We start from the raw sequence: 56,412 nt of genomic DNA, 5'->3' as shown, positions 1-56,412 counted from the left end.
ACGGGCCAGCTGTACTTCATGTACGCGACCATGCTGATTTCGGTGCCGACCGGCGTGAAGATCTTCAACTGGACAGCCACCATGTGGCGCGGCAGGCTCAGCTTCGAAACGCCCATGCTGTTCGCCATCGGTTTCATCTGGGTATTCACCATAGGCGGCTTCACCGGCCTGATCCTGTCGGTGGCGCCCATCGACATCCAGGTGCACGATACCTATTACGTGGTGGCGCACTTCCACTATGTGCTGGTGGCCGGCTCCCTGTTCGCCCTGTTCGCCGGCACCTATTACTGGCTGCCGAAATGGACCGGATATATGTACAGCGAGAAGCTGGGCAAAGTGCACTTCTGGAGCTCGCTGATCTCCTTCAACCTGGCTTTCTTTCCCATGCATTTCCTGGGGCTGGCCGGCATGCCGCGCCGCTATGTGGACTACGCGGCGCAGTTCACCACCTTCCACCAGTGGGCGACGATAGGGGCCTATTGGTTCGGCCTGTCGCAACTGATCTTCCTGGTGGCGGTGCTGCGCTGCGTGGCGGGCAAGGGACCCAGGGCGGCCGCCTCGTCCTGGGAAGGCGCCGACGGACTGGAATGGACCGTGCCGTCGCCCGCGCCCTTCCATACCTTCGAAACGCCGCCTGAGGTACGCTAGCCGGACGCGCCCGGCGCACCTGGCCTGGACGCCGACGGTGCCGCGATCATGAGACACACGCACATACGCCCGGATGAATGGATGTCGGCCTCGCCGCCGGCCTCCTGGACGCTGCCTTGGCGGGCGCCTCCCGGCCCCCGTGTCTGGCGCCTGAAGCGCAATTGCGCCCTGCGGCCCGCGCAGTACTTTGCCGCCATGGGGCTGCTGATGGGCATTTCGGCCGCTGTCGCCATCGGCTGCTGGATACGCGGCATCTGGCTGGTGCCCGTGTTCTGCGGCATCGAGCTTATCGCCATCGCCGGCGCGGCGCTGGCCTACGCCCGCCACGCCATCGATGGCGAAACCATTACCCTCACCGGGGCGCGCGAGGTGCGCGTGGAAATCGACCGCGGCCCGCGGCACGAAACCCACGTCCTGCGTGTCGACGGCCTGCGCCTGCTGAAGGAAGAGGCGGACACCCTGTGGCTGAAGCAGGGCGCCACCTGCATCCCGGTGGGCCGCCATGCCTCGCCCGCGATGCGCGCGGCCTTCGAAGCCGACCTGCGCGAAACGCTGGCGCGGCGGCAACCCTAGCGCGCATCAGCGTCCACTAGCGGCCACGTCCCAGCCCCAGTTTTTCCATGACTTCCTGCGCGTCGATGACCATGGCCGCGACTTCGGCCACGGTGACGCGCAGGCTGGTCGCGCGGGCCCGCATGTGCTCGTAGGCCTTGACCTCGTCCATGCCCTGGTGGTCGACCAGCACCTTGATGGCCTTGTCGATCTGGCGCCGCGACTTGATGGTGGCTTCCAGCTTCTGGATCTTGGCTTGCTGCCGTTGCTGGAAGCCCTGGGCCGAGCGCGCCAGCACCAGTGTGCTGAGCACGCCGGAGGAACGGAAAGGCTTGGTGAGCACGCCGTGCGCGCTGCTGTCCAGCAATAGCTTCAGCGTGGTCGGGCTTTCATAATCGGACAGCGCGATCAGGGTGGCCTCCGTGGCGCTGGCGCACCACATCCCGCCGCTGGGGATGTCCTGCGACAGATGGAAGAACACCACGTCGGCGCCGCGCGGCGGCTCCGTGCAATAGGGCCAGAAGACCTGCAGCCGGCAGCCGATGCGCTTGAGCTGTTCGATCAGCAGTTCGCGGTCCTCGCCGGGCGGATGCACGACGGCGACGCTGATGCTGCGCAGATCTTCATAGAGGCGGCGTATGCTGCTCATCGCGTCACTTCAGCCAGAATTCCGCCAGCCCGAAGGTGGACAGGTAGGGGTCCGGCCTGACCGGCCCCGAACCTTGCCACACCACCTGGAACTGGCCGTCCTCGCGGCACACGCCGATGCGGGGGGTCAGCAGGCAGTGGTTGTTTTCCGGATCGATGGCCAGCGGCCCTTCCGGGGAATCGTAACGCACCAAATGCGCCGTGCGCACCAGTTTGGCCGGGTCCAGGCTGCCGGTGCGTTCGAGCGCGCGGGCGAACAGGTGGACCTGGTTGTACGCGGACTCCGACCAGGTACTGGTGGGCCTGTCCCCGTACCGCTCGCGCCACAACGCCGTGAAGCGGCGGTTGCTGTCGTTGTCCAGGGAATTGAAATACGTGGCCGCGGTGATGTGGCCGGCGCACAGCGGCGCGCCCACCAGGCGGATTTCCTCTTCGGCCATGGACAGGCTGGCGATGGGGGTCTTGCGCGGGTCCAGGCCGCTTTCGGCATACTGCCGGTACAACATGCGCGCGGAGTCGCCGACCACCGTGGAAAACACGACCTCCGGCTGGGCGGACCGGATATCGCGCACGACTTCCGCGACCTCGCCGGCGCCGGCGGTCAGCGGCAGGTAGACCTCGTCCAGGATCTCGCCGCCGTGTTGTTCGACCATGTCCCGCATCACCCGGTTGGACTCGCGCGGATAGATGTAGTCCGACCCGACCAGGAAAAAACGCGAGCCGTTGTGCTGCAGGAGGTAGGCGGCCAGCTGCATGGCGTTCTGGTTGAGCACCGCCCCGGTGTACAGCACGTTGGGCGAATACTCGAAGCCTTCATAGAAGGAGCAGTACCAGAGCAGGCCGTTGTTGCGCTCCACCACCGGCAGGACCGCCTTGCGGCTGGACGAGGTGGAGCAGCCGAAGATCACGTTGACGTCGTCGTCCGTCATCAGCCGGGTGGCCAGGCGGCGGTATTCGGCCGGATCGCTGGCCGGGTCGTAGCACACCGGCGCCAACTGCCTGTCCAGCACCCCGCCCGCGGCGTTGATCTCCTCCACCGCCAGGGCGGTGCCCAGGAAATGCTCCGAGCCGGTCACGCGCGTCACACCCGTACGCGAAAACAATATGCCGATGCGCCAGTCCGCCGACGATCCCTTGGTTTCCGCCATAGCTCCATCCCGGCCCGCCCCGCGCCGCTAGACGCGCAGGTGGGCAAATATCGTTTCGGCCGCCGCGCCATCGCGCGCACTGCCCTGTTCGACGATTTCGCCCTGCTTGAGGACCAGGAAACGATCGGTCACGCGCAGGGCGAAATCGACGTTCTGCTCGATCAGCAGCATCGTCGTGCCGTTTTCGCGGCGCTCCCACAGCAGGGCCTGCGCCAGGCGATCGATCACCGACGGCTGCAGGCCTTCCGTGATTTCGTCCAGAAGGATAACGGACGGACGCAGCATCAGCGCCCGCGCCACCAGCAGCATCTTCTGCTCGCCGCCGGACAGCGTGCCGGCGGGCTGTTTGAGCCGGTCCTTGAAGACCGGGAAAATCGGTTCGACGGCGGCGAAACGGGCGGGGAAATCGGTCTCGCGCGCCAGCCCCAGCCGCAGGTTGTCGCGCACGCTCAGCTCCGTGAAGATCGCCTGTTCCTGCGCCGCGTAGGCCACGCCCTTGCGCGCCACGCGATGCGGCGGCAGGCGCGTAATGTCCTCGCCGTCCAGGGCGACGCTGCCGCCCTGCTTGGGCAGATACCCCATCACCGTCTTCAGCAGCGTACTCTTGCCCATGCCATTCTTGCCCAGCAGGGCCACCGCCTGCCCGGCGGCGATGTCCATCGACACGCCGCGCAGCACCACCGAGGCGCCGTAGCCGCTGACCACCCCATCGAGCTTCAAGGCGCTCATTGCATGGCCTCCGCCTGTCCCGTTCCCGCGTAGATCGTCTTCACCAGTTCGGACCCCACCACCTGGGCGAAGCTGCCGTCCATGACGATGGCACCCTGGTGCAGCACGACGATGCGGGTGGCCACCTGCTCGACGAAGTCCAGGTCGTGCTCCACCAGCAGGCAGCACAGCCCATGGCGATGCGCCAGCGTAGCCAGGATTTCGCCGATGCGCGTGCGCTCGAGCTTGCTCAGGCCCGCCGTGGGTTCGTCCAGCAGCACGATCCGTGGCGCCAGGGCCAGCACCATGGCCAGTTCCAGCGCCTGCTGCTCGCCATGCGACAAGTCCCGCGCGACGGCGTCCAGCTTGCGGTCCAGGCCCGTGGCCCGCAGCACTTCCAGGGCATACACCGGCAGGCGCAGCGTCCCGGATCGCCGCCACAGCGATGGCTTGTCATGCAGCGCGCCGGCGATGCGCAGGCTGTCGGCCACCGTCAGCGTGTCGAAGACATTGGCGTTCTGGAACTTGCGCCCCAGGCCGTCGCGCACGCAATCCTGCGGAGGCTGGCGGCCGATGTCGTGGCCGCACAGGACGATGGCGCCGCCGCTGCGCTCGGCACCGTCGCTCAAGGCGCGCATCAGCGTGGTCTTGCCGGCGCCGTTGGGGCCGATCAGGCCGACCAGCTCGCCCGCCCGCGCGGTCAGCGTGATGCCGCGCAGCACCTGCAGCGAGCCGAAACTGCGGCTGACATCGCGCATTTCCAGGGCCGGCGCATCCGTGGAGGCGGGCGCGGCCACGTCGCGCACCGCCAGCACGGGCGCCCGCGCCGCCAGCCGGCCCAGCCCGAAGGGGCGCAACAACAGGGGCACCAGGCCGCGCGGCAGCAGCAGGATCACGGCCACGAAGGCCACGCCCAGTATCAGCTGCCAGGCGAAGGGCATGCTGCCGCTCAGGTAGGCACTGGTCACGTTGATCAGCACGGCGCCGATCAGCGGTCCCCAAAGCGTTCCGCGCCCGCCCAGCGCGACCCAGATGATCAATTCCGTCCCCAGGACGAAGCCGGTCAGTTCGGGCGCCACGACGCCGCTGAAGGCCCCATAGCCGTACCCCGCCAGGCCCGCCACCGCCGCCATGGCGACCAGCAACAGGATGCGCACCCGCGGGACGCGCAGGCCCAGGTACTCGCAACGGGTTTCGTTGTCGCGCACCGCCGTCAGTATGCGGCCGCCGTCGCTGCGCACCAGTATCCAGCCCGCGGCCCCGGCCACGGCCAGGGCGCCGCCGGCCACCCAGTACCAGCCCCGCAGCGACAGGTCGAAGCTGTCGTAGCCGGTCAGCCCGGAGCTGGAGCCCGTCCACTCGCCGCCCGACAGCACCAGCTGCGTGAGCACGATAGGCAGGACCAGCGAGATCACCGTGGCGAAGAACGGCGAAGCGCCCCGGTAGAAAGACAGCCAGCCGACGACGCCGGCGAGCAAGGCCGTGCCGCCCGCGGCCGCCAGCAAGGCCAGCGCCGCCACGCCCGGGGAAAACCCGTAATGGGTAAAGGCCAGGCCCGCCGCGTAGGCCCCCATGCCGAAGAAGGCCGACTGCCCGAAAGTCAGGTAGCCCGTGTAGCCCCAGAGCAGGTCGACAGTAAGGGCGGCGATGGCGAAGAAATACGCCTTGATCAGCACGTTCAGCAGATACGTGTCGAACAGGAAGGGCCCGGCGGCGAGCAGTACCAGGCCCACGACGGCCAGGCCGGCGAGGCCCCCGCGCGAGGCCGCCCGCGGCCCGGGTCCGGCCGCCGCGTTGTCGCGATCGATCATGGCATTACTCATGGGCGAACCCCTTGGGCCGCACGCGCAGCGTCAGCGCCGCCAGCACGGCGATAGTCAGGCCGCCCAGGACCGGATTGACATAGATGCTGACCAGCACCTGGCAGGCGCCGAACACCAGGCAGGTCAGCATCAGGCTGGAGATGGAATGGCCCGCCACCATGACCAGCATGAAGGCGCTGACCAGCCAGCCGACGCCCATATTGGGATCCACGCTGGACAGTGGCGTGACCAGCGCACCGCCCAGCGTCCCCAGCCCGGCGCCGAGGCTGAACGTGGCGAAACGGATACGGGCGGCGTTGATGCCCAGCCCGCTGGCCAGCGGCTCGTTCATGATGACCGCGCGCGTGCGCACGCCGAAGCGCGTGCCGTTCAATAAGGCGCTCAGCAGCGCCCAGACGACCAGGGCCACGGGGATCAGCACGATGCGGTAGGCCGAATAATCGCTGCCCCCCACCGTCCAGATCCCGGAGAGCGGCGCATCCGCGAACTGCACCTCGCGCCCGAAGGCCAGCACGATCAATTGCCCGATAACGATGCCCAGCCCCCAGGTCGCCAGGATGGCGTCCAGCGGGCGCCGGTACAGCGGCCGCACGACCAGCCGCTCTATCGCCATGCCCGCGACGATGCCGCACAGCACCGCCAGCGGCCAGCCCAGCCAGGGGTTCAGTCCCAGCCGGGTGACCGCATAGCTGACGTAGCCGCCCAGCGTGATCAGCGAACCATGCGCGAAATTGACGATCTTCATCACGCCGAAGATCACCATCAGTCCGACCGTGACGACGAACAGCATCGCCGTGGTGGTCAGCACATCCAGCAGTAGATCCATGCCAGCCTCCGCGCGCGGGCAGCGGCGCCCGCGCGGTCGATACGGTGCATTACTTGATGTTGGGGCATTGCGGGCCAGGATCCACCGCGGGGAAGGTCTGCAGGATCTTCACCGAGCCGTCCGCCTGGATCTGGCCCAGGTGCATGTTCAGGGACGCGTGCCGGCTGCGGTCCATGCTGACCGGCCCGCGCGGCCCCTCGTAGGACACCTGCGCCAGCGCCGGGATCACCTTGTCGGAATCCGTGGTGCCGGCCTTTTCGACGGCGGCCTTGTACAGGTAGAAGGCCTCGTACTGCGGCTCGGACAGCTCGTTGGGCGTCTTCAGCTCGGCGCCGAACTTCTTGCGCATGGCCTCCAGGAAGCGCTTGTTCTGCGGATTGTCGATGCTGGTCAGGTACGAGGCCGACAAATACATGCCGGCGGCCACATCGCCCATGGTCTTGGCGGTGCCTTCGTCGATGGCCAGGTTGCCGTAGGGGATGGAAATGCCGGCGGCCTTCAGTTGCTTGGCCAGCGACACATTGGGCGCACCGCCGGCCGTGGAGCTGATCACCGCATCCGGCTTGGCCGCGCGCAGCTTGGAGATCACCGCGGTCCAGTCGCTGCCGTCCATGGGCAGGTACTCTTCGCCCACGACCTTGCCGCCCTTCTGCTCGATGTATTTGCGCGTGAAAGCCAGCATGCCGCGGCCGAAGGAGTAGTCGCTGCCCACCAGGAAGAAGGTCTTGGCCTTTTCATGGGCGGTGAAGTAATCGACCACCGGCGCGACCTGCTGCTCCGGCACCCAGCCGTTCACGTACAGCCAACGGCTGCAGGAACGGCCTTCGTAGAAGGACGTGTAGATGTAGGGCGTCTTGCCGCGCGCCACCACGGGCAGCCCGGCGCTGCGCGCCGCGCTGGTCTCCATGCCGATGATCGCGTCCACTTTCTTCTGGAAGACCAGGGTATCGAAGGCCTTCTGCGCGCCCACGGCGCCGGATCCGTCGTCGGCGATTTCCAGCTGCACCTGGCGCCCCAGGATGCCGCCGGCGGCATTGATCTCGTCGACGGCCAATTGCGACGATTGCACGGCCGCCGGCGCGACCACGCTGTTGGCGCCCGACAGGCCCACGGCCACGCCGATGCGGATGGGTTCGGCCGCCTGCGCCCCGAGCGCCAGCACGCTGCTCGCGGCCAGCACGGTAGAAACAAGGAAAGTGGTGGTTTTCATAGGCTGTCCTGTGTGAAGATGACTTCCAACGACGGAGTGGCGCGTATCGGTCGCGGCCGCGGACGGGACCGCGCTAGCGGGCGCCGGCCTGGCCCGGAACGGACACGATCCGATAGAGGTCGTCGCGCCGGTCGCGCAGCACGACGTTGTAGGGATTCAGATGGCGGGCCCCGCGCGACTGCTTCAGGTTGATCGCCGCGTACAGGATCTCTTCGCGGTCGGGACTGGCCGGACCCGCCAGGGGCCAGCCCTGCGAGCCCACGACCAGGCTCTGCCCCAGGAAGGGCTGGCCGCGCTCGATTCCCACGCGGTCCGCGCAGACGATGTTCAGGCCATTGCTATGCGCGGCGGCCATGGCCAGCGTATTGGCCATGGTGGGGTGCCTGGGATCCTGTCCCGGCATGGGCACCCAATTGGTGGGCACGCAGACGATGTCCACCCCCTTCATGGCCAGCAGCCGGTAGACCTCCGGAAACCAGCCGTCGTAGCAGATGGCCACGCCCAGCCGGCCGTGCGCGGTGTCGAACACCGGCAGGCCCAGGTCGCCCGGCTCGAAGAACAGATTCTCTTCGCCCCACAGGTGCAGCTTGCGGTAGGTGCCCAGGTAGCCGCGCGGCCCGATGACCGCCGCGGCGTTGTAGAGCCGTTCGCCGGCCCGTTCCGTAATGCCGGCCACGATGTGCACGTTCAAGCGCGCGGCCGCCTCTATCCAGGCCCGTGCGGTCGGGCCGTCCGGCACGCTTTCGGCCAGGCCGAAGGCCTCTGCCCGGCTGTCGAACACATAGCCGGTGTTGCAGAGCTCGGGCAGCACCACGACGGCGGCGCCCTGCCCCGCGGCCTGTTCGATCAGCGCCAGGGAACGCGCGACGTTGGCGGCCTTCTGGCCGATGCGGCAGTCCATTTGCACGGCGGCCACGATGGTATCGGGGAACACGCGCGCGTCCACGGGTTCGGAAGACGACATGGAAGCTCCAAAAACAAAAAAGCCCTCGACCACGCCTGGGGCGCGATGCGAGGGCTTTCATAGCCGTTGTTTGCGCAGCAATCCTGCTGCGTTGGGCCCGCGGCAGTCTTGTCGCGAATCCAGGACAAATTATCCGGACTGCGGCATTGCGATGTCAATGCAATGCGGATTGGTGGATACCCTAGGACATGCCGCCACGTCCGGCCGCGCCGCGCCGCGCCAACTCCTACATGCGCAGCTTCGTCTCCACGAACAGCGTGCGCCCGGGATAGGGGTGATAGACGAAATACCGTTCGTCGAACAGATTGTCCACGCCCACGCTGACTTCGCTGTGGCGATCGATCCTGTAGGTGAACTTGGCGTCCACCACCGTGTACGTGCTGGTGCCGCCGAAGACGTCGGGGTTGCTATCCTGGTTGGTCAGCGTGTTGTATTGCCGCCCGGAATAACGCACCGCCGCGGTCAGCGAGGCCTTGTCGTCGAAACGATACGTGCCCACCAGGTTGGCCCGCCACAAGGGAATACGGTAGAAGTACTTGCCCACCGATGCCGGGTTCTGCGAATTGGCCAATATCCTGGACTGCGTATAGGCAAGGTTGGCGATGAGGTCCAGTCCCTGCACACCCACGTCCTGCCCCTGGTAGCTGGTTTCCACGCCGCGCGACCGCACCTTGTCGATGTTCTGGAAGCTGGTCACGTTGGGAATGGCGGTCGTGTCGGTCTGGCTGAAGATGGTGTTCTTCACGTCGTCCTGGAATAGCGACACCCGATAGATTCCGCTGTCCAGCGCCCATTCGGCGGTCAGCTCCTTGGACAGGTCGTTCTCCGGCTGCAGGCCGGGGTTGTTGTTGACCAGCGTGGAGCCGTTGATCTTGCCCTGGAACAATTCCCCCACGGTGGGAAAGCGGTAGGCGCGTCCGATGGAGGCACGCAGGGTCAGGTCGTCGGTGGCATCGAAGGACAGCGATGCCTTGGGCGACACATGCTGCTGGCTGGCATCGGGATAAGGCACGCGCACGCCGCCCACGGCCTGCGAGCCGCCATAGGCGCGCCAGTCCTCGTAGCGCAAGCCATAGACCAGTTTCCAGCGCGGCAGGAAACGCCACGCATCCTGGGCATACCAGGCCTGGGTGCGGGTACGTCCCTGGAAGGCATTGGCGAAAGACCCGGCATCGCCGTCCGACCAGTCGTCCGTATTGAATGTGCGGCTGTCGGAGAAATAGCTGTCGATGTGATAGCCGAAGGTCAGGTCATGAGCCGCCAGGCCGGATACCGACGGCGCCTGGGTATAGGTCGATTTCAGGTCCAGGGTTTTCCAACCGGTACCGTCGCCGTAAGTGACCGTGCCCGGGCCGTCGCCGGGACCGCCCTGGTTGGCATTGCGGGCCACGTTGCGCGCCACGTCGTAGTAGGACGCGATGGCCTCGGCATTCCAGCCGGTGGGGTTGCGCGTCTTCAGCGACAGGCCGTAGAGCCAGTTCTCGCTGTCGCCGCGGCTGGGCGCCAGCGCGGAGGCGGGAATGTTGTACTCGTAGCCGCCGATATCGACCTTGCCCTGGTAGACCTTGTTGCCATTGGCATCGCGCAGGAAGGTGGAGGTATCGCTGCGATAGCGGTCGCGCCAGTAGCCGAGCGTGGCGCCGCCCTGCAGCGTGGGGGTGAAGTCGTATTGCAGCCTGAGCTTGAACTGGTCCTCGATGGTGCGCTCGATGCCTTCGCCATTGACACCCAGCACGATGGTGGGCGCACCGGTCTGGTTATCGTAGAAACGCGCGCCCGTCACGGGCACGGCGCCGGGGCCGGCGGGCGTGCTGGAGCGCGGCAGGGTGGCAAACTGCAAGGGCTGGCTGGTATTTTCCAGATGGCTGACGCCGATCAGGTAAGAGAGCTTGCCGATGCGGTCGCCGAACGAGGCCGAGGTCTGGCCTCCGGTAAAGTCCCGGTCGATGCCGAACAGGCTGAAGTGCTGCGAGTACCCTTTGGCGTCGGCATGCGCCTCGAAGCGGTCCGGCATGCGGGTGGTGATAAGAACGGTGGCGCCCAGGGAGTTCCCGGGATAGAGCGCGGAGTACGGGCCGTAGATGACGTCGACGCGGTCGATTTCGTCGGGGGCGACCATGGACCAGCGCGGCGGATAGGTGAAGCTGTTCCCAAGCAGGTTGCTCAAGAGGAGACCATCGGCATAGACCAGGCCACGGGCGCTCTGGCTGTTGCTGGTGCCACGCACGGCGATGATGGAGTTCTGGTCGCCGATGAAGCGCTTGCGGACGGCAAGGTTGGGCATATATTTAAGGGCGTCTTCGCTGTTGACCACGTTCCATCTCTGGAATTGGTCGCGTGTGACGGATTCGACGGTGGCGGGCAGGTTGGGATCGGTGGGGGGCGGCATCTCGCCCTGGGCGGTGACGCTGACGGTCGGAAGGACGGCGAACGTCGCCTGGGTGCCGGTGCCTGGCGCGGATGTGGCGGCAGGCGCGTCGCCGCCGGCGGCCGGCGTGACCGCGGCGCTATCGGCGGCGTGGGCGTGGATGGAGAGCAACGGCAAGAGACCGCCACCCAGAAGGCGGGCAAGCAGGCGCGCGCAAGGCGAGGCGCGCCGCGCAAGGGAATGGGACATGATGTTTCCTGACAGGAATGGACGAACGAACGGCCACCTGCTGTCAGCGGGCGGCGTTCGAGGTACGGCAGGGGTGTCAGGAAACGGCGGGCGGGGCGCGCGGACGCCCCGAAGGGAAGGCGCCCAGGGGCGTGTAGCGGGTCAGGGTGGGAAGGACGAATACGACGAAGAGGAGCAGCAGCGGCGCGATGGGCGCGGGGGGCACGAGGGATACCGCGGGAGTGTGGCCCAATAGATCGCAATAGCCGCAATCCTCCATGGCCTGCGAACCGTCGTCGGTATGCCCCATCATGCGATGCGAGGCGCCGCTGCCGTGATGCATGCCTTGCATGGCGCTCGCGTCCTGTTTGGCATGCATGTGCGGCGCGCTCATGTCCGGCATGGCCTTCACGTCCGGCATGGCGTTCCCGTCCGGCATGGAGCTCATGTCCGACATGGCACGCGTGTGCCGCATGGCGCTTGTGTCAAGCTCTGCAGATTTGCCGTCGCTATCTTGCGGTTGGTTCAACGTTTCCCCAGGCCGGGGGGAACCCATACCGCTCATTCTCATGACGGTCAGGGCGGCGGCATGCATCGCTGGCATCGGAATGGCCAGCAGACTGACGCGATGCCCGGGCTGGCTGTCATCGGTGGTGCATATGGGCACGATGACCGTCTTCGCCGCCCGCACGAAGTGGCTGACCGTCGGCGCGAAAGCGACCAGGGCCATGGCGATCAGGCCAAGCCAGGCGGTCAATTGTCGGCGGACGTGGAGGCGCATCGTGCTTACCGGAATAGGCGTGTGAGTGTAGCCGGAAGCGAGGGCTGCGCGGCTTGGACAAATTGTCCTTGTTTGCCTGGCTTCGTCGTTCAGGTGATCTTGCTATTGCCGTCCGGCGGGGGGTCTGCCGTTTCAGGTGATCTTGCTATTGCCGTCCGTCGGGGGGTCTGCCGTTTCAGGTGATCTTGCTATTGCCGTCCGTCGGGGGGTCTGCCGTTTCAGGTGATCTCGCTATTGCCGTCCGTCGGGGGTGATGCCGTTTCAGGTGATCTTGCTATTGCCGTCCGTCGGGGGTGATGCCGTTTCAGGTGATCTTGCTATTGCCGTCCGGCGGGGGTGATGCCTGTCGGGGTCGGCCCGGTCGGGCGGTCCAGCGCCTTCGCGCTGGACTACCGCTGCGTCTTCCTCGTTCGGCGGCCGAACAGGCGTCGGCGTTCTTGCGGCTTTTTTGCCCGGCCGTCCTGCCTTCGGAAGCCCGCGCGCGCCCTCCGACGGGCCGGCCCCGACAGGCATCACCCCCGCCGGACTCACGATCTGCCTTAGACATGGTCGTTGTCACGGTCGGCGTTCTGGCACTTCGTAGGCCGGATTTCGGGCGCAAGAAAGATCGCGCGGTGCCCGTCATTTCGCGGCCGCCCGGGCGGCCGCGAAACGCCTACGCGGTTCATCGTGCCGGCGGTGCCGACAAGCGACCGCAGTGTCCCAAAGGGGGCGTCGGCGCAGGCCTGTTCGGCATATACCTGCTTATATCCGGCTGATCCATGCCTTCGGAGCGGGGATACGCGGACCGGTCCCATGGGCCCTCACGGGAGGAACAGCCGTGGACGGTAGAAGGCGGGATTATTGCCGAAAAGGCGCCCTTCGTATTGTTCACGCAGACGCCGATCAGTGGATCCCGGCGGATGGTTGTCTTCCCGAGCGATTTCTTCCCACATATCGTACGTGTCGGAGATGCGCTCCGGCAGGGGAAAACTCGAATTCATCGGTCCCATGAATCCGACCACCGGCCGGTTCACCGCACGGGCGAACTGTTGAGCAAAGGGCGCTTCGCCCTCGGCCGTATGACATGAGACCAGCCTTACGACATCGTATCCAGAAAGATCGCCCACCTGGCCGGCCAGTGCCTGCGGCCCGACTAGTATGGCCGCGTCATCATTGCTGAATGACACATAAGGCTCGCCATCGATGATGTCGCCGTGTACGGCAATGTTCTTCCTCCTCCCATACCTGCCGAAACTATCATCGAAGGTGTAGATTTCGGCGCGCTTGCCGTTCACCGTCCACGGCAAACGCCGCACGTGGCATGGGAGATTGCCATAGTGCATGTTGTATCCGTTTGAAGAGCGGCCCTTCTGCGGCAAGGTCTTTCTCTATCTCGTGCACCGGCAGGGACACTTTCTCACTGGCGCCCTCCATCGCCCTCAGCGCCGCCCGGGCGGCCAGGCTTTCCAGGCTCGCAACAGGAACGTGCCCATCGGGATCGGCATAATTAATCGGGTCGCCCTTGCAATACGCGTAGGTATTAACCCCGCCGACCCCGAAAGGGCTGCGAACGTCCGGCGCGCAGAAGCGCATCAAATAGGGAAGGTACGACCGGGAGCCGTTGCCCAGGTTGTAGTATGCGGTGACCGGGTCATACACCACGCCGGCATAGCGACGCAGCATTGACGGAACGACACCGTCCTCACCGCCGGCCCCACCAGGCGCACGGACGCAACTCTGAATCACGATAAGACTCGCCATACCATTCAACGGTTAGTGCGATGAACGTTTTCGCCGCACAGCGCGGCTATTTTGGACGCGCCAACGGAAAGCCCCCCGTAATTTCATGTGACGAAGAGCGCCAACGATATCGCGAACGCTCCAAGTCCGAACAAGGGCGCATCATCATCGTCAGCCCGGTCGGTCCGGTCAGGTTGCGACCTCATCGATCGCACGCGCCTCACACGTGGCGACGCACCGACCTTCGATACGACCACATTGCAATAGCGAGCCCCCCTGCCCCCCACGGCGACAGCGGCGCCCGTGGAATCCCCAGCAACCGTCGCATTACCAGCAACCTCCGTATACCCCACCGCGAAGGCGTTTCTGGGCCGCGCAGGGCGGCCCAGAAACGACGGGCAACGGCAGATCATTCTTGGGCCACAGACAAAGCCCACGAAGGGCCAAGAACACGAGCCGCCCCAGCGACCGCCTCTAAGGCAACCCGTGAGTCCGGCGGGGGAGATGCCTGTCGGGGCCGGCCCGTCCGAGGGCGCGCGAGGGCTTCCGTACGCAGGACGGCCGGGCAAAAAAACGCAAGAAAAACACCGCCACTTCGGCCGCCGAAGGAGGAAGACGAAGCGGAAGTCCAGGGCGAAGGCCCTGGACCGCCCGAGCGGGCCGGCCACGACAGGCATCTCCCCCACCGGACGGCATAGGCAAGATCAACAGCATCAGCAAGATCAACAGCATCAGCAAGATCAACAGCATCAGCAAGATCAACGACATCACCAAGATCAAGCCCCCGCGACCGAGCCGAATCAGATGCCCTAAGCACTCATCCTAAGCCGCAGCTTCTGATTGATCGCCAGCAAGACCACACTAGCCGCCCCCGCGAACAACGTCAGCAACACCGTCAGCGTCATAATCAGATCCACGTTATGCAACCCAATCGCGCTCATCAGCAAAAACCCCAACCCCCGCTGCGACGCGAACATCTCCCCCAGCAAGGTCCCGATCAAGGTCAAGGAAAACCCGATCCGCAATCCGGCGAAAATCTCCGGCAAGGCAGACGGAAAGACGATCCGCGTCACCATATCCCACGGCCCCAGCGCCATCACCCGCCCCGTCTTCAGATGCACCGAGCGCACATTGCGAACCGCGTTGATCGTGAACAGCGCGATGGGAATCACCCCATGTATCGTCCCGAACGCCACCTTGGAGGATATCCCCAGACCGAACGCCAGCAACAGGATCGGATACAGCGTGATCTTCGGGATCGAATACAGCGCGATCAGCATGGGCTCGAACACCTCGCCCAGGAACCGGTGCCCACCCAATCCGAACCCTATCGCCAGCCCGATCACCACCGCCAGCACCAGCGCCATGCCGAACGCGCTGGCCGTCTCCGCCAAATGCCCGGCAAACTGCGCCGTGGTCACGAAACGCAGCGTGAACTCCAGCGTCTGCGCCGGCGAGCGCAACGCCACATCGCCCACGATCCAGTAAAGAAGTTGCCACACCGCCAGCACCGCCACCAACAGCGTCAGGGTATTGCGCAATATGGAAGTACCTCGGTTCATCGCAACCCCCTGCGTGCCAGGATCGCCTTCTCCCACCGGGCGAACAGCATATTGATCGACACCGACACTACCAGGATCAGCAGGATCAGCGGATACATCGTCGTATTGTCGAAATTGTTGTAGGCGAAACTGATTTCGTATCCCATGCCGCCGTTGGACATGATGAACTCCGCGCCGATGATCCCGATCAGCGAATAGGCCACCGCCAGCTTCGCGCCGGTCAGGATGTAGGGGGCCGCGTACGGCAGCGTGATACGCCAGGCCGTCTCGCGCCAGCCCATATGCTGGATCCGCGCCGTCTTCAGCAACACATTGGGGACCCGGTCCAGTCCGTTCAGCGTATTCACCACCACCGCCACCACGCCCAGCATCGCCCCGATGAAAATCTGCGGCGCCGCATTCAGCCCAAACACGATGATCAGCAGCGGATAAAACGCAAAAACCGGAATGGCGTAATAGGTCGCGAACAACGGCTCCAGCGTGTCGCGCACGCGGCGCAGGCGGTGGATGACGATCCCGCCCGAAACGCCGAGCACCACCGCCGCCACGAAGGCCACTGCCGCATTGCCCAGCGTCTTGGCGATGGCGCCGTTCAGCGAGCCCGACACCAGCATGTTGGCCATGTCCACGATCATGCGGTGCGGCGGCTGCATGGTCAGCTTGTCGATCACCCCGGCCAGGCACAGGACTTCCAGCAAGGCGACGCACCCGGCCAGGATGCCCAGGCGCCACACGCGGGCCCGTTTCATGGCCGCGCCCCGGGCGACATCGCGCCGATGGACTTCATCGACTCTTCCCGCAGGGCACGCCACAGGCGGGCCGTGATCGTGCCGAAACGTTCCTCCTGCACGATGCGGCTGTCGCGCTCGCGCGGCCAGCCGGTTTCCACGATGTCGATCAGGCGTCCCGGGCGCGCCGACATGACGCCGATGCGGTCCGCCAGCATGGCGGCTTCATCCAGCGCGTGCGTGATCAGGAAAACCGTCGCGCCGGTCTTGCGCCACAGGTTCAGGACCTCGTCGCCCATCAGCAGGCGGGTCTGCTGGTCCAGTGCGCCGAAAGGCTCGTCCAGCAGGATCAGCCGCGGCTCCGTGACCAGCGTGCGCGCGATGCACACGCGTTGCCGCATGCCGCCGGAAAGCTGCGCCGGATAGCTTCCCGCGAAGGGCGCCAGGCCCATCATGGCCAGCGCGCGGTCGACCCGGCGGGCCTTCTCTTCGGCGGCGATGCGTTGCCGGCGCAGGCCGAAGGCGATGTTCTCGCGCACCGTCAGCCAGGGGAAGGACGCATCTTCCTGGAACACCACGCCCACGCCGTCCGGAATACGGCCGACAATCGGTTCGCCCTCGAAGGCGACCTCGCCCCGGGTGGCGGTGGACAGCCCGGCCACCAGCTCCAGCAAGGTGCTCTTCCCACATCCCGACGGCCCCACCACGGCGAAGAACTCGCCCTGGCGCAGCTCCAGATCGATGGGGCCCAGTGCGTGGATGGTGTCATCGGGATTGCCGCCGGGGCGGGTGAACAGCTTGTCCACCCCGCGCATGGAAACGTGCGCGACGGCCGGCGCGCCCGGCCTGGGATCGCCGGGCCGCCTTCCCGGCAAGGCGTGCGGATAGACTTGCGCGACACTGGCCATGGCTACTTCACCTTTTTCAGATCGTCGGGCAGGTAGCGGGTATCGATTAGCTTATCCAGGTCGACGTCGCCCTTGATGGCGCCCACCATCTTCTGCACGTCGACGGCGCGCTTCAGGCCGTCCATGTGGATGTCGCCGGGCCCCCAGTACGGGATGCCATTGGTGCGGCTGGTGACCAGATTGCGCACCGCGGCGCGCGCGACGGCGGGCTCCAGGTTGTAGACCTTGGCGACGATATCGCCCGATTCGTCGGGGTTCTTCTCCATGTACTCCACGGCCAACCTGCGCGCGCGGATCACGCCCTTGATGAAGGCCTCGCGCTCCGGCGATACGCCCGAACCCGCGGCGATGCCGATGACATTGGCGATGGGCGGCAGCATATCCTGCGCCACGGCGATGGCGCGGTACTTGTCGCGATACTTGGACCATAGCGGTTCCGGTATGGGCGTCGCGTCCACCAGCCCGGTATCCAGCGCCGCCACGCCTTCGCCGAAGCCGCCCGTCTTGACCAGTTCGACGTCCTCCGTCTTCAGGCCGCCGGATTGCAGCACCAGCGTCGCCAGCGCCTGGCTGGTGGACCGCGGGTTGGTGTAGCCCATCTTCTTGCCCTTCAGGTCCTTGACGGACTTGATCGGCGAGTCCTTCTTCACCGCCCACACGAATTCCGCCACGGTCAGGACGTTGTCGCTGACGATCTTGATGTCCGCGCCCTGCTGCGCGGCCGCGATGACGGCGTTCGGATTGACCTCCGCATACGGAGCGTTGCCGGCCAGCATATTGCGCAGGGTCGTGCCGCCGCCGGCCGACGTCAGGATGCCCGTGACATTGGCGCCTTCCTGCTTGAAAAAGCCCTTGGCCATCGCCACGGCGAAGGGCATGCCGTTGGCCGAAACGCCGTAGTTGCTGACGACGATGTCCTCCGCCCGCGCGCCTCCCGCCGTGGCCAGCGCCAGCGCCAGCACGGCAGCGCCCACACAGCGCCTGGTGGCGTCCCCTTTGAGTATCGTATGCATGGTCTCCTCCTTTCTTCTTCGCTGCCGCGGTGGATCCGCGCAGCGGTCGTGATGTCTAGGTCGGGGCGCGTTACGCGCGTGGCGCCTGCCCGCTCTCGATGGCACGCCAGCCGGCCAGGTCCGTCGCGCGATCCAGCGCCTGCCGTGCTTCCGCTCCTTGCGCCAGCGGCACCAGCGGCTCGACGCCATCGGCGTGGCGGCGCAGCGCCGACAACCCGTCGCGCAGCGCCTGGGTCACGCGCAGGATCAGGCTGGCGGGATAGGACACCTGCGTGTATCCCATGGCGCCAAGCTCGGCCGGGCTGAGCCAGGGCGTGTCGCCGCCCTCGAACATGGCGGCGGACAGATAGGGAACGCCGCGCAGGGCGGCGCCCACGCGGCGGTAGTCGTCCTCGGTACGCAGCCCGGCGATGAAGATGCCCTCCACGCCTATGGCCAGGAAGCGCTCGGCGCGGCGCAGCGCGGCGTCCAGCCCCAGCGGCCCGTAGGCATCGGTGCGCCCGATGACCAGGGTCTCCGGATTGCGGCGGGCCTGCATCGCGGTTCGCAGCTTGGCCTCAATCACCGCTTCGTCGACCACCATGGCCGCCTTGTCGGCGCGCTGCTGCTTGTGGTCGCGGCTCTGGTCCTCCAGCAGGAAGCCGCCGACGCCGATCGCCTCGTAGGCGGCCACCAGGCGCGCCACGCTCTTGACGTCGCCGTAGCCGTCGTCGGCATCGGCCACGAAAGGCAGGCGGGAGGCGGCGGCGATATCGCGCAGGCCGTCGACCATATCGGTCAGGCCGATCAGCCCGATGTCCGGATAGGCGTGGCGCGCGGCCAGCATGGCCGAGCCGCCCACCGCGAAGGCATGGAAGCCCGCCTGCTCGATCAGGCGCGCGGACAGCGCATCGTGGGCCAGCGGCGTAACCAGCGGCGTCTCGCGCTCGAGCGCCTGGCGTAGGCTGGGTCGGGTCATGGTGCGGAACTCCTTTGCAGCGCGGCGGGATAGAGCCAGGCGGATCCGGTCCGCAGGCGTTCGTAATGCGCTTCGATGGCGGGCAGGTGGGACAGGGTCATGGCGATTTCGTCGTCGCCGCGCATCAGCGCCTGGGCGCGCGATGCGGGAATGCTGAAGGGATGCACCGCCCCGTCCGGACCCGTGACCGTGGCGCTGGCAAGATCGACACGGCAGACCGGCGCGGCGGAATGCGCGCATGCCGGGTTCGACGCGGGGCTGCCGGTCGGCGAGCCGGCGGCCGGAGGGCGATCCGATTGCCGGTCATTTACGTTCCGGACATTTACGTTCCGGTCATTCGAGTTCCGGTCATTCGAGTTCCGGTCATTCGAGTTCCGGTCATTGGATTGCCGGTTATCCGATTGCCGGTCATCGGACTGCCGGCGGGTCGATTGCCGGCCATCGGCCTGCGGAACGCCTGCTTGCGCCGGCGTCGTCACGGGACCGCTTGCCGCCAGCCCACGTTCGCGCTCCCGCGCCGCATCGCGCAACGCCTGGTAAGCCCGGCGGTCGATGATGGCCGCCACCAGGCCGTTGCGAAAGGCGTTCTCGTAGAAGATGTCGGCAAAGCTGGGCGCCAGCACGCAGCCGATGCCGAATTGGGCCAAGGCCCACACGGCCGCTTCGCGCGAGCTGCCGCAGCCGAAGTTCTCGTCGGCCAGCAGGATGCGCGCGTGGCGGTAAGGCTCGCGGTTCAGCACGAAGTCCGGCCGCTCCCGGCCATCCGCATCGTAGCGATAGCCGCCGAACAGGCCCTTGCCCATGTCGGCCGTGGCGGTGCGCAGCCATACCGACGGAATGATGGCGTCCGTGTTGATGTCCGCCATCGGCATCACCGCCATGACCCCTTCTATCTCCCGCACGGGCGTTCTCATGCCGCGGTCTCCCTGCGCACGTCGGTGATGCGGCCATGCAGCGCGGCCGCGGCCACCATGGCGGGACTCGCCAAATGGGTACGGCTGCCAGCCCCCTGCCGGTTCTCGAAATTGCGGTTGCTGGTGGCGATGCAGCGCGCGCCGGCCGGCACCGTGTCCTCGTTGATGCTGACGCACATGGAGCAGCCGGCCTCGCGCCATTCGAAACCGGCCTCGCGGAATATCCGGTGCAGGCCCAGGGCTTCGGCTTCGCGCTTGACCGACATCGACCCGGGCACCACCAGCGCGCGCACGCCCGGCGCCACGTGCCGGCCCCGCACCACCGCGGCGGCGGCCTGCAGGTCCGACAGCCGCGAATTGGTACAGGAACCGATAAAGGCGACGTCGATGGGGATGCCCTCCAGGGGCATGCCCGGCGCCAGTCCCATGTAGCGCAGCGCGGCCGCCACGCTGTCGCGCTGCCGGGCGTCGTCGTAGCGGGCCGGATCCGGCACCCGCCCGTCCACGCCGCCCACATGCGAAGGATTGGTGCCCCAGGTCACCTGCGGCGCGATGCCGTCGCACCGCACCGTGACATCCCGGTCGAAAACCGCATCCGCGTCGCTTGCCAGCCCGCGCCAGGCTCGCACCGCCTGCTCGAACAAGGGGCCGGCGGGGGCGTACTCCCGGCCCCGCACGTACTCGAAGGTCTTCTCGTCGGGCGCCACCAGTCCGAGCCGGGCGCCCAATTCGATGGACATATTGCATAGCGTCAAGCGCCCTTCCACCGGCAGGGCCTGGACCGCCTCGCCGGCGTACTCGACGGCGCATCCGCGTCCGCCCGCCACGCCCAGGGCGCCCATCGCCAGCAGGATCAGGTCCTTGGCGGTGATGCCGGCACCCGGCCGGCCGGCGAAGCGCACCCGCATATTGCGCGGCCTGGCCAGGGCCAGCGTCTGTGTCGCCAGCACGTGTTCCACTTCGCTGGTGCCCACGCCTATGCCCAACGCGCCGAGCCCGCCGGCGGTGGAGGTATGGCTGTCGCCGCAGGCCAGGATGGACCCCGGCAGCGCGAAACCCAGTTCCGGCGCGATGACATGGACGATGCCCTGGCGGGGATCCTCGATGCCGAAATGCCGGATATGGCCTTGCAGCGCATTGGCGCGCATCAGCGTCAACAGCTCACGGCCGCCTGGATACGTGTCCTCGTCCCTGCCCGGCTCGGTGGAGACGATGTGGTCCTGGGTGGCGATGGTGAGTTCGGGATGGCGCACCGTGCGGCCTTCGCGCCTCAGGCCGGCAAAGGCGACCGCGCTGGTGGTCTCCTGCAGGACATGGCGGTCGACGAAGATAAGCTCGCGGCCGTCGTCCAGGCACGCAATGCGGTGTGCATCCCAGATCTTGTCGAAGACCGTGGACGGACCGGCATCCCCGCGCACGACGCGATCCGCTGAAGCGGCCGCGCCCCGAGGCAGGGCCGTCGGCCCCGATCCATCCCCCAAAGCGGGTGACATGATTTTTTCTCCTCCAGGGATGTTGCAACGCACCCCGGTTCATTCTGGGACCGCGTGCCTGCAGCGCGCGGATTTCCGCTTTATTCGCGGAGGTTTTGCGTTAGGATAATTGCTCGCCCTGCCGCTTCAAACCAAAATTTATGCAGGCTCCCTTGAGAAAAACTCAGAGCAGATGGCCAGACGCCTTCCCCCACTGAACGCGCTGCGGGCCTTCGAGGCCACCGCCCGCAACGGCAGCCTGACCCGCGCGGCCCAGGAGCTTTCCGTCACCCAGGGCGCCGTCAGCCGGCATGTCAGCCAGTTGGAGGACTGGCTGGGCGTGCAGCTATGCATGCGCCTGCGCCACGGCATCGAGACCACGCCGGAGGGCGCGACCTATGCCGCCACCCTGCGCGCGGCCTTCGACCTGATCGAAACGCAGACCCGCCAGCTGCGCACGCGTCCCACGGACAACATCCTGCGCATCAAGCTGCCGCCCACCTTCGCCATCCGCTGGTTCGTGCCGCGCCTGGCGCGGTTTCATGCCTTGCACCGGCATATCGACGTGCATATCACCACCTCGCACCAGCAGGTGGAATTCGACCGCGACGAGGTCGACCTGTGCATCCATTCGGGGCCGGCGCCCATTCCGGGCGCAATCTGCCGCAAGCTCTTCGGCGAGATCCTGCTGCCCGTCTGCAGCCCGGGCCTGTTCAAGCACGGCGAGCCGCCGCGCGACCCGTCCGATCTGGCCCGCTTCGTCCTGCTCTGTTCCATGCACCGGGCGTCCGACTGGCCGGCGTGGCTGGCCGCGGCGCGCGTGACCACGATAGACGGCAACAGCGGACTGAAATTCGAGAACTCCGCGCTGGCCTACCAGGCCGCGGTCGACGAGCTGGGCATCGTCATGGCGCAGCGGGCCTTCGTGGAAGACGACTTGCGCACGGGGCGGCTGCTGGCCCCGCTGTCATTGCGCGTGCACACGGACAACGCCTATTACCTGGCCTACCCCAGGACCGGCCAGGACTCCCCCTTGATCAAAGCCTTCGAGGCCTGGATCGTGCAGGAGACCGCGCAGATGGAAGAAGCGGCGCGATGACGGGCCGCTGGGGGTGACGGGAATCGATGGCAGGCGGGCGCACGGTGGCGGCTACGCGTGAAGATCGCGTTCCAGCATGGAACTGTATAAAGATACAGCCCACCAACGCGCGCTTTCATGATCGGCGCATGAAGCGCCAAGGAAGGCCGGGGGCCGCTCTTGGCGCTAGCGCACCTCCTATAGTAACTTTTGAGTTACCATCCTCAACAGCCATGTGCGTTCGCGTTGAAGAATACCTCCGGCCAGATGGCTCCAGCCCGTACCGCAAATGGTTTGATCGACTGCCTGCACAAGTCGCCGCCAAGGTTTCGACTGCCCAGCTGCGTATGGAACGTGGCAACACGTCCAACATCAAATGGTTCGACGGTATAGGTGAGTACGTTATCGATTGGGGCCCTGGATACCGCATATACCTTGCGCGAGATGGGCGCACCCTGATCGTGCTGTTCGGTGGTGGTACGAAACGCGGCCAGCAGAAGGACATTGAACGAGTAAAGCTCCTCTATGCGGAATATAAGGACCGAAAAAAAATGGCAGGCAGCGAGGCCCGGGCCAGATCGACCAATCCACACAGGTGATGGCCACATGGCACTGACGCGCGACTTCAAGGCGACGATCGTAGAACGCGTCGAACGTGATCCCGCGTTCGCCAAAGCACTTCTCGATGAAGCGGCGACGCTGTTCCTCAATGGCGAAGCAGAAATCGCGCGCTTGATTTTGCGAGACCTGGTGAACGCAACGGTCGGTTTTGAACAGCTTGCCCATGAAACGGCGCGGCCAAGCAAAAGCCTTCACCGTATGCTCTCACGGAGCGGCAATCCAAGCATGGATAACCTGGCCGCCATCTTCCGCGCCATCACAAAGCGCCTCGGCGTCAATCTAGAGGTCCACGATGTGAAGTCACACGCATAAGGTGTGAAACGCACGAACCAAAGCTCATGACGCTGCCTTTGGCGGTGCGGGTCGTGCGGCCACCTGACCGTAGCCCGAAGCGCGCAATCAGCGTATACCCAGCGACTCGAAGGACTTCACCAGGTCATCCAGGCGCTTGATCTGGGTTAGGAAGGGCTCCAGCTTATCCAGCGGCAAGGCGCTGGGACCGTCGCATTTGGCGTTGTCGGGGTCCGGATGGGCCTCCAGGAACAGGCCGGCCAGCCCGGTCCCGATGCCGGCGCGCGCCAGTTCCACGACCTGCTCGCGCCGTCCGCCCGATGCCGCGGCGCCCGCCGCGCGCTGCTGCAAGGCGTGCGTGACGTCGAAGATCACCGGGCGGTTCCCGCTGACCTTTTTCATGACGCCGAATCCCAGCATGTCGACCACCAGGTTGTCGTAGCCGAAGCTGGTGCCGCGGTCGCACAGGATGACTTGTTCGTTGCCGGCCTCGACCAGTTTTTCGACCACGTTCTGGACCTGGGAGGGGCTCATGAACTGGGGCTTCTTCACGTTGATCACGCGGCCGGTCTTCGCCAGCGCGACCACCAGGTCGGTCTGCCGCGCCAGGAAGGCCGGTAATTGCAGGATGTCGACGACCTGCGCAACGGGGTCCGCCTGCCAGGGCTCGTGTACGTCTGTCAGCACCGGCACGCCGAATTCGGCCTTGACGGCCTCGAAAATCTTCAAGCCCTCTTCCAGTCCCGGGCCGCGATAGGAATGGATGGAGGATCGGTTGGCCTTGTCGAACGACGCCTTGAAAACATACGGAATGCCGAGCTTGCGCGTCACCTTCTGGTAGTGCTCGCAGGAACGCAAGGCCAGCTCGCGCGACTCCAGCACGTTGATGCCGCCGAACAGCACGAAAGGCCGGTCGTTGCCGCACACGATGTCGGGCGTAATGGAAACAAGGGACTGAGACATGATCCTGGGTCCGGACTAGGTAAAAGTAGAATCATAGTCCCCTGGCCCGGCCCGAAGAAAATGAACAATCCGCCCCCGCTGCCCGCCTGCGATGCCCCCGACGCCCCTAATGCCCCTAATGCCCCTAATGCCCCTAATGCCCCTGATGCCCCTGATGCCACTGAGATCCGCCTGGCCACGGCCGACGACGATATCGCGCAGTTGACCGCCCTGCTGCATCGAGCCTACGCCCGGCTGGGGGCCATGGGCCTGCGCTACATGGCCGTCGACCAGCCGGAGGAAGTGACCCGCCAGCGCATGGCTTTGGCCGAGTGCTATATCGCGCTGCGCGAGCAGGCCATCATCGGGACGGTGCTCTTCAAGCCCATCGACAGGACCCGTGGCAGCGCGTGGCTGGATCGGCCGGACGTCGCCGGCCTGGCGCAGCTGGCGGTGGACCCGGCCTTCCAGCAGACCGGCCTGGGCAGCCGCTTGATGACGATCGCGGAAACCCGCGCCCGGGAATCCGGCGCGCGGGAGATCGCCCTGGATACCGCGGAGCCGGCGACCCATCTACAGCGCTGGTATGCGTCACGCGGGTATCGCTTCGTCGAGTACGTACAGTGGAAGCACGCCAATTACCGCAGCATGGTGATGAGCAAGGCGCTGGCGAGATAATCGCGGGAATGTTCGGCTCCCGGAGCAGGGCTGCGCGAATACGTCGGCTCCGGCAGCGCTGGCAGAACGAATACATCAGTTCCCGGTGACGCCGCCGCCTGGAGCAATCGCCCCCCACTTGCCGGCTTCGCCCGCCACGAGCGCCTTGAAGAGTTCAGGGGTATTGGGCCCACCGGGGACCACATAGCCGCGTGCGACGAATGCTTCCTGCAACGTCGCGTTCATCAGCGCGGCGTTGACCGATTCGTTCAACCGAGCGATGACGTGGGGTGGCGTCCCAGGAGGCGCCATCAGTCCGAACCGGGTTTCCAGATCGATACCGGGCACGCCGGCCTCTTCCATCGTCGGAATGGTATCGATTGCCGTGGCGCGTTGACGCGACATGATGGCCAGCCCGCGGACCGTGCCCGCCCGCAGATGCGGCAGGGCGCCGGGCAAGGAGATGAACAGCACATCCACGCGCCCGGCGATGACCTCGGGTATCGCCAAGGCACCGCCACGATACGGCACGTGCAATAGCTCCGTTTGCGTCCTGCGCAGGAACAGCTCGCCTAGAAGGTGGGGCGGCGAACCGACGCCCGGCGATCCAAAACTCAGCATGCGCGGGTAGGTCTTCGCCAGCGTGACCAGGGTATCGATGTCACTTATCGGCGCCTGGGGACCGACCACGAGCACATTGGGTACGGTGGCCAGCAGCGCGATCGGCACCAGGCCGCCTGCGTCACGTTCGTGGGCCGCCACGCAGGAATTGCCCCCTGCCCCGGCATCGTCGGCCGCCGCCGCCCGCGGCGGTGTGGGGTGCGTGCTGACATACAGGGTGTAGCCATCCCCGGCGGCCCGCGCGACGGAACCGGCCGCGATGCTGCTGGCGGCGCCAGGACGGTTTTCCACCACCACTTTCTGCTGCAGGTCCTGCGCCATGCGCTCGGCCAGCAGGCGTGCCAAGGTATCCGCGCCGCCGCCGGTGGCATATCCGACCACCAATGTGATGGGCCGGTTCGGGAATGTGCCGCCCACTTCGCCTGCGTAACCCTCCATCGGGATCGTGCTGCCGATCAGCGCAAGCGCCGCGAATTCCAACCTGGATAATTGCATTGTTTGTCTCCGTTCCATCGATGCCCTGGCCAGGGCCATCCGGCGGGGCCGGAAGGTCGGGTGAGTGGCAGGAAACGGATCCACGTTCCGTCGACGGCTAGGGGAGCGAACGGGCGATTGCAGGCGTATATCGCCGTCACCGCGGGGCGGCATATTCCTTGGACTGCGGCCCGGGCAGCCGATATGCTCCCTTGGCACCAGATATTCCCTAAGCACATGGTCGCCGCGACCGCGCGCTTGCGAGCGCCGCATATTCCCGCATCGCGGGATACTGCCCGGGCTCGCGACCTTGTCGGCAGTGCATAGGCCTTATCACCCGCCGCCGCCACGGCTCGCATACCTGCCAGGCACCGCGTATCCTTTGGCGACGCCATCTTTCCTGGCCTCCGATACTTCAGGCACCGCATATGTCGTTAGTACATTTCCAAGCCACCGCCCTGTGCCCTTCGCTATCCATCGCGCCAGCTGGACCCGGATCGACGGACGCCGGCCGGCAGCCGAGGCCGCCGGCGTTCGTCGACCTGGCCGAACTGGCCAACCAGGACAAACCGCGACATATCCGGATCGATATGCGCTACGCAGGCCGCAACAACTTCATCGGACGGCCCATCGCGGGTTACCACGCGAACAAATGCCTGCTTGCCCGGCGCGCGGCGCAAGCCGTCTTGCAGGTCGTGGACCGGCTCGCGCCTTTCAGCCTGACCCTGTGCATCCTGGACGCCTACCGGCCGCAGCGCGCCGTGAACGACTTCATCGCGTGGACCCAGGAGCCTGGAGAAGAACGGATGAAGGCCGACTTCTATCCCAACGTCGATAAACGGTATCTGATCCGCGACGGCTACCTGGCGGAAAGATCCAGCCATAGCCGGGGCAGCGCGGTGGACGTGACTCTCGCGCCCATCGACGGAAAGCCCGGCGAGACGCTGGATTTCGGTACGCCCTACGATTATTTCGGACCGGAATCGCATCCGTCCTATCAAGCGTTGACGCCGCAGCAGAAGGCCAACCGGCTGCTGCTGCGCACGCTGATGAGCCAGGCCGGCTTTCGGGCGATAGAGACGGAATGGTGGCATTTCCAGCTGGCGAAAGAGCCGTTTCCGGATACTTATTTCGATTTTCCGCTGGCGTAGGGCCGTTCTTTTCCAAGGACCCGCATGGGATTCCCGAAAGTCATGAAGCGAAGGCGTCACCCCTCCGAGCGGGTCGACACGATCAACGCTGCCCAGGCACCGCTGGCTGCGAGCACCACCCGGGAACATTCCCCCGCCAGGCCCTACTCCATTCCGAAATTGCGCGCCGCCCAACGATTAGGCGTCGCGATGGGGCTTTTCTCGGTACCGGACAACATCGATCGCGACGATGACGAAATCGCGGAGAGCTTCTCGGGCATGCATGCCGATTAGCGCTCTTACTCTTATAACGAAAACGGATGGGGCCGAGCGAATGCACAGCTGGACGCGAGGACGCCTGTTTCATGGCCCGGCCGCCGAGCCTCGCGGCCCGACCGGCGCCGCGGAGGCGGCCTGATCCAAGGCATCCCGGCACACTATCTGGCCGGGAACTCCGTGTAGACGACAGTGAATCGCCACTGCCGCAACTGCGACGCCCCACGCGTTACCCAAATCCGCCCGCGCTTTCGGGCGGATCAGCATCCCGCATCATGCCTGCAATCTCTTCGAAATCACGCTGGCGTGTCGCGAGAAACATTAGAACGGAGACGAGATGCACTATCTCAAGCGGAACCTCGCAGCCCTTGCTGTAGCGGGCGCTACCCTGCCATGGGGAGCCATGGCATTCGACCAGGAAGAGGTATATCCCCAGCGCCCGGTTACGTTGGTGATTGGCTTCCCACCTGGCGGAAGTACGGACGCGCTGGCCCGGCTGCTTGCGCGCCACCTGGGTGAAGCGCTCGGACAGAAGATGGTTGTCCAGTACAAGCCTGGCGCCGGCGGCAATATCGGCGCGGAGTATGCGGCGCGTGCGGCGCCGGACGGCTATACGCTCTTTCTTGGCGCACGACCAAACACCGTTCACAAAACCATGTACGGAAGCATGAAGTACGACTTCTCACGCGACCTGGTCCCGGTGGGTTTGGTCGCGACAATGCAATACGTCATGGTGAGCGGCATGCACGCCGGGATCGGTACCGTCGACGATGTGGTAAGGCTCGCCAGGACGTATCCGGGGGCCCTGAGCTGCGCATCCGCCGGAATGGGAACGACAACGCATCTGCTCTGTGAACTGCTGCAACAGGAATTGGACATCGACATGCAGCATGTTCCGTACAACGGTGGGGCCCAAGCGCTGACGGACGTGATGGGCGGCCGGATAGACATCTATGTCGCGAGTGTTGCCGAAGCGCTGCCGCACATCCAGGCCGGCAAACTCAGGCCCATCGTCGCGATGTCGTCCGTACGGATACAGACTATGCCCGATGTTCCGACCTTGGATGAAGCGGGCGCGCCGCAATTGTCGGGACTTGAACTTGGCAACTGGACGGGTCTTCTGGTACCGGCCGGGACGCCTGCTTATGTGACCGCGAAACTGAACCGAACGATCAACGCGGCGCTCATGGACCCGGGAATGCACGATGAGATGGCTCGGCTATCCTTCGCCGCCCCGCTGCAACCGAATACGCAGACGGCGTTCAAGGACCTGATCGCCGAAGAGACCGTCCGGTGGAACGGAATTCTGCGGATGCGGAATATCAAGCCGCTTCACTGAAACGGCATTGCGGCCGGCGCAGCCCCGAAGCGCGCTCCGAGGGCAGACCGAGGTAACAAAAAACCCGCAGGCTTTACGCTGTGCGGGTTTTTTGGCAATACGGGCCAACTCTGTGCGAGCTGGTGGCGGAGACGGTGTCATCCGTACACTACTCTGTTAGCCAACGCCAATGCGAAGATCCGCGTTTCGATTTGAAAAATACCCTCCAAAATACCCTCTCTCGCGATACAGGAAATTGCGCTGTGCGCTTGAGGGCTGCGCGACATTGGTGCACACCCAACTGAGCATGTCGGGGTGAATGACATAAGTCACAGAACTATCTGCCGGCGTCGTCGAAGTGCGGAGGGTGTCAAGAGCCAACGCCTCTGCCATACGAGTGACGCTGGTACTTCGCTGCGGGCACCTAGTCATAGTTGAGCTGACTCCTGCCGGCAAGGAGCAGTACACGATATCGATGCACAACTGCTGTCTGCGCACTGTATGACACGCTGCGATTTGCTTACGCAGCTGCAGGCATTGTGAACTGCTCGGCGCACGCGAACCTTCCCGGCACTGCGCGGACGAAGGGGGACGCTCGTCTCCAAGCGCTCCCCATCATGTTGTAGTCCTTAACCGAGTGGCGTACGATGTATCTAAACGATACTCATGTTAACACTTCGGTCGCGGAATCTACATGTACGGAATTGAGCGGATTATCGGGCACGTATTGGATGGCAACGCGGTCCTCTTTACTGGCGGCGGGTTCAGCCATGGTGCACAGAACCGCGTTGCGGGTCCTATTCCGTCCGGCACAAAGCTAGCCGAGGTGCTGTTGGCAGAAGCTGGCTACCGAGGGAAAGCTGCACCGTTAGACAAAGCAGCGGCATCATACCTTCGGCGAAAGCCGGAGACGGCGCTGGTCGATCTCATTCTCGACCAATTCACCCCCCGCGACATAAGCGAAAGTCATCGCATACTAGCCTCTCTACCCTGGCGCCGCGTCTACACGACTAACTACGACACGGTATATGAAGTCGGCCGCAAACAGGCAAATGGGAAGGTGACGTCACTTGACGCGATAGACGAACCGAGAGATCACCTTCATAAGCAGAACGTCATCATCCATATCAATGGCTCTGTGGACCGCGTATCGGCGAGCCGACTGGGTACGTCGTTCAAGCTAACTACCACAAGCTATGCAACAGACGACTTCATGAGGTCGCCATGGGCATTCCACTTCCGTTCCGACTTGCGCTCAGCTAAAGCCATCGTCTTCATTGGATATTCAATGTACGACCTTGATATCCGGCGCATCCTATATGAGGAAGACATGTCGGAAAGATCGCTGTTTGTCATCGGACCGATAGATGAGGCAAATGAGTTAGATGCGGAAGACCTTGCAGACCTAGGCCTATTGGCACCGATCGGTGTCGACTCGTTCGCTGAGCAAGTGCGGCTTCAGGCCATGGAGCACGTATACCGCGATGAAGAGTTGCTTTTGAGCGTCTGGACACGACAAGAAGATCCCCAGCCCACATCAAGTCCACCTACCGACGCACAAGTCCGAGATTTTCTGGTCTATGGCCGAGCGATGGAATCGCTATTACCCGAAGCCGCGAGCGTAGAGGCATATCGGTATTGCCTCCCTAGACAGGAGGTCGTGCCGATCTTCGAGGCCATTCGTTCCTCACCCGGGATCACCGTAGTACATGGTGGGCTGGGTACAGGAAAGACGTTCTTGAGTTATGTCGTCGGGCATATGCTCAGCAGGGCCGGCTTCTTGGTCTATCGCCTTGATACTGCATCATCAGATGCTATGTCGGAGGTCGAAGAAATCCTACGTACAAGCGGCGACAAAGTCTTCATCATCGACGGCTATCGCCGCCATCTTAGGATGTTGGAACGTATCGTGGAACTCACGGGCTCCGATTGTCGGCTACTCCTTCTCGAACGATCATCATCGCATGAAGTCATAGCGGACGAACTCGATGATCTAGCGCTTAAAACCGTCGAATTCGACCTTGACGAACTGACGCAAAGCGAATTGCGGTCCGCAAACGATCTACTCGATCGGCATGGGTTATGGGGCGAGCGGCAGGCATGGGGCGAAGCCCGAAAACTAAGCTATTTGCGCAACGATTGCGAGTCCAGGCTTCCTCATCTTCTTGTGTCGGTATTGGAAGCGGTGCACGTATCTGAGCGTTATCGAGAGGTGGTGGCCTCGTCGCCGGATTCACGTGGGGTACGGACTTTGTTGATAGCCACGTCGGTATTGACGGTCCTAAACCATATCCCTCGCGTATCGGTGTTGCAGGAACTTCTCGGGCCTGCCCTAATTTTGAGCAAATACAGACGATACGAAGAATTGAAGGACATCATCGACATCACGTCCATGGACGTCCGAATCAGGTCTTCTGTACTAGCTCAACACCTCTTGCAAAAGGTCTTCTCGGCCGGCGACATCGCGGACGTTCTTATTGGGCTGGTCAGGCAGGCCGATGCCTTAAAGCGGCAAGAACGACTGTTTGCTCAAGTTCACGCCGATCTGATGCGGTACAGCAACGTTGCACAAATGCTCCCCGAAAAGCAGCGATTGGCGGCGATCACTCGCTATTACGAAAACATAAAGGACCTGCCGAGCACTAGAGCCAATCCGCAATTCTGGCTTCAATACGCTATCGGATGTCTCACGAATAGAGCTCTTGATCGCGCTGCAACGTATTTTGCCGATGCCTATAGCTGGGCCGCAAAGGTGGACGACTACGACACGTTTCAGATTGATAATCACTATGCGCGCTTCCTGCTACAGAAAGCCCTAACCGACCAGCCGGCGGTCGACGCTTTGCAACAAGTGCTTCAAGCCCGCGACATCGTCCTTCGGCAAGTAAGAACAGAAATCCGCAAGTACCCCTTCCGGGTCGCATGCAGTCTATTCGATGCTTACGAGTCCTTGTCCTCGAAGATGGCGCCAGATTTCCAGAAGCAGCTTCGCGGCTCACTTGCGGAAATTTACCGGCGGGCGTCTCAAACGAAGGGAAATCTTTATCGGGATCGGTACGTGCAAGAATGCATACGCAGGGGAGAACCATTCGAACGCGTTTCCAGTTAGTTGACGGGTCCTCAGCACAATAGACCGATAGCCGCACCATATATGAGCTATGCGATTCCAAATTTGAAAACACCCTCCAAAATTCTTACTCGTCAGTCCGTCGGCGACTTTAATAGGGTGGACACCTCTTTCCAGATCACATTGCCCAACATCTCCTGCGCCTTGCGCAGGTTATCCAGCTCGTTTTGAGTAAGTCTAGGCTTTCTGGCATGCACAAGGTGGCCGCGAACGGCTAGGACATCGCGGTATTCCGCTGCAAGCTTCTCGCGATCGGTCCGATCCTGTCCCATGAGAAATCCGTATCTGTCACCAAGCCTTACGGACATCGCTTCCATCCGGTCAGGCGTCTCGGCGCCGTACCCCAGTAGTGCCTCAAGTCCAATACAGGCTGCGAGATAGGCTAACGTCTGGTTGTCGACTGTTATTGAGTCAAAGTACCACTCCATGGCTGCACATATACCGGCGAAGTGCGGCAGACGATGCCGTTGAAGAAATCCGCTCGCACGCCACATGCGACCGCGCATTGCTTCGATTTTTTCTTCCGCGGTCACGGCTGTACGCCTGCGGCCAGTAAGGAGCGTGCTTCCCACGGCCGTTGAATCGAGCACTTCCAGGAAGTGCTCTTGCATTTCAAGGCCACCGAAAAAGCGGGCGACTGAATCACTCAAAAAAACCTTAGACGAGAAACCCGAGTCCCACTTCAGGTTACACCGCGCTGAGACCTCGGAGAACGGCCCTAGGTTCACGCAAGCACAATACCTCAATAGAAATAAAGCACAGTGTTTCGCTGTAGCGACGGCGGCGGATACAGCTTGAGAATATGCAAAGGAAGAACCGTATCCGCTTGTGCGGATGCGCAAATAACAACATCCCTCGGCGTTTTCAACATCAGGCCGAGCGGCCGTTGAAGCTCCGGCCCACGTGTTCCCGCCAAACCGCTCGTCAGTGCCTACGAGTTCGACTGTTTCCGCCAACGGAATGCAGAATTCCCCGAGTTTTGGGAATCGCGCTAGCTCAATTTCAAGCCAATAATTTCTGGGCAACGACTCAATCGCCGTTTGCAGCTGCCGCACAAAACGCTCAAGAACCTCCGCATTTTCCGGGGCAGACAACGCGCCGTTTACCCCCGCGCCAGGAGCCGAAAAAACAGCCAACTCGCTGAACAGGAAGGATCGCGCATCCGCCTCTCCGAGCCACCTTCCATGCAAGCGCTTCAATAGGTCAATGACGCCAGCAAAGGCGGGTACCGCATCCGCTCTGTGCCATTCAAGCGGCACCAACTCATTCGCGAACGCTCGTATCGGCTCCAGGTACTTTCCCTTTAGCCGCATCATAGAGCTGCAGCGGCGGCTGCGTCTGGAGCCCCGCCTTCATAGAATTCGTTCAAATCAAGGATGCAACGGCGAATGGATCGGAGATCGGTTTTCGGTACCTTGGCCGAGAATTCGGCCGAGGCATCCCCCAGATCCAGCATCCCTTTGGGCGCCCTCGCGGTGTTGATCAGGTCAACGTAACAACCATAGTCAATACCATAAACATCGTACCGCTTGCCAGGTGCATCCTTCGCCGACATGCCCTTGCGTAGCACAAGCGGCGATAGTTGCAGCAGACACCGCGTGACCAGCTCGCCCGAATAGCCGCGCATAGCACGTAGCAGCTTTCCGAACTCCTCTGGCGATGTAATCGCCGCGAAGTGCCTTGCCTTGTGCGTGATGATGGCCCCGCGCATGGACGCCGTCGGATCATACTTCGCATAACCGCGCGCCATTGCATAACGAAAGACCTGCCCGCAGATGGTACGCAACCGTCGCGCGGTTTCGGCGGCACGTTGCTCCACTCGGTTCAAGATAGCCAGGACCTCTGGCTCTTGGATCTGGCTTATCGGTCGCTTGCCGATCCAAGGGAACACATCTTTTTCCAACTTCTCCAACACCGAGTCGACATACCCTTTCGACCTGCCGGCAGCACGCTGGTCAGCCCACATTTGCCGGGCGATAGTTTCGAAGTCTCGTTCCGCTTCCTCCCGGGCAGTCAGCTTTTGCAGCTTTCGTTCGACCATCGGGTCGACGCCGGCGGCAAGCTTGAGGCGCGCCTCTTGGTGCTGCTCCCGTGCAGCCTTGGCCGACACCTCCGGATAGATACCGAAGGACATCGTGCGATAGGCGCCGTGGAAGCGATAGTTGTAGCGCCAGTAACGCGTCCCATCGGTCGCGACAAGCAAGTACAGGCCGCCGCCGTCCGCGAGCTTGTAGCTCTTCTCGCGCGCCTTGGCCGTGCGGATCTTTATCTCCGTGAGCTTGGCATTTCCCGCCATTCGTGCCCCTTGGAATTGAGGGTATTTTTTCGGCCTGGATACCCTCAAGCCGAAAAGTACCCGCAAAAATACCCTCACAATCGGTGGGCTGGCAAGGGTCGCCGGGGGGCAGACCGAGGCAACAAAAAACCCGCAGAGCCTTACGCTGTGCGGGTTTCAGGACAATGCGAGCCAACTCTGTGCAAGCTCTTGGCGGAGACGGTGGGATTCGAACCCACGATGCAGTTTTTGGCCACATACTCCCTTAGCAGGGGAGCCCCTTCAGCCTCTCGGGCACGTCTCCGAAGAATTCGCGATTCTAGCACAAAGATGGGCGGCTTCGCTGTCACACGGCCGCAACGGCGCGATTCGCAGCCGGCTTTCAACGCCCGTCGTCCGCCGGTAACCCGAGCTTTCCAGACCGGATGTCCGCCGGCGACGCGAACCTTTCCGGCCATCGTCCTCAACCGAGCCGGCCCTTTTTCCGGCGGCCGGCCGCCGTCGGCCCAGGCCTTCGGGTGGCCGCCCCGGCCGCCCCGGGCCTCAGACCTTCTCGCCCGGCGCCTGGTCCAGCCCGAACGCCTTGTGCAGCGAACGGACGGCCAATTCCATGTACTTGTCGTCGATGATCACCGAGGTCTTGATCTCGCTGGTGCTGATCATCTGGATGTTGATGCCTTCGTTCGACAGCGTCTGGAACATCAGGCTGGCGACGCCGACGTGCGAACGCATGCCGATGCCGACGATGGAGACCTTGCAGACCTTGTCGTCGGTGACGAGTTCGCGCGCGTGGACGGCGGGCATGACGTCGCGCTTGAGCACGTCGATGGTGCGCAGGAATTCGTTGCGGTTGACGGTGAAGGAGAAGTCCGTGGTGCCGGCGACCGACTGGTTCTGCACGATCATGTCGACGTCGATGTTGGCGGCGGCGACGGGGCCCAGGATGGAGTAGGCGACACCGGGCTTGTCCGGCACGGCCAGCAGGGTGATCTTGGCTTCGTCGCGGCTGAAGGCGATGCCGGAGACAACGGCGGCTTCCATTTTTTCGTCTTCCTCAAAGGTAATCAGCGTGCCCGAGCGCATTTCCTCGTCGAGCGGAATCATGGGGTCGGTCAGCGAGGACAGCACGCGCGTGGGGACGCGGTACTTGCCGGCGAACTCGACGGAGCGGATCTGCAGGACCTTGGAGCCCAGCGAGGCCATCTCCAGCATTTCCTCGAAGGACACCACCGGCATGCGGCGTGCCTCCGGCACGACGCGCGGGTCGGTCGTGTAGACCCCATCCACGTCGGTGTAGATCAGGCACTCATCGGCCTTGATGGCGGCGGCGACGGCGACGGCGGAAGTATCGGAACCGCCGCGTCCCAGCGTGGTGATGTGCCCGTCGTCGTCGATGCCCTGGAAGCCCGTGACGATGACCACACGCCCGGCATCCAGGTCGGCGCGGATGCGCGCGTCGTCGATGGAGGTGATGCGGGCCTTCGTGTAGGACGAGTCGGTGCGCACGGGAACCTGCCAGCCGGCGTAGCTGCGCGCGGGCACGCCCTCGGCCTGCAGGGCCACGGCCAGCAGGCCGCTGGATGCCTGCTCGCCGGTGGCGGCGATCATGTCCAGTTCGCGGCCGTCGGGCTGCGGCGTGATCTCACGCGCCAGGCCCAGCAGGCGGTTGGTCTCGCCTGCCATGGCGGAGGGCACGACCACGATTTTGTGGCCGGCGGCATGCCACTTCGCGACGCGGCGCGCCACGTTCTTGATGCGCTCGACCGAGCCCATCGAGGTACCGCCATACTTGTGAACGATCAGGGACATCTCGTACTCTGGCTGGAAATCTGCCGTCATGCCCGGCAGGCAAAGCTGGGTATTTTAGCGTGCCGTGGAAAAAACGCTGGCGGGCAGGGCCTGGGACCGCCTCTGTGGCGACGCCCGGGAGCGGCGCATTGCCGCCACCGCCCTGCCACGGCGCTTTCCTGCTTTTTGCCGGGGCGCCCGCAAGGGGCTGTCCGTCGCTGGCGGCTCATCCCCTCCCCGCTGCCCCGTGCTGCCGAGCGCACGCCGCTCGTGCACTCTCTGCCACGTTCAGCCGCGCAGCCCGACACTGACCCGCCCGCGCACGCAGCGCACGGTATGGCGGGCGTGATTCCATACCAGCTGGCGGTCGTGCCCCAGGCTGTGCAACTGGCGCAACTGCTTCAGCAGCTCCGCCAGGCGCGCCTCCGTGGGCATGCGGGCGCCCTGCCGTCCCAGCCAATAGCGCAGCACCTGCGCCTGCCGGGGGGGCGACAACTGGCGCCAGCGGGCCAGGGAAAAGCTGTCGCCGGTCTCGGAAGGCTCCAGCGCCGCCAGGTCCTGGCTGGCGACCTCGTCCAGGATCTGTGCCGCTTCCTCCGCCAGCCGTGCGTGGCGGGCCACGATGGCCTGCCAGCCCGGCCAGCGGGCGTTCAGCGCCGGCACCAGAAGGTTGCGCAAGGCGGCGCGGGTGTAGCGCGCGTCGGCATTGGAAGGATCCTGCACGGGCGCCCACCCTTCCCGTGCGGCGTAGGCGGCCGCCTCCGCACGGATGACGTCGCGCGGCACATCCAGCCAGGGGCGCAGATAGACCAGCCCGTCGCGCTCGGTGCGCGGCGACATGGCCGCCAGGCCCGCCGGCCCGGCACCGCGCAGCAGGCGCAGGAGTACGGTCTCTGCCTGGTCATCCCGATGATGGGCCAGCAGGATGTGGCGCACCCCGAGCGCTCCGGCCGCGCCAGCCAGGGCGGCATAGCGCGCCTGGCGGGCGGCCGCCTCGATGCCCGTGCCCGCGTCGGTGGGAACCTGGACGTGCAGGATATGGACGGGCAGCCCCAACGTATCGCCTAGCCGGCGCACGGCCTGGGCCCACGCGTCGGCCTGCTCGAACAGGCCATGGTGCACGTGGAAGAGATGCAGGGGAATGCCGGTCTCGCGCGCAACCTGGGCGGCGTGCACGGCCAGCATGACGGAATCGGCGCCGCCGCTGACGGCGACGGCCGCGGGCAGCGCGGCCTGGTGCACGGTCGCCATGGTTGCGCGCAGCGGGTCGAGCAGGCGGGCGTCCATCCAGGAACCGGCGGACGGCGGCGCCCCCGCGGCCCCCGCGGCGGCCGGTTTGCCGGCGCCAGCGCTATCGGATTCGTCGCCGGGCGCCATGGCGGGACCGTGGCAGGATCAGGCGCGCACTTCCTGGACGCGGCCGTAAGCCAGGACGCGTTGCAGGCGTTGTTCCACCAACTGGTCGGCGGTCATGCCGGACAGCTGGCGCAGGGTATCGCCCAGCGACCGCCGCAGCAGGCGCGCCATGACGCGCGGATCGCGGTGGGCGCCGCCGACGGGCTCGTTGACCACGCGGTCGACCAGGCCCAGGTCCTTCAGGCGTGGCGCGGTGATGCCCAGCGCTTCGGCGGCCTCGGGCGCCTTGTCGGCGCTGCGCCACAGGATGGACGCGCAGCCTTCGGGCGAGATGACGGAATAGGTGGCGTATTGCAGCATCAGCACGGCATTGGCGACGGCGATGGCCAGCGCGCCGCCGGAGCCGCCTTCGCCGATGACGGTGGCGATGATGGGCACGCGCAGCTCGGCCATGGCGTACAGATTGTGGCCGATGGCTTCGGACTGGCCGCGCTCTTCGGCGCCGATGCCGGGATAGGCGCCCGGGGTATCGACGAAGGTGAATACCGGAATGCCGAATTTTTCCGCCAGGCGCATCAGGCGCAGGGCCTTGCGATAGCCCTCCGGCCGCGGCATGCCGAAGTTGCGCATGGCGCGCTCTTTGGTGTCGCGGCCCTTCTGGTGCCCGATCACCATGCACGATGTGCCGTTGAAGCGCGCCAGGCCGCCGATGATGGACTGGTCGTCGGCGAACATGCGGTCGCCATGCAGTTCGTGGAAGTCCGTGAAGATTTCGCGGACGTAGTCCATGGTGTACGGACGCTGGGGATGGCGGGCCACCTGGGCGGTCTGCCATGGCGTCAGCTTGCCGTAGATCTCCTTGGCCAGGGCCTGGCTTTTCTGCTGCAGGCGCGCGATTTCGTCGGAGATGTCGACCGCGGAGTCGGCTTGCACGAAACGCAGCTGTTCGATCTTGTTGTCGAGCTCGGCCAGCGGTTGTTCGAAGTCCAGGAAGGTATTGCGCATGTAGGTGTGGTTCCGTTGTTGGGCCATGCGGATCGCGGCGAGCTCAGACCGACATCGGGTCCAGGCTGCGCCACAGATACCAGGTTGCCACGGTACGCCAGGGTTGCCAGGCCAGCGAAACCTCGCGCGCCTCGAAGCGCGAGACGGGTTCGCCGCTGAAATAGTGTAGCGAGATCGCCTTCAGCAATCCCAGGTCGTCCAGCGGCAGGACGTCCGGCCGCTGGAGATTGAAGATCAGGAACATCTCGGCCGTCCAGCGGCTGATGCCGCGGATGGCGACCAGCTCCTGGATGACGGCTTCGTCTTCCATCAGGGGCCAGCGGTCCGGATGGACCTTGCGTTCGCTGAAATGCCGCGCCAGGTCCTGCACGTATTCGGCCTTGCGCTTGGACAGGCCGGCTTCGCGCAGGCCTTCCACGCCGACGCGCAACACGGCGGTGGGCGACGGCCGCGCGCCGGTGGCCTGCACGAAACGCTGCCATGCGGCTTCCGCCGACTGCACGGAAATCTGCTGGCCGACGATGGAGCGGGCCAGGGTGACGAAAGGCGTGCCCAGCGGCGTCAGCCACACTTCCGGATGCTGCGGAATGAGTTTTTTCAAAATGCGGTCGCGGCGCACCAGATGCGAAACGGCATCTTCCCAATAGTGCGGCTTGCTGACGGCGGTATCGGCGCTCGGCATGACGGGCGGCTCCTGGATGCGGCTCAAACCCGACGCCAATTAGTGACACCGCCCGGCTTGTCTTCGAGTTCGATCCCGGCCTCGCGCAGCGCGCCGCGGATGCGGTCGGCCTCTGTGAAATCGCGATTGCGCTTCGCGGCGGCGCGCGCGTCGATCAGGTCCTGGATGGCCTGGTCGTCCAGCGCCGCGGCGGGCGCGGCCGCGCCCAGCTTATAGCGCGTCGGAGTGCGCAGATAGGCCTGCGGATCCTGCTGCAGCAGCCCCAGGATGGCGGCCAGCCCCTTCAACTGCCCGGCCGTGCGCGCGCTGCCGGTGCGGTTGGCCTCGGTGGCCAGCTGGAACAAGGCGGCCATGGCGCCGGGGGTATTGAAGTCGTCGTCCATCGCGGCCTTGAAGGCCTGCGCCTGGGGCTCGTCCCAATCCACGCCGGCATCGTCCGGCGCCACATTGGCCAGCGACTGGTACAGGCGGTCCAGGGCGTTCTGCGCGTCGTCCAGGTTGTCCGGCGTGTAGTTCTGCGGGCTGCGGTAATGATTGCGCACGATGAAGAAGCGCAGCATTTCCGCTTCGCGCGGATTGAAGGCGTAGTCCGCCTTGCTGTCGTCCAGGGCGCCCTGCGCCACGGTCTGGCGGATGGTGCGGAAATTGTTCAGCGACTTCGACATTTTGTCGTCGTCGACCATGAGCGGGCCGCAATGCATCCACACGTTGGCCAGCACGCCGCCGTAAGCGCCTTCCGTCTGGGCGATCTCGTTCTCGTGGTGCGGGAATTTCAGGTCCGGGCCACCGCCATGGATGTCCAGAGGCAGGCCCAGCAGGCTCTTGCTCATGGCGGAACATTCGATGTGCCAGCCGGGCCGGCCCAGCCCATAGGGCGATTGCCACTTGGTGTCGTCCGGCTCTTCGGGCTTGGCGGCTTTCCACAGCACGAAGTCCAGCGGATCGCGCTTGCCCGCGGCGACCGCCACGCGTTCGCCGGCCCGCAGGTCGTCCAGCGATTTGCCGGACAACTTGCCATAGCCGGGAAAGCCGCGCACCGCGAAATTGACGTCGCCGTCCTCGGCGCGATAGGCCAGGCCGTTGCCTTCCAGCCTGCCGATGATTTCCAGCATGTCGCCGATATAGGCCGTGGCGCGCGGTTCGCGGTCCGGCGGCTGCACGCCCAGCGCGCGTTCGTCCGCGTGCATGGCGTCGATGAAGAACGCGGTGACCTCGCCGATGCGGCGGTTGGTCTGGACCGCGCGGCGGATGATCTTGTCGTCGATGTCGGTGATATTGCGGACGTAATCCACCTGCAGGCCGCTGGCCCGCAGCCAGCGCTGGACGACGTCGAAGCCGACCAGCATCCGGGCATGGCCCAGGTGGCAGTAATCGTAGACCGTCATGCCGCACACATACATGCGCACCCGCCCGGCTTCGACCGGCGTAAAGGGGACTTTCGTGCGCGATAGGGAATCGTAGATGTGCAGCATAGAAATGAAAGTGAAGAGCCGGTATCGGGGCGCCGTTCTCGCGTCCGTCGACCTGCGCTGCGTGGCGCCATGGCGCGCCGCCAGGCGGTCCTGGACGCGATCCGGGCAGGAAACCGGCCCCGGACAGGCGCCGAGCCCCGGGGGCACCAGGACACCCGCCCCCGAAACTGAACCAAGGCTAAAATGGCGGTCGTCAAGTATAGCAAGCGGCCTGATCGCGCGCCCACCACGTGGGGTCGGGCATACACGGAAATCCCTGTGACCATCAAGACACGATTTCTTCCCGCCCTGCTGGCGGCCGTCCTGCTCGCCCTGCCCTTGGGCGGGGCCCAGGCCCAGGGCATGCCGGGCGGCTCCGCAAGCCCCGGCCGCAATGCCAATGCGACCACGCTGGACGAGCCGCCGCCCGAAGGCGGATGGGATGCGCTGGCGCGCCTGCTGGAAGCCGCCAAGCCGGGCGTGGACACGCGCCTGCAGCCCACGCCGTCGCAGATCACGGACCATATCGAGAAACTGATCACCACGGGCCGCAACCAGGAAGCGCTGGCCATGATCGAAAAGCGCCTGGCCGAAACGCGCGATCCGGCGCCCCCCGGCGGCACGGACGTCCAGCTGGAATTCCAGCACGCGCGCGTGCTGGACGCGCTCGGACGCGAGCAGGAAGCCCTGGATATCTACGAGGACATGACGTCTCGTTACCCGGAGCTGCCCGAACCATGGAATAACATGGCGGTGATCTACGCCAAGCGTGGCGAGATCGACCGGGCCGAGACGGCCCTGCGCAACGCCTTGCGGGCCGACCCGAATTACCCGGCGGCCCGCGCCAACCTGGCCGACGTACAGTTGGCCCAGGCCAAGCGATCCTATGGCGAAGCCGCGAAGCTCGGCATTACGGGCAGCGGCAACAAGGCCCGCGCCGTCGACAATCTGCTGAAGGAACCGACCAGACAATGACGTTTTCAGCTTCTGTACTGCGCGTGCTGCGCTATGCGGCATGCGGCGTGGCGCTAGCCGCGATCCTGCCGGCGGCCGCCGGCGCCGCGCCGTCCGGCGCGACCTCCACCAACACTACCGAAGGTAAACACTCCATGGCTTCTTCCCCCCGCGTCAAGATGACGACGAACTACGGCGCTTTTGTCATCACCCTGGACGCCGACAAGGCGCCCAAGACGGTGGCGAACTTCCTGACCTACGTCAAGGAAGGGTTCTACGACAACACCGTTTTCCATCGCGTCATTGACGGCTTCATGATCCAGGGCGGCGGCTTCGAGCCCGGCATGAAGCAGAAACAAACCCATGCCCCCGTGGAAAACGAGGCCAACAATGGCCTGAAGAACGACAAGTACACCGTCGCCATGGCACGCACCAGCGACCCCCAATCGGCCACCGCCCAGTTCTTCATCAACGTGGCGGACAACGACTTCCTGAACTTCACCGCGCCCACCGCCAACGGCTGGGGCTATGCCGTGTTCGGCAAGGTGACGGAAGGCACGGACGTGGTGGACAAGATCAAGGCCGTCAAGACGGGCAACAGCGGTTTCCACCAGAACGTGCCCGCGCAGGACGTGGTCATCGAAAAGGCCGAAGTCCTTGAATAAGATCAGCCTGCCCGGGACGATCTGGGTGGCTTCCGACATGCATCTGGGCCCGGCCGCGCCGGCCACGTCGGAAGCCTTCCTGGGTTTTCTGGAGGCCGCGGCCGCCGAGGCTTCGGCGCTGCTGCTGCCGGGAGACATCTTCGATGCCTGGATCGGCGACGACGTCATCCGCCAGGCGCCGCCCTGGCTGGCGACCGTCCTGCAGGCGCTCAAGCGCACGGCCGCCGCCATACCGGTGTGGCTGGGACGCGGCAACCGCGACTTCCTGATGGGCCAGGAACTGGCCCAGACGGTGGGGGCGCGGCTGCTGCCGGAGCCCGCCCTGCTCCAGACCGACTACGGCCTGATCCTGCTGACGCACGGCGACGAGCTCTGCCTGGATGACGAGGCCTACCAGGCCTTCCGCGCCATGGTGCGCGACCCCGCGTGGCAGCAGGAATTCCTGGGCAAGTCCATCCCCGAGCGCCTGACCCTTGCCCAACAGGCACGCGGCGAAAGCAAGGCGGCCACGCAGGCCAAGGAAGCCGAGATCATGGACGTGAACCCGGGCGCGGTAGAGGCCCTGTTCCGCGATACCGGCGTCACCACGCTGGTTCACGGCCATACCCATCGGCCCCAGCGCCATGTCGTGGACGTGGCCGGCAAGCGCCGCGAACGCTGGGTGCTGCCCGACTGGGATTGCGACCACGCGCGTCCGCCGCGCGGCGGCTGGCTCGCCATCGACGGCGACGGCCTGCAGTTCTTCGACCTGGAATTGGCCTAGGCGCGGCGCGCGGTCAACGCGCGAACAACACCAGCGCCACCACGATGCCCAGCGCGATGCGGTACCACGCGAACACGCGATAGGTGTGGTTGGCCACGAAGCGCAGGACCGCCCGCACCACCACCATCGCGCTCAGGAAGGCCGCGACGAAGCCCACGGCGATGCCGACCACGTCGTGCTGGCTCAGCACGCTCATGTTGCGGTAGGAGTCGTACACGGCGGCGCCCAGCATGGTCGGCATGGCCAGGAAGAAGGAGAATTCCGTGGCCGTCTTGCGCTGGATGCCGGCGATCATGCCACCGATGATGGTCGAGCCGGAACGCGATACGCCGGGGATCATCGCCACGCATTGCGCCACGCCCACGCCCAGGGCCTGTTTCCAGGAAATGTCCTCCAGCCGGTGGGCGGTGGCGCGCACGCTGGAAGCGCTGTCGTCCCCGCCCGCGCCCGCGGCCGCGCCGCGCGTGCGATGCGTATGGCGCTCTACGTACAGCATGACCAGGCCGCCCAGCACCAGGGTCGCCGCCACCACGCCGGGGTGGTAGAACAGGTTCTTGATGGCGTGGATGAAGATCGCGCCGATCACCGCCGCCGGCAGGAAGGCCACCAGCAGATTGCGGGTGAACATCATCTCGCTGCGCACGCCGGTGAGGGTGCCGTGGATCAGTTGCCACAGCCGCCCGCGGAATATCCACATCACGGCCAGGATGGATCCGAACTGGATGACCACCTCGAAGACCTTGGCGGAGCTCGACTGGAAGTTGATCCAGTCGCCGATAAGGATGAGATGGCCGGTGCTGGATACCGGAATGAACTCGGTCAGGCCTTCGATGATGCCAAGAAAGAAAGCCTTGATCAGATACAGGGAGTAGTCGGTCACAGTGTGCGGCTCGGAGTCAGGAGGGGATGCTTTCGTCGGTGGGCGAAAGCTCTAAGGGTAGGCGCTCCACACCCACGGACGCGATACGCCTTCCGTCCAATTGCAGCACCTCGAACCGGTAGCGCTGGTGCGGCGCCACGTATTCGCAGCTGTCCCCGGGCTGGGGCAAATGGCCGAAGCGGGACAGCAGGTAGCCCGCCAGGGTGGCGTAGTCTTGCGCCTCGTCCACCAGGCCGTCGGTTTCCAGCACCTGTTCGACGTGGCGCAGGTCGGCCGCGCCATCGATCTTCCATTTGCCGTCGCCCTCGTGGAGGATGTCGGGCATTTCGTCTTCGTCGGGGAATTCCCCGGCGATGGCCTCGAACACGTCCATGGGGGTGACCAGCCCTTCGATGGCACCGAACTCGTCGGCCACCAGGACCAATTGGCCGCGCGCGCGCTTGAGCGTGTCCATCAGGCGCAGGATGCCGATGGACTCATGGACGATGATGGGATCGCGCAGGCGGTCGCGGTGGATACGCCCTTCGGTGATGAGATCGGCGACCATCTCCTTGGCGCGTCCGATGCCCAGGACCTCGTCCAGGCTGCCGCGGCAGACCGGGAAGAACGTGTGCGGCGCGGCCTCGATCTGGGCGCGCATGGTGGCGGCGTCGTCGTCGATATCGATCCACGAGATATCGGTGCGCGGCGTCATGATGGAATGAATGGAGCGCTCGGCCAGCGTCAGCACGCCGCTGACCATATTGCGCTCTTCCACGCCGAAAGCGGGCGGCTCGGCGGCATCCTGCGATTCGTCGGCTTCCGGCTCGTCCATGACCGGTTGCGGCGGGCGCTTGCCCAGCATGCGCAGCACGCCCTCGGCCGTGCGCTCGCGCATCGGCCGCCGCGCGTCCAGCTTGAGCAGGTTGCGCCGCGCCACCTGGTTCAGGGCCTCGATCAGCACCGAGAAACCGATGGCCGCGTACAGGTAGCCCTTCGGCACCTTGAAGCCGAACGATTCCGCCACCAGCGAAAAGCCGATCATCAGCAGGAAGCCCAGGCACAGCACCACCACCGTGGGGTGCGCATTGACGAAGCGCGTCAGCGGCTTGGACGCCACCAGCATGATGCCGATGGCGATGATCACGGCCATCATCATGATGGCCAGGTGATCGACCATGCCGACGGCGGTGATGATGGAATCCAGCGAGAACACCGCGTCCAGCACGACGATCTGCGTGACGATGACCCAGAAGCTGGCGTAGACGCGCGGGCCCGTGCCTTCGCGCGTGACGCCTTCCAGCCGCTCGTGCAATTCCATCGTGCCCTTGAAGAGCAGGAAAAAGCCCCCCGCCAGCAATATGAGATCGCGCGCCGAAGGATGCAGCGGACCGATGGAGAACAAAGGCTCGGTGAGCGTGACCAGCCAGGACATGACCGACAGCAGCACCAGGCGCATGATCAGCGCGAGGGACAGGCCGAATATGCGGGCCCGGTCCCGTTGGGCAGGCGGCAGTTTGTCCGCCAGAATGGCGATGAAGATAAGGTTGTCTATCCCGAGGACGATTTCCAGGATGACGAGGGTAAGCAAGCCGACCCAGGCAGCGGGGTCCAGCAGCCACTCCATTGGCAACTCCAGCAGTGAAGGACCGGTAATCGTACCCGGAAACGCCATGACACGCCGGTCACGCAAAGGTTGAAGAGCCTGCCAGGCCCCGTAAACCCGGGCCTGTGCGGGCAGGCAAGTCTTAGTCCGTGTGGCGGATGGCGCGTTCGCGGGGACGGCGTTGAAATACGTCCACAGACCCGATCGATGCCCTGTCCGAGCGCCCGCGGCCCCCTCTCCCCCGGCCTACCCACAAGTTGGCCCCGCGCGCGCGAAAGCCAGGTTCGACGGGTCTGACCACCCCGCCAAGCAAGCCGCTTGCCGGGAGCAGGAGGCAGTTCATCCACCCGGCGCGGTCGCGATGCTGCCCGCCGCAGCCGCGCAAAGACACGACGGCATGGCCGGCCACCGCCGCCATGCCGCGCTTGTTTTACAGCCCAGCGCGGTTTCCCCGCAGGTTTCCTGTTGGCCGCCTAGCTGGCGCTGCCCTGCAGGATGCCGAGCATCTGCGTGAAGATCTTGGGGCTGGCCGCCAGCACGTTGCCCGACTCCAGCCATCCCTGTTCGCCGGTGAAGTCGGCCACCAGGCCGCCCGCCTCCAGCACCAGCAGGCTGCCGGCCGCCATGTCCCAGGGCTTGAGCGACACGCCGCAGAAGCCGTCCAGGCGGCCGCAGGCGACATAAGCCAGGTCCAGTACCGTGGCGCCCATGCGGCGCACGCCGGCACTGTTCTGCGCCATTTGCTTGAACTTGCCGCCGCCCTGGTCCGGCCCGGCCGAGCCCGGCCAGTGCGCGCCCAGCAGCGCTTCGTGGTAGCGGGTGCGGCCGGAAACCCGCACGCGCCGGTCGTTCAGGAAAGCGCCGCCGCCGCGGCTGGCGGTGAACATCTCGTTGCGCGAGGGATCGTAGATCACCGCCTGCGTCGCCACGCCCCGCTGCAGCAGGGCGATGGATACCGCATAGTTGGGCAGGCCGTGGATGAAGTTGGTCGTGCCGTCCAAGGGATCGATGATCCAGCGGAATTCCGCCTGCTCGTCGCCCTGCAGGCCGTATTCCTCGCCCATGACGGCGTGGTCCGGGTACGCGGTGCGCAGGGCCTCCACGATGGCCGTCTCGGCGGCCTGGTCGACTTCCGTGACATAATCCCGCGGCCCTTTTTTGGCCACGTTCAGTCTTTCCAGGTCGAGGCTGGCACGGTTGATAATGGTGCCGGCACGCCGGGCCGCCTTGATGGCGATGTTGAGCATCGGGTGCATAGAATTCCGTACGATTCGCTAATGCGCGGTCGGTAACCTGCCGGACGGCGGTTCCGCTGCGCCAAACATGGCATTTTAAATGACTCAGGCTTCAACGCCCCAGCAGGCCTACCCGCGGGTACGTTTCATCATGGTCGAGCCCAGCCATCCGGGCAACGTGGGCTCCGCCGCGCGGGCCATCAAGACCATGGGTTTTTCCGAGCTGGCGCTGGTCGCGCCGCGCCTGCCGGACATGGCGGCGCAGCCGGAAGCCGTCGCCCTGGCCAGCGGCGCTGGCGACGTCCTGGCCCGCGCGGCGGTGCACGATACGCTGGAATCGGCCCTGGCCCCGGTGACGCTGGCCTTCGCGCTGACGGCCCGGGTGCGCGACCTGGGGCCGCCGCCCTGCGATATCCGCCAGGCGGCGCAACTGGCTCGCGACCACCTGGCGCAGGCCGGAACCGGCGACGTGGCCGTCGTGCTGGGCACGGAGCGCGCCGGGCTGACCAACGCCCAGATCGCTGCCTGCCATCGCATCTGCCACATTCCCGCCAATCCGGAATACAGCTCGCTGAACGTGGCCCAGGCGCTGCAGTTGGCGGCCTGGGAACTGCGTTATGCGCTGATCTCGGCGCAGGGCGGCAGCCTGCTGCCGGCCACGACGGCGCAAACGCCCGATCCCGGCGCCGCGCCGGCGCCGGTGGAAGCGGTGCAGGCGCTGCTGGCCCACTGGGAAGAAGCCCTGGTGGCGGTGAAATTCCTGGACCCGCGGCATCCCAAAAAGCTGATGCCGCGGATGCGGCATCTGTTCAGCCGCAGCGCCCTGACGCGCGACGAAGTCGATATGCTGCGCGGCGTGTGTACCGCGATGCTGGCCACGGCGCGGCGGGCGCGAGCGGAAGAAGGCGAGCCCTGACCGGGCCCGCCGGCGGCGCATCAGTCGACGCGCGCGCCCGAGGCCTTCACCACCGTGGCCCAGGTGGCGACTTCCGACTGGATGAATTCGCCGAACTGCTCCGGCGTGGTCTTGGACGGAACGGCGCCCAGCTTGTCGAAGGCGTCCTTGACCTCCGGCTTGTCCAGCGCCTTGACCATGGCCGCATTCAAGGTCTTGATCACTTCCGGCGGCGTGCCCTTGGGCGCGATCAGGCCGAACCACGACGACACGTCGAAGCCGGGAAAGCCGGATTCCGCCATGGTGGGCAGATCGGGCGCCGTGGGCGAGCGCTCCTTGGTGGTGACCGCCAGCGCGCGCAGCTTGCCCGACTGCACGTGGGGCCACGACGAAGGCATGTTGTCGAACATGAACTGCACCTGTCCGCCGATCAGGTCGGTCAGGGCCGGGGCGCTACCCTTGTACGGGACATGCAGGACATCGACGCCGGCCTTCAGCTTGAACAGCTCGCCCGCCATATGGATGGAGGTCCCGCTGCCCGACGAGGCGAAGGCCAGCTTGCCGGGATGCGCCTTGGCGTAGTCCACGAGCTCCTTGACGGACTTGACGGGCACCTGCGGGTTGACCACCAGCACGTTGGGCACCTTGGCGGCAAGCGCCACCGGGGCGAAGTCCTTCACCAGGTCGAAATTGAGCTTGGTGTACAGGGTCTGGTTGATGGCGCTGGTGACGGCGACGAAATACAGCGTGTAGCCGTCCGGCGCGGAGCGCGCCACGTACTCGGTGCCGATATTGCTGCCGGCGCCGGGCTTGTTCTCGACGACAAAGGACTGGCCCAGCGATTCGGTCAGCTCCTTGGACATGATGCGCGCGATCACGTCGGTGGTGCCGCCGGCGCTGAATCCGACGACGACGCGTACCGGCTTGTCCGGATAGGCGGCGTACGCGGGCGCTGCAGCGGCGAACAGCGCGGTGGCGCCCGCCAGCGTGGCGGCGGCGCGGCGGAACAGGTCAAGCTTGTGACTCATCTGTCTCACTCCCATATGTCCATGTGATGGACGTTTAAAGTATGGCGTCCGGACCATGGACGCTTAAAATGCTTTTTGCCGCCGGATTGTCCGCAATACGGCAACATGTAGCAACAACCATCCTCGAATTCGTCCGCCACGCGAACATTTTTGACTTTTGACCGTGCCCTGGTCCTAGCCGCCCGCGGCGCGACCCACGCCCCATGGAAGACGCTTCGAACCACACCGCCGGCCCGCGCACGCTGCGCCGCGGCCTGCAAGTACTGGCCGCCCTGCGGGACCACGGCCCGGAAGGACTTTGCGTGACGGACCTGGCGCGCCATACCGGCATCCAGCGTCCCACCATTTATCGCCTGATGGCGGCCCTGATGGAAGCCGGGCTTGCCCTGCCCGTGGCGGGGACCAAGCGCTACCGGGCGCAATTGACGCCGGAAACGGGAATAGCGGACGCGGATCCGCGGTTGCGCCAGACCCTGCCGGCGCTGCGGCGGCTGGCCCAGCGTACCGGCGACGCGGTATTCCTGGTGGTGCGAGAGGGCGACGAGTCGGTCAGCCTGCACCGCGAAATCGGCGGCTATCCCGTGCAGATCCTGGCGACCTATGCCGGCAAGCGGCAGCCCCTGGGCGTCGGCTCCGGCGGTATGGCGCTGCTGGCCGCCCTGCCCGATGACGAAGCCCGCGGCATCGTCGAGCGCAACGCCGCCAGCCTGGACGAATACGGCGGCATGACCCCGCACCAAATGCTGCGCCTGGTGGAGAACACCCGGTCGCGCGGCTACTCCGTGGTCGGCAACCACGCGGTGCGCGGCGCCCTGGGCGTGGGATGCGCCTTGCTGGACGATCAGGGGCGACCGGTGTTGGCGATCAGCGTGACGGCCATCATCGACCGCATGCCGGCGCAGCGGCAGCGCGAGATCGCCGGCTGGATCAAGGCCGAACTGGCGCGCCTGCCGGCTTGACTGCCCAGACGAAAGTCAGGGTTTCCGCGCCAGCGCGGGATCCTGCCCGGCGCTGGCGTACGTGACCTCGCGCACCGGCACGGGCGGGCGCAGGCCGGCGGCATCCAGGGCCAGGCGGGCCTTGTGCAACAGGTCCCAGCGGAACTCCCAATACCGCGCGGATTCCGCCCACACCCGTACGTTGACGATGACCACGTTGTCCCGGTATTCGAATACCCGTACGTCCGGCGCCGGCGACTGCAGCGCCAGCGGATGCGCGTTGACCGTCTCACGCAGCGTGGCGATGGCCAGGTCCAGATCGTCGCCGTAGCGTATGCCCACCGCCATGTCGAAACGGCGCGTGGCGTTGCGGCTGTAGTTGGTGATGGTGGCGTTCCAGATGGTGCTGTTGGGCAGGGTCACATGGATGCCGTCGCCCTGCACCAGCCGCGTCAGGAACAGGCCGACTTCCTCCACGGTGCCCTCGCTGCCGGAGCTGAGCGCGATGTATTCGCCGGCGCGGATGGGACGCAGCATCAGCAGCATGATGCCGGCCGCGATGTTCTGCAGCGTGCCTTGCAGAGCCAGGCCCACCGCCAGGCCGGCGGCGCCCAGTACGGCGATGATGCTGGCCGTCTGGACGCCGAACTGCGCCAGCACGGCGATAAGGGTAAAGATCCGCACCGCCCAGACCACGGTGGTGCAGAACATGGGAACGATGGTGCGGTCTATCCGGTCGGAGCGCTGCGCCAGCCGGCGTACCCAGCGTCCCAGCAAGCCGGCCGCCCACCAGCCCAAGCCCAGTATCACCACGCCCCAGAGCAGGTTCAGGCCGATATCGACCGCGGTGGGTATCATCGCGGCGAAGCCGTTCAGATCGAGCTGCATGCATCACTCCTGAAAGTCATGGCGGCGCGGACCCGCCGCCGAAGCAGCGCGACTTTATCAGAAGCGTCGTGGGGAAATCCCGTGCCGCCGCGGGGCCGGCGAGCGATGCCCGCCGGGCGCATGCGATCCCCGCCTGGCGAGGCGCCATCGGTCTTTGCCGGCGCCGTCCCTTGCCCGATATGCTTGCCTACCGGGACGCCTTCAACATGCCCCGCGCCGGCACGCGACGCGGACGCGCACGCGGATACAGCCAGCCCCGCAACACGCGGCTGATGAAGGGGATCAGGAAAAAAGACAAGATCGGGCTCATGGTGGACGTGGTCACCACGACGCGCCAGAAGAGCGAGAGCGACGCCAGCTGCTCCTGGAACAGGACGTTGAACAGCAGCAGCGAGGGACAGTACACCACCCAGATGCTGAAGGCCTGCTTCCAGCGGGGTGGCGCGCTTTTCTGGGGGCCGAACCAGGCGTCCATGCCCGTGGCCCGGTGCACCTGGCTTTCCCGCACCAGTCCGCGGCCGCGCTCCAGCCACATCCGGCGGGGCAGCGAGTTTTCCCAGCGCGCCAGGCTGGCCTCGTCGTGGAAGCGCAGCACGATCTGGTATTGATCGCCGCCTTCCGGGGGCTGCAGCACACCCGAGCCCAGGAAGCCCGGGAACCCGGCGGCCAGGATCTCGCCCTGGCGCAGCCAGGCCAGGAAATCGCTATAGCGCTCGGGCGCGATGTGCCGCGTGATAAGCATGGTGACGGGGGCCGGCGTGGAAACGGCGGGGGCGGACATGGCGTACTACTCCTCGATCGGGCCAGGACAGCACTGGCGCTTTCCCAGGAGCAATACGCGTGCCAATTTTTTGCGGCGCAATATCGCCCCGGCGCCCTTCCACGGTGGCCCGATGGGCCGGAAAATTTCGCACCGCACAATTCACCGGACTAGCGAAAACCCTGAGCGAACGCACCATTCCGGTGCATCCTTCCGCCTCCCGCAGGATGGCGGACAGGCGCCACCGCGCCGTACCCCGTCAACCGCCTGCCCGCTTACCGTTTGCATGACCCGGAGGCGCCGCGATTCCCTACACTGCACACCTCCACCATCCAACAGAAGGGAGCGCCACCATGGATTACCAGATCGCCGTCCTCGTCGGCAGCCTGCGCAAGGCGTCGTTCAATCTGCAATTGGCCCATGCGCTGGAAAAGCTGATGCCGTCGCACTTCAAGCTGACCCACGCAGACCTGAACCTGCCCCTGTACAACCAGGATCTGGATGCCAACATGCCGGCCAACGTCGTGGCGTTCAAGGAGCAGATCCGGCAATCGCAAGGCGTCCTGTTCGTGACCCCGGAACACAACCGCTCGCTGCCGGCCGCGCTGAAGAACGCCATCGACTGGGGCACCCGGCCGTATGGGCAGAACGTGTGGGCCGACAAGCCCAGCGGCATCGTCGGCATTTCCCCCAGCAACGCCGGGACGGCGATGGCGCAGCAGCACCTGCGCAACATCCTGGCCGCGGAAGGCTCGATGGCGCTGACCACGCCGGAAGTCTTCCTGCAGATGAAAGACGGCTTTTTCGATGCCGGCGGCGCCATCGCCGATCCGGGGACCCGCAAATTCCTGCAGGGCTGGGTGGATCGCTACGTCGCCTGGGTGGAAAAACTGGCCGCGTAGCGGGGCGCGATCGCGCGCGGCCACCGGCCGCGCGCAGCAGGCCGGTCAGTCCGCTTCCTCGATACGCATGCCTATCTTCAGGCATACCTGCCAATGCGCCACCTTGCCTTGCTCGATGTGCCCGCGCACGCCGGTGACCTCGAACCATTCGATATTGCGCAAGGTGGACGACGCCCGCTCGATCGCGCGCGAAATCGCGTCGTCGCTGGAGGTGGTCGAAGAGCCGACCAGCTCGATCTGCTTGTATACGTGATTGGCCATGTGAGTTCTCCTTGAATGCCGCGCGCGGCGGCAGGCCGCATCCGGCGGATGCGGCATGCGCCCTCCGCAAATGCCGTGCGCGCCGCCACATGCGCCGTATGCGGGAACGGCGGCCCGCCATATCCGCATCGACGGCGGACGCGCGCCGCGGCGGCATGGGGTTTGCTGCGCGATGCGGACACCCACAGGGCCCTGGCGGGCCCGCTCTTCGACGGAGGTGATCATGCCCGAACGCAAAACCCTCGCCCGCGCGGAGCGCGATAAGAAACAAGGCAAGTCGGCTTCGACGCAGGCCGGCGAATTCGTGAAGGAACAGGTCGAACATGTGCGCGAAGGCAAGCACGGTGTCCGTTCCGCCAAGCAGGCGGTGGCCATCGGCCTGTCCGAAGCGCGCCGGGCCGGCGTCAAGGTGCCCACCAAATCCACGGCGTCCAAGGCCACCAAGAAGAAAGCCAGCCAGGATGAAGCCAAGGCCGGCCGCGGCGCGGCCAAATCCGCCAAGCGCTCGGCGGCCACCACCCGCGCCCTGAAGCGCGAAAGCACCAAGGGCGCATCCAGCCGCGCGCTGTCGGGCCAGGCCAAGACCGCCGCCCGCAAGCGCACTGCCGCGGATCGCTCGGCCGCCGCGCGCAAGGGTGCCCAGACCAAGGGCGCCGCCGGACGTTCCGCGGCCGCGCGCAAGGCCGCCCGCACGCGCGCCGCCAACCGGCAAGCGCAGCATGCGCACTGAGCCCGTGGAGAAACGCATGGCGCCCACTACCCCCAAGAACATCTCCCAACTATTGGCTTTTCTCTCCGGCAAGCCCGAGATCGGCCCCACCAACCTGAACGAAAAGGAAAGGTGGATGTCCGGGCTGGGCGGCGGCGCGCTCGTGCTGGCGGGGCTGCGGCGCGGCGGCCTCGTGGGGGTGCTGGCCGCGCTGGCGGGCGGCGCCCTGGTCAGCCGCGGCTTGTCGGGACGTTGCGCGGTCAAGGCGCGGCTGGCCAAGACGCCCCACGAGCGCCAGGTGGCCGCCGAACGGGGCTGGCACAGCGCGGCGGCGGCGGCCCAGCGCGTCGTGATCCAGCGTCCCATCGAGGACGTCTACGCCTTCTGCCGCGACTTCCGCAACCTGTCCCAGTTCATGCAGAACGTCCGGCGCGTGGACATCGAAGACGACCGGCACAGCCACTGGATCATCGAGGCGCCGCTAGGCAATACCCTGGAGTGGGACACGATCGTCACGGAGGACGTGCCCAACACGCGCATCGCCTGGGAATCCACCACCGAATCGCCGGTGAAACACACCGGATCGCTGACCTTCAGCGATGTGGTCGGCCTGGGCACGGAAGTCCAGGCCGTCATCGCCTACGAGCCGCCCGCCGGCGAAATGGGACGCATCGTGGCGAAGCTCTGGGGCGACAGCCCCGGTGCCCAGGCGCGTGACGACCTGCTCCGGCTCAAGCGCTTCCTGGAAGCGGGCCAGGACCATGTCGCCGCCAGCGAGGACGGCGACTGACCCGGCGGCCGCCCCACCCAAGCCCGGGTCGGCGACGCGGCAGGGCGTCCGGCCTCAGGCCGGGCGCCGATGCCCGCTGATCTCCGCGCCGGCATTGGCCGGCAGCCGCACGCTGTCGAAGATCGCGGCCGCCGCCAGCGCCGCCGAGAGCAGCAGCGCGATGCGGAACTGCAGAGGACCCGGCGCGGCCTGGCCGTTGCCGCTGATCCACTCCGCCGCCCGCAGCGCCACCGCGCCAAAGGCGATGCCCAGGCCCGCGTTCAGCTGCTGGCAGGCGCTGAACAGCGTGGTGGCGCCCGTCATGGCCGGCTTGGGCACGTCCGCGAAGCCCAGGGTATTCAAGGCCGTGAACTGCATGGAGCGGCTCATCCCGCTCATGAACAGCAGCGCCGAGGTCCACCAGACGGGCGTACCGGCCGTCAAGGTGGCGCATAGCGCGAAGCCCACGGCGACCAGCAAGCCGTTCACCACCAGCACGCGGCGAAAACCGTAGGTGCGCATGACCCAGCTCGTGGCCGGCTTCATCGCCAGATTGCCGGCGAACAAGGCCAGCATCAGCGAACCCGCCTGGACGGGCGACAGCCCGAAGCCCACCTGGAACATCAGGGGCAGCAGGAAAGGGGCGCTGCCGATGGCGATGCGGAACAAGGATCCCCCATACATCGTCACCGCGAAGGTCTGGTACCGCATGGGCGACAGATCCACCAGCGGGTGCGGCGCGCGGCCCAGGTGGCGCGCCGCCAGCACCAGGGAAACCACGGCCAGCGCCAGCAGGGACAACACCACGCCCCAATCCACGTCCAGGCTGCCGCACAGGTCGACCGCGTACATCAGCACGCTGCAGCCCACGCCGCTCAGGACGAAGCCCTTGATGTCGAAGGGCCTGGGCCCGCCGGCTTCCCCGCGCACCAGCCGGGCATTGGCGACCAGCGCGGCCAGGCCCAGCGGTACGTTCAGGAAAAATATCCAATGCCAGCTCAGGGCAGTGGTGACGATGCCCCCCACCAGGGGCCCGATGACCGGCGCCGCCAGCCCCGGCCAGGTGATGATGGCGATCGCCTTGACCAGATCCTGCCTGGGCGTGACACGCAGCACCGCCAGGCGTCCCACGGGCACCATCATCGCCCCGCCCAGCCCCTGCAGGATGCGGGCCGCCGTGAACTGCGGCAGCGATTGCGACAGGCCGCACAGGACGGATGCCACGGTGAACAAGGCCAGCGCACCGCCGAATACCCGGCGCGGCCCGTAGCGGTCGGCCACCCAGCCGCTGACCGGGATGAACACCGCCAGGGCAAGCAGATAGGCGCTCATGCCGATGGACATATCGGCCGGCCGCACCCCGAAGCTGCGCGCCATCTCCGGCAGCGCGGTGGTGATGACGGTGGCGTCGAGCATCTCCATGAAGAAAGCGCCGGCGACCAGCCATGCGACGCCCCTGCCGCGCCCGGCGTCGGCCGGCTCGGCGTCGGCCGCCCGCGCGCTGCCGCCTGCGCCGGCACCGGCCTGCCCCGCGCCGGGCGGACCGGCGGCGCCGGTGGCTTCTTCATCCGTGCCCTGCTTCTTCGCAATGCTCACACTGCCTCCTGCTGCCGCTCCGGCCCGGCACCCGTCGGATGGGTACGCGGCGGGTGTCGCGGCCGGAATTGTAAATACAACGGCAAGGACACTGCCCGCCCGGGGCTGCACGCCGGGGCTCCTCGCCCGGGGCCAAAAGCCCAAACTGGCCCGCTAGTCGGCCGCTGATCGGGTATCCCCGCCGGGACGGGCAATGGCAACATGCCTGCGGCCACGCCTTGACGGCGTGGCGTTCGCGCCACTTTACCCCCGCATACGCATGACCTATCCCCCCGCCGAGCCGCCGACCGAGGGCACGCTGGATCCCGACGATTGGGCCGGCCTGCGCGCGCAAGGCCACAGAATGCTCGACGATATGTTCGACTACCTGGCCACGCTGCGCGAGCGTCCCGTCTGGCAGCCGGCGCCCGCCGAGCTGCGCGCCGCCTTCCGCGCCCCGCTGCCGCGCGCCCCGTCCAGCCTGGAGGCCGCGCACAACCGCTTCATGCGCGAAATCCTTCCCTACGCCGTGGGCAACGCCCATCCCGGCTTCATGGGCTGGGTGCATGGCGGCGGCACCGCCGTGGGCATGCTGGCCGAAACCCTGGCGGCCGGACTGAACGCCAACCTGGGCGGACGCAACCAGGTGCCCGTCGAGGTCGAACGGCAGATCACGCGCTGGATGCGCGAACTGTTCGGTTTTCCGGACGCCGCCAGCGGGCTGTTCGTCACGGGCACATCCATGGCCAACCTGATCGGCGTGCTGGTCGCGCGGGCCGCGGCGCTGGGCCGCCCCGTGCGGCGCGCCGGCGTGGCGGCCGAGCCCACCCGCCTGACCGCCTACACGTCGGCGTGCGCGCACACCTGCGTCGCCCAGGCCATGGACATCTCCGGCCTGGGCTCGGACGCGCTGCGGCTGATTCCCGTGGACGATGACTTCCGCATGGACGTGGACGCCCTGCGCGCGGCGATCGCGGCGGACCGCCGCGCCGGCCTGCGGCCTTTCCTGATTGCCGGCACCGCGGGCACCGTGGACGTCGGCGCCGTCGATCCCCTCGACACCCTGGCGGATATCGCCGCGGACGAGGGCCTGTGGTTCCACGTGGACGGCGCCTTCGGCGCGCTGGCCATGCTGTCGCCCGAACTGGCGCCGCTGCTGGCCGGCATCGAACGGGCGGACTCCATCGCCTTCGATTTCCATAAATGGGGCCAAGTGCCCTACGACGCCGGCTTCATCCTGGTACGCGACGGCGAAACGCACCGCGCGGCCTTCGACGCCAGCGCGGCCTACCTGAGCCGCGAAACACGTGGCATGGCCGCCGACTCGCCCTG

54 protein-coding genes and 1 tRNA gene (2 of these 55 cut by a window edge) are annotated in these 56,412 nt (G+C 65.7%); 19 read left to right on the top strand and 36 right to left on the bottom strand.

Annotated features, from left to right (window positions below):
• A protein-coding gene (gene ctaD, locus BAU06_RS07330; RefSeq protein WP_231934068.1) for a cytochrome c oxidase subunit I crosses the window boundary here: on the top strand, positions 1 to 648 show its 3' end. The gene continues 891 nt to the left of window position 1, outside the view; the window shows 648 of its 1,539 coding nt (coding positions 892-1,539); its start codon lies beyond the left edge, outside the window; its stop codon occupies positions 646 to 648.
• A gap of 48 nt (positions 649 to 696) precedes the next feature.
• Complete coding sequence (locus BAU06_RS07325) at positions 697 to 1,221, top strand: DUF2244 domain-containing protein (RefSeq protein ID WP_082993560.1); 525 nt, start codon at positions 697 to 699, stop codon at positions 1,219 to 1,221.
• 16 nt (positions 1,222 to 1,237) lie between these two features.
• On the opposite strand, the gene BAU06_RS07320 is transcribed toward BAU06_RS07325, so the two are convergent.
• The 18 genes from BAU06_RS07320 to leuC all read right to left on the bottom strand — a co-directional run bounded on the left by BAU06_RS07320 (position 1,238) and on the right by leuC (position 21,202).
• Positions 1,238 to 1,849 carry an ANTAR domain-containing response regulator gene (locus BAU06_RS07320; RefSeq protein WP_066346349.1) on the bottom strand — a complete coding sequence of 204 codons (612 nt, stop codon included), beginning with the start codon at positions 1,847 to 1,849 and terminating at the stop codon, positions 1,238 to 1,240.
• Positions 1,850 to 1,853: 4 nt separating this feature from the next.
• Positions 1,854 to 2,996, bottom strand: a complete 1,143-nt coding sequence (locus BAU06_RS07315; protein ID WP_066346346.1) for a transporter substrate-binding domain-containing protein — start codon at positions 2,994 to 2,996, stop codon at positions 1,854 to 1,856.
• A gap of 27 nt (positions 2,997 to 3,023) precedes the next feature.
• Positions 3,024 to 3,725 carry a branched-chain amino acid ABC transporter ATP-binding protein gene (locus BAU06_RS07310; RefSeq protein ID WP_066346342.1) on the bottom strand — a complete coding sequence of 234 codons (702 nt, stop codon included), beginning with the start codon at positions 3,723 to 3,725 and terminating at the stop codon, positions 3,024 to 3,026.
• Positions 3,722 to 5,527 (bottom strand): ABC transporter permease subunit, encoded by a 1,806-nt coding sequence (locus tag BAU06_RS07305; protein WP_066346339.1) that lies wholly within the window; start codon positions 5,525 to 5,527, stop codon positions 3,722 to 3,724. Before BAU06_RS07305 ends, BAU06_RS07310 begins: the two co-directional genes overlap by 4 nt.
• Entirely contained in the window at positions 5,520 to 6,353 is an 834-nt protein-coding gene (locus BAU06_RS07300; RefSeq protein WP_066346335.1) for a branched-chain amino acid ABC transporter permease, read from the bottom strand. The genes BAU06_RS07305 and BAU06_RS07300 overlap by 8 nt, the downstream gene beginning before the upstream one ends.
• 49 nt (positions 6,354 to 6,402) lie before the next feature.
• A complete protein-coding gene (locus BAU06_RS07295; RefSeq protein WP_066346331.1) occupies positions 6,403 to 7,563 on the bottom strand; it encodes a substrate-binding protein in 1,161 nt (386 codons plus the stop codon).
• A 73-nt stretch (positions 7,564 to 7,636) separates the two neighbouring features.
• Positions 7,637 to 8,527: a nitrilase family protein gene (locus BAU06_RS07290; protein ID WP_066346327.1), complete on the bottom strand. Its 891-nt coding sequence runs from the start codon at positions 8,525 to 8,527 to the stop codon at positions 7,637 to 7,639.
• A gap of 226 nt (positions 8,528 to 8,753) precedes the next feature.
• Positions 8,754 to 11,144 carry a TonB-dependent receptor gene (locus tag BAU06_RS07285; protein WP_082993559.1) on the bottom strand — a complete coding sequence of 797 codons (2,391 nt, stop codon included), beginning with the start codon at positions 11,142 to 11,144 and terminating at the stop codon, positions 8,754 to 8,756.
• Between the two features lie 76 nt (positions 11,145 to 11,220).
• Positions 11,221 to 11,853: a DUF2946 domain-containing protein gene (locus tag BAU06_RS27265; RefSeq protein WP_335617502.1), complete on the bottom strand. Its 633-nt coding sequence runs from the start codon at positions 11,851 to 11,853 to the stop codon at positions 11,221 to 11,223.
• Between the two features lie 854 nt (positions 11,854 to 12,707).
• The gene (locus BAU06_RS07275) at positions 12,708 to 13,181 is read right to left on the bottom strand and encodes a hypothetical protein (RefSeq protein ID WP_082993558.1); all 474 of its coding nucleotides are present in this window, start codon (positions 13,179 to 13,181) and stop codon (positions 12,708 to 12,710) included.
• On the bottom strand, positions 13,144 to 13,569 hold the full coding sequence (locus tag BAU06_RS26020; protein ID WP_197509462.1) for an RHS repeat-associated core domain-containing protein: 426 nt from the start codon (positions 13,567 to 13,569) through the stop codon (positions 13,144 to 13,146). Before BAU06_RS26020 ends, BAU06_RS07275 begins: the two co-directional genes overlap by 38 nt.
• An 866-nt stretch (positions 13,570 to 14,435) precedes the next feature.
• A complete protein-coding gene (locus BAU06_RS07265) occupies positions 14,436 to 15,188 on the bottom strand; it encodes an ABC transporter permease (RefSeq protein WP_066346309.1) in 753 nt (250 codons plus the stop codon).
• On the bottom strand, positions 15,185 to 15,937 hold the full coding sequence (locus BAU06_RS07260; protein ID WP_066346306.1) for an ABC transporter permease: 753 nt from the start codon (positions 15,935 to 15,937) through the stop codon (positions 15,185 to 15,187). The genes BAU06_RS07265 and BAU06_RS07260 overlap by 4 nt, the downstream gene beginning before the upstream one ends.
• Positions 15,934 to 16,824 carry an ABC transporter ATP-binding protein gene (locus BAU06_RS07255; protein ID WP_082988048.1) on the bottom strand — a complete coding sequence of 297 codons (891 nt, stop codon included), beginning with the start codon at positions 16,822 to 16,824 and terminating at the stop codon, positions 15,934 to 15,936. Before BAU06_RS07255 ends, BAU06_RS07260 begins: the two co-directional genes overlap by 4 nt.
• A 2-nt stretch (positions 16,825 to 16,826) precedes the next feature.
• A complete protein-coding gene (locus tag BAU06_RS07250) occupies positions 16,827 to 17,837 on the bottom strand; it encodes an ABC transporter substrate-binding protein (protein ID WP_066346302.1) in 1,011 nt (336 codons plus the stop codon).
• Between the two features lie 70 nt (positions 17,838 to 17,907).
• The gene (locus tag BAU06_RS07245) at positions 17,908 to 18,795 is read right to left on the bottom strand and encodes an isocitrate lyase/PEP mutase family protein (protein WP_066346296.1); all 888 of its coding nucleotides are present in this window, start codon (positions 18,793 to 18,795) and stop codon (positions 17,908 to 17,910) included.
• A complete protein-coding gene (leuD, locus tag BAU06_RS26840; protein WP_082993556.1) occupies positions 18,792 to 19,709 on the bottom strand; it encodes a 3-isopropylmalate dehydratase small subunit in 918 nt (305 codons plus the stop codon). Before leuD ends, BAU06_RS07245 begins: the two co-directional genes overlap by 4 nt.
• The gene (gene leuC, locus BAU06_RS07235; RefSeq protein WP_082993555.1) at positions 19,706 to 21,202 is read right to left on the bottom strand and encodes a 3-isopropylmalate dehydratase large subunit; all 1,497 of its coding nucleotides are present in this window, start codon (positions 21,200 to 21,202) and stop codon (positions 19,706 to 19,708) included. Before leuC ends, leuD begins: the two co-directional genes overlap by 4 nt.
• Positions 21,203 to 21,374: 172 nt before the next feature.
• Between leuC and gcvA the strand changes: the two genes are divergently transcribed.
• The 3 genes from gcvA (at position 21,375) to BAU06_RS07225 (ending at position 23,192) form a co-directional block, all read left to right on the top strand.
• A complete protein-coding gene (gene gcvA, locus BAU06_RS07230; RefSeq protein ID WP_066346279.1) occupies positions 21,375 to 22,280 on the top strand; it encodes a transcriptional regulator GcvA in 906 nt (301 codons plus the stop codon).
• Between the two features lie 128 nt (positions 22,281 to 22,408).
• A complete protein-coding gene (locus BAU06_RS26015; protein WP_231934009.1) occupies positions 22,409 to 22,858 on the top strand; it encodes a type II toxin-antitoxin system RelE/ParE family toxin in 450 nt (149 codons plus the stop codon).
• A gap of 7 nt (positions 22,859 to 22,865) precedes the next feature.
• Entirely contained in the window at positions 22,866 to 23,192 is a 327-nt protein-coding gene (locus tag BAU06_RS07225) for a helix-turn-helix domain-containing transcriptional regulator (protein WP_066346276.1), read from the top strand.
• A gap of 87 nt (positions 23,193 to 23,279) precedes the next feature.
• On the opposite strand, the gene kdsA is transcribed toward BAU06_RS07225, so the two are convergent.
• Entirely contained in the window at positions 23,280 to 24,134 is an 855-nt protein-coding gene (gene kdsA / locus BAU06_RS07220) for a 3-deoxy-8-phosphooctulonate synthase (RefSeq protein WP_066346270.1), read from the bottom strand.
• Between the two features lie 60 nt (positions 24,135 to 24,194).
• On the opposite strand from kdsA, the gene BAU06_RS07215 reads away from it, so the two are divergent.
• Positions 24,195 to 24,791: a GNAT family N-acetyltransferase gene (locus BAU06_RS07215; protein WP_082993553.1), complete on the top strand. Its 597-nt coding sequence runs from the start codon at positions 24,195 to 24,197 to the stop codon at positions 24,789 to 24,791.
• A gap of 75 nt (positions 24,792 to 24,866) precedes the next feature.
• Here BAU06_RS07215 and BAU06_RS07210 read toward each other — a convergent pair whose 3' ends face one another.
• The gene (locus BAU06_RS07210; RefSeq protein WP_197509460.1) at positions 24,867 to 25,886 is read right to left on the bottom strand and encodes a tripartite tricarboxylate transporter substrate-binding protein; all 1,020 of its coding nucleotides are present in this window, start codon (positions 25,884 to 25,886) and stop codon (positions 24,867 to 24,869) included.
• A gap of 407 nt (positions 25,887 to 26,293) precedes the next feature.
• On the opposite strand from BAU06_RS07210, the gene BAU06_RS07205 reads away from it, so the two are divergent.
• The 4 genes from BAU06_RS07205 to BAU06_RS07195 all read left to right on the top strand — a co-directional run bounded on the left by BAU06_RS07205 (position 26,294) and on the right by BAU06_RS07195 (position 31,698).
• Positions 26,294 to 27,016: a M15 family metallopeptidase gene (locus tag BAU06_RS07205; protein WP_082993551.1), complete on the top strand. Its 723-nt coding sequence runs from the start codon at positions 26,294 to 26,296 to the stop codon at positions 27,014 to 27,016.
• Positions 27,017 to 27,040: 24 nt separating this feature from the next.
• A complete protein-coding gene (locus BAU06_RS26540; RefSeq protein ID WP_156770176.1) occupies positions 27,041 to 27,289 on the top strand; it encodes a hypothetical protein in 249 nt (82 codons plus the stop codon).
• A 319-nt stretch (positions 27,290 to 27,608) separates the two neighbouring features.
• Complete coding sequence (locus BAU06_RS07200) at positions 27,609 to 28,610, top strand: Bug family tripartite tricarboxylate transporter substrate binding protein (RefSeq protein WP_066346264.1); 1,002 nt, start codon at positions 27,609 to 27,611, stop codon at positions 28,608 to 28,610.
• Positions 28,611 to 29,283: 673 nt separating this feature from the next.
• The gene (locus BAU06_RS07195) at positions 29,284 to 31,698 is read left to right on the top strand and encodes an SIR2 family protein (RefSeq protein WP_082993550.1); all 2,415 of its coding nucleotides are present in this window, start codon (positions 29,284 to 29,286) and stop codon (positions 31,696 to 31,698) included.
• A 92-nt stretch (positions 31,699 to 31,790) separates the two neighbouring features.
• Here BAU06_RS07195 and BAU06_RS26535 read toward each other — a convergent pair whose 3' ends face one another.
• From BAU06_RS26535 to cysS, 8 genes are all read right to left on the bottom strand, one after another.
• Entirely contained in the window at positions 31,791 to 33,032 is a 1,242-nt protein-coding gene (locus BAU06_RS26535; RefSeq protein WP_156770175.1) for a hypothetical protein, read from the bottom strand.
• Positions 33,029 to 34,012 (bottom strand): tyrosine-type recombinase/integrase, encoded by a 984-nt coding sequence (locus BAU06_RS07185; RefSeq protein WP_066346249.1) that lies wholly within the window; start codon positions 34,010 to 34,012, stop codon positions 33,029 to 33,031. Before BAU06_RS07185 ends, BAU06_RS26535 begins: the two co-directional genes overlap by 4 nt.
• Before the next feature lie 190 nt (positions 34,013 to 34,202).
• A tRNA-Ser gene (locus BAU06_RS07180) sits at positions 34,203 to 34,295 on the bottom strand.
• A gap of 239 nt (positions 34,296 to 34,534) precedes the next feature.
• Positions 34,535 to 35,800, bottom strand: coding sequence for an aspartate kinase (locus tag BAU06_RS07175; protein WP_066346231.1), 1,266 nt, complete (start codon positions 35,798 to 35,800; stop codon positions 34,535 to 34,537).
• Positions 35,801 to 36,067: 267 nt separating this feature from the next.
• A complete protein-coding gene (tilS, locus tag BAU06_RS07170; protein ID WP_082993844.1) occupies positions 36,068 to 37,066 on the bottom strand; it encodes a tRNA lysidine(34) synthetase TilS in 999 nt (332 codons plus the stop codon).
• A gap of 108 nt (positions 37,067 to 37,174) precedes the next feature.
• Positions 37,175 to 38,140: an acetyl-CoA carboxylase carboxyltransferase subunit alpha gene (locus BAU06_RS07165; protein ID WP_066358356.1), complete on the bottom strand. Its 966-nt coding sequence runs from the start codon at positions 38,138 to 38,140 to the stop codon at positions 37,175 to 37,177.
• A 43-nt stretch (positions 38,141 to 38,183) separates the two neighbouring features.
• Complete coding sequence (locus BAU06_RS07160) at positions 38,184 to 38,822, bottom strand: DNA-3-methyladenine glycosylase family protein (RefSeq protein WP_066358354.1); 639 nt, start codon at positions 38,820 to 38,822, stop codon at positions 38,184 to 38,186.
• 23 nt (positions 38,823 to 38,845) lie between these two features.
• Positions 38,846 to 40,294 (bottom strand): cysteine--tRNA ligase, encoded by a 1,449-nt coding sequence (gene cysS, locus BAU06_RS07155; RefSeq protein ID WP_066346228.1) that lies wholly within the window; start codon positions 40,292 to 40,294, stop codon positions 38,846 to 38,848.
• Between the two features lie 258 nt (positions 40,295 to 40,552).
• On the opposite strand from cysS, the gene BAU06_RS07150 reads away from it, so the two are divergent.
• The 3 genes from BAU06_RS07150 (at position 40,553) to BAU06_RS07140 (ending at position 42,655) form a co-directional block, all read left to right on the top strand.
• Positions 40,553 to 41,248, top strand: coding sequence for a tetratricopeptide repeat protein (locus BAU06_RS07150; RefSeq protein ID WP_066346225.1), 696 nt, complete (start codon positions 40,553 to 40,555; stop codon positions 41,246 to 41,248).
• A gap of 134 nt (positions 41,249 to 41,382) precedes the next feature.
• On the top strand, positions 41,383 to 41,892 hold the full coding sequence (locus BAU06_RS07145; protein WP_066358352.1) for a peptidylprolyl isomerase: 510 nt from the start codon (positions 41,383 to 41,385) through the stop codon (positions 41,890 to 41,892).
• Complete coding sequence (locus BAU06_RS07140; protein ID WP_066346224.1) at positions 41,885 to 42,655, top strand: UDP-2,3-diacylglucosamine diphosphatase; 771 nt, start codon at positions 41,885 to 41,887, stop codon at positions 42,653 to 42,655. The genes BAU06_RS07145 and BAU06_RS07140 overlap by 8 nt, the downstream gene beginning before the upstream one ends.
• A 13-nt stretch (positions 42,656 to 42,668) precedes the next feature.
• Here BAU06_RS07140 and BAU06_RS07135 read toward each other — a convergent pair whose 3' ends face one another.
• The 3 genes from BAU06_RS07135 to BAU06_RS07125 form a co-directional block, all read right to left on the bottom strand.
• Positions 42,669 to 43,535 carry an undecaprenyl-diphosphate phosphatase gene (locus tag BAU06_RS07135; RefSeq protein ID WP_066346221.1) on the bottom strand — a complete coding sequence of 289 codons (867 nt, stop codon included), beginning with the start codon at positions 43,533 to 43,535 and terminating at the stop codon, positions 42,669 to 42,671.
• A gap of 16 nt (positions 43,536 to 43,551) precedes the next feature.
• Positions 43,552 to 45,141 carry a TerC family protein gene (locus tag BAU06_RS07130; protein WP_066346220.1) on the bottom strand — a complete coding sequence of 530 codons (1,590 nt, stop codon included), beginning with the start codon at positions 45,139 to 45,141 and terminating at the stop codon, positions 43,552 to 43,554.
• 452 nt (positions 45,142 to 45,593) lie between these two features.
• A complete protein-coding gene (locus BAU06_RS07125; RefSeq protein WP_066346217.1) occupies positions 45,594 to 46,376 on the bottom strand; it encodes an inositol monophosphatase family protein in 783 nt (260 codons plus the stop codon).
• Between the two features lie 79 nt (positions 46,377 to 46,455).
• Between BAU06_RS07125 and BAU06_RS07120 the strand changes: the two genes are divergently transcribed.
• A complete protein-coding gene (locus BAU06_RS07120) occupies positions 46,456 to 47,271 on the top strand; it encodes an RNA methyltransferase (protein ID WP_156770174.1) in 816 nt (271 codons plus the stop codon).
• Between the two features lie 20 nt (positions 47,272 to 47,291).
• Here the strand turns inward: BAU06_RS07120 and BAU06_RS07115 are convergent, their stop codons facing one another.
• The gene (locus tag BAU06_RS07115) at positions 47,292 to 48,278 is read right to left on the bottom strand and encodes a tripartite tricarboxylate transporter substrate binding protein (protein ID WP_066346216.1); all 987 of its coding nucleotides are present in this window, start codon (positions 48,276 to 48,278) and stop codon (positions 47,292 to 47,294) included.
• A 203-nt stretch (positions 48,279 to 48,481) separates the two neighbouring features.
• On the opposite strand from BAU06_RS07115, the gene BAU06_RS07110 reads away from it, so the two are divergent.
• Complete coding sequence (locus BAU06_RS07110) at positions 48,482 to 49,237, top strand: IclR family transcriptional regulator (protein WP_066346215.1); 756 nt, start codon at positions 48,482 to 48,484, stop codon at positions 49,235 to 49,237.
• A gap of 15 nt (positions 49,238 to 49,252) precedes the next feature.
• Here the strand turns inward: BAU06_RS07110 and BAU06_RS07105 are convergent, their stop codons facing one another.
• Together BAU06_RS07105 and BAU06_RS07100 are read right to left on the bottom strand one after the other, a co-directional pair.
• Positions 49,253 to 50,104: a mechanosensitive ion channel family protein gene (locus tag BAU06_RS07105; RefSeq protein ID WP_066346214.1), complete on the bottom strand. Its 852-nt coding sequence runs from the start codon at positions 50,102 to 50,104 to the stop codon at positions 49,253 to 49,255.
• A gap of 187 nt (positions 50,105 to 50,291) precedes the next feature.
• Entirely contained in the window at positions 50,292 to 50,885 is a 594-nt protein-coding gene (locus BAU06_RS07100; RefSeq protein WP_066346211.1) for an antibiotic biosynthesis monooxygenase, read from the bottom strand.
• Between the two features lie 332 nt (positions 50,886 to 51,217).
• On the opposite strand from BAU06_RS07100, the gene BAU06_RS07095 reads away from it, so the two are divergent.
• Entirely contained in the window at positions 51,218 to 51,766 is a 549-nt protein-coding gene (locus tag BAU06_RS07095; RefSeq protein ID WP_066346204.1) for an NADPH-dependent FMN reductase, read from the top strand.
• Between the two features lie 45 nt (positions 51,767 to 51,811).
• Here the strand turns inward: BAU06_RS07095 and BAU06_RS07090 are convergent, their stop codons facing one another.
• On the bottom strand, positions 51,812 to 52,027 hold the full coding sequence (locus BAU06_RS07090; RefSeq protein ID WP_066346199.1) for a dodecin: 216 nt from the start codon (positions 52,025 to 52,027) through the stop codon (positions 51,812 to 51,814).
• 223 nt (positions 52,028 to 52,250) lie between these two features.
• Between BAU06_RS07090 and BAU06_RS07085 the strand changes: the two genes are divergently transcribed.
• Positions 52,251 to 52,757: a DUF6496 domain-containing protein gene (locus tag BAU06_RS07085; protein ID WP_066346195.1), complete on the top strand. Its 507-nt coding sequence runs from the start codon at positions 52,251 to 52,253 to the stop codon at positions 52,755 to 52,757.
• 16 nt (positions 52,758 to 52,773) lie between these two features.
• Entirely contained in the window at positions 52,774 to 53,526 is a 753-nt protein-coding gene (locus tag BAU06_RS07080) for an SRPBCC family protein (protein ID WP_197509458.1), read from the top strand.
• A 54-nt stretch (positions 53,527 to 53,580) separates the two neighbouring features.
• Here BAU06_RS07080 and BAU06_RS07075 read toward each other — a convergent pair whose 3' ends face one another.
• Positions 53,581 to 55,101, bottom strand: a complete 1,521-nt coding sequence (locus BAU06_RS07075) for an MFS transporter (RefSeq protein WP_335617496.1) — start codon at positions 55,099 to 55,101, stop codon at positions 53,581 to 53,583.
• A 259-nt stretch (positions 55,102 to 55,360) separates the two neighbouring features.
• Here BAU06_RS07075 and BAU06_RS07070 point away from each other — a divergent pair, with 259 nt between their 5' ends.
• Positions 55,361 to 56,412, top strand: partial view of a pyridoxal phosphate-dependent decarboxylase family protein gene (locus BAU06_RS07070; protein WP_066346193.1) — the 5' portion only. It continues 445 nt past the right edge of the window; the window shows 1,052 of its 1,497 coding nt (coding positions 1-1,052); it begins with the start codon at positions 55,361 to 55,363; its stop codon lies beyond the right edge, outside the window.

Origin of the sequence: Bordetella bronchialis (genome assembly GCF_001676705.1) — a bacterium.
Classification (GTDB): domain Bacteria; phylum Pseudomonadota; class Gammaproteobacteria; order Burkholderiales; family Burkholderiaceae_B; genus Bordetella_C; species Bordetella_C bronchialis.
This window is presented reverse-complemented; position numbering and strand designations above follow the sequence as displayed.

Coding starts and splice junctions, on each gene's coding strand:
- BAU06_RS07325 (WP_082993560.1), top strand. CDS start 697: ATGAGACACACGCACATACGCCCGGATGAATGGATGTCGGCCTCGCCG.
- BAU06_RS07320 (WP_066346349.1), bottom strand. CDS start 1,849: ATGAGCAGCATACGCCGCCTCTATGAAGATCTGCGCAGCATCAGCGTC.
- BAU06_RS07315 (WP_066346346.1), bottom strand. CDS start 2,996: ATGGCGGAAACCAAGGGATCGTCGGCGGACTGGCGCATCGGCATATTG.
- BAU06_RS07310 (WP_066346342.1), bottom strand. CDS start 3,725: ATGAGCGCCTTGAAGCTCGATGGGGTGGTCAGCGGCTACGGCGCCTCG.
- BAU06_RS07305 (WP_066346339.1), bottom strand. CDS start 5,527: ATGAGTAATGCCATGATCGATCGCGACAACGCGGCGGCCGGACCCGGG.
- BAU06_RS07300 (WP_066346335.1), bottom strand. CDS start 6,353: ATGGATCTACTGCTGGATGTGCTGACCACCACGGCGATGCTGTTCGTC.
- BAU06_RS07295 (WP_066346331.1), bottom strand. CDS start 7,563: ATGAAAACCACCACTTTCCTTGTTTCTACCGTGCTGGCCGCGAGCAGC.
- BAU06_RS07290 (WP_066346327.1), bottom strand. CDS start 8,527: ATGTCGTCTTCCGAACCCGTGGACGCGCGCGTGTTCCCCGATACCATC.
- BAU06_RS07285 (WP_082993559.1), bottom strand. CDS start 11,144: ATGTCCCATTCCCTTGCGCGGCGCGCCTCGCCTTGCGCGCGCCTGCTT.
- BAU06_RS27265 (WP_335617502.1), bottom strand. CDS start 11,853: ATGGCCCTGGTCGCTTTCGCGCCGACGGTCAGCCACTTCGTGCGGGCG.
- BAU06_RS26020 (WP_197509462.1), bottom strand. CDS start 13,569: ATGCTGCGTCGCTATGCCGGCGTGGTGTATGACCCGGTCACCGCATAC.
- BAU06_RS07265 (WP_066346309.1), bottom strand. CDS start 15,188: ATGAACCGAGGTACTTCCATATTGCGCAATACCCTGACGCTGTTGGTG.
- BAU06_RS07260 (WP_066346306.1), bottom strand. CDS start 15,937: ATGAAACGGGCCCGCGTGTGGCGCCTGGGCATCCTGGCCGGGTGCGTC.
- BAU06_RS07255 (WP_082988048.1), bottom strand. CDS start 16,824: ATGGCCAGTGTCGCGCAAGTCTATCCGCACGCCTTGCCGGGAAGGCGG.
- BAU06_RS07250 (WP_066346302.1), bottom strand. CDS start 17,837: ATGCATACGATACTCAAAGGGGACGCCACCAGGCGCTGTGTGGGCGCT.
- BAU06_RS07245 (WP_066346296.1), bottom strand. CDS start 18,795: ATGACCCGACCCAGCCTACGCCAGGCGCTCGAGCGCGAGACGCCGCTG.
- leuD (WP_082993556.1), bottom strand. CDS start 19,709: ATGAGAACGCCCGTGCGGGAGATAGAAGGGGTCATGGCGGTGATGCCG.
- leuC (WP_082993555.1), bottom strand. CDS start 21,202: ATGTCACCCGCTTTGGGGGATGGATCGGGGCCGACGGCCCTGCCTCGG.
- gcvA (WP_066346279.1), top strand. CDS start 21,375: ATGGCCAGACGCCTTCCCCCACTGAACGCGCTGCGGGCCTTCGAGGCC.
- BAU06_RS26015 (WP_231934009.1), top strand. CDS start 22,409: ATGAAGCGCCAAGGAAGGCCGGGGGCCGCTCTTGGCGCTAGCGCACCT.
- BAU06_RS07225 (WP_066346276.1), top strand. CDS start 22,866: ATGGCACTGACGCGCGACTTCAAGGCGACGATCGTAGAACGCGTCGAA.
- kdsA (WP_066346270.1), bottom strand. CDS start 24,134: ATGTCTCAGTCCCTTGTTTCCATTACGCCCGACATCGTGTGCGGCAAC.
- BAU06_RS07215 (WP_082993553.1), top strand. CDS start 24,195: ATGAACAATCCGCCCCCGCTGCCCGCCTGCGATGCCCCCGACGCCCCT.
- BAU06_RS07210 (WP_197509460.1), bottom strand. CDS start 25,886: ATGCAATTATCCAGGTTGGAATTCGCGGCGCTTGCGCTGATCGGCAGC.
- BAU06_RS07205 (WP_082993551.1), top strand. CDS start 26,294: ATGTCGTTAGTACATTTCCAAGCCACCGCCCTGTGCCCTTCGCTATCC.
- BAU06_RS26540 (WP_156770176.1), top strand. CDS start 27,041: ATGGGATTCCCGAAAGTCATGAAGCGAAGGCGTCACCCCTCCGAGCGG.
- BAU06_RS07200 (WP_066346264.1), top strand. CDS start 27,609: ATGCACTATCTCAAGCGGAACCTCGCAGCCCTTGCTGTAGCGGGCGCT.
- BAU06_RS07195 (WP_082993550.1), top strand. CDS start 29,284: ATGTACGGAATTGAGCGGATTATCGGGCACGTATTGGATGGCAACGCG.
- BAU06_RS26535 (WP_156770175.1), bottom strand. CDS start 33,032: ATGATGCGGCTAAAGGGAAAGTACCTGGAGCCGATACGAGCGTTCGCG.
- BAU06_RS07185 (WP_066346249.1), bottom strand. CDS start 34,012: ATGGCGGGAAATGCCAAGCTCACGGAGATAAAGATCCGCACGGCCAAG.
- BAU06_RS07175 (WP_066346231.1), bottom strand. CDS start 35,800: ATGTCCCTGATCGTTCACAAGTATGGCGGTACCTCGATGGGCTCGGTC.
- tilS (WP_082993844.1), bottom strand. CDS start 37,066: ATGGACGCCCGCCTGCTCGACCCGCTGCGCGCAACCATGGCGACCGTG.
- BAU06_RS07165 (WP_066358356.1), bottom strand. CDS start 38,140: ATGCGCAATACCTTCCTGGACTTCGAACAACCGCTGGCCGAGCTCGAC.
- BAU06_RS07160 (WP_066358354.1), bottom strand. CDS start 38,822: ATGCCGAGCGCCGATACCGCCGTCAGCAAGCCGCACTATTGGGAAGAT.
- cysS (WP_066346228.1), bottom strand. CDS start 40,294: ATGCTGCACATCTACGATTCCCTATCGCGCACGAAAGTCCCCTTTACG.
- BAU06_RS07145 (WP_066358352.1), top strand. CDS start 41,383: ATGGCTTCTTCCCCCCGCGTCAAGATGACGACGAACTACGGCGCTTTT.
- BAU06_RS07130 (WP_066346220.1), bottom strand. CDS start 45,141: ATGGAGTGGCTGCTGGACCCCGCTGCCTGGGTCGGCTTGCTTACCCTC.
- BAU06_RS07125 (WP_066346217.1), bottom strand. CDS start 46,376: ATGCACCCGATGCTCAACATCGCCATCAAGGCGGCCCGGCGTGCCGGC.
- BAU06_RS07120 (WP_156770174.1), top strand. CDS start 46,456: ATGACTCAGGCTTCAACGCCCCAGCAGGCCTACCCGCGGGTACGTTTC.
- BAU06_RS07115 (WP_066346216.1), bottom strand. CDS start 48,278: ATGAGTCACAAGCTTGACCTGTTCCGCCGCGCCGCCGCCACGCTGGCG.
- BAU06_RS07110 (WP_066346215.1), top strand. CDS start 48,482: ATGGAAGACGCTTCGAACCACACCGCCGGCCCGCGCACGCTGCGCCGC.
- BAU06_RS07105 (WP_066346214.1), bottom strand. CDS start 50,104: ATGCAGCTCGATCTGAACGGCTTCGCCGCGATGATACCCACCGCGGTC.
- BAU06_RS07100 (WP_066346211.1), bottom strand. CDS start 50,885: ATGTCCGCCCCCGCCGTTTCCACGCCGGCCCCCGTCACCATGCTTATC.
- BAU06_RS07095 (WP_066346204.1), top strand. CDS start 51,218: ATGGATTACCAGATCGCCGTCCTCGTCGGCAGCCTGCGCAAGGCGTCG.
- BAU06_RS07090 (WP_066346199.1), bottom strand. CDS start 52,027: ATGGCCAATCACGTATACAAGCAGATCGAGCTGGTCGGCTCTTCGACC.
- BAU06_RS07085 (WP_066346195.1), top strand. CDS start 52,251: ATGCCCGAACGCAAAACCCTCGCCCGCGCGGAGCGCGATAAGAAACAA.
- BAU06_RS07080 (WP_197509458.1), top strand. CDS start 52,774: ATGGCGCCCACTACCCCCAAGAACATCTCCCAACTATTGGCTTTTCTC.